Raw genomic sequence first — 56,747 nt, 5'->3', positions numbered from 1 at the left:
AGCGCCTCGTCCATCTGCTCGCGCCCGGCCGACAGCCGCACCATGGTCGTCGGCATCGTGATGCGCGCCACCGCGATGGTGCGCACGAACTCGAAGGGGTCGAGCGGCTCGGTGCCGGCCAGCGGCGTGCCGGCGACCTGCACCAGGTTGTTGATCGGCACCGACTCGGGATAGGGCTCAAGGTTGGCCAGTTGCGCGATCAGCCCGGCGCGCTGGGCGCGGCTCTCGCCCATGCCCACGATGCCGCCGCAGCAGACGTTGATGCCAGCGTCGCGCACATGACCCAGCGTATCGAGCCGGTCCTGGTAGGTGCGGGTGCCGATGATGTTGCCGTAGAACTCGGGGGCGCTGTCGAGGTTGTGGTTGTAGTAGTCCAGCCCCGCATTCTTCAAGTCCCGGGCCTGCTCGGCTTCGAGCATGCCGAGCGTCATGCAGGTCTCCAGGCCCAGCGCGCGGACCTCGCGCACCATGTCGGTCACGCGCTCCATGTCGCGCGCCTTGGGGCTGCGCCAGGCCGCGCCCATGCAGAAGCGCGTGGCGCCTTGGGCCTTGGCCGCCTGTGCTGCTTCGACGACTTCCTGCAGCGGCATCAGCTTGCTCGCCTCGACGCCGGTGTCGAAGTGCGCGGACTGCGGGCAGTAGCCGCAATCTTCCGCGCAGCCACCGGTCTTGATCGACAGCAGCGTGGACAGCTGCACCTCATTGGCGTCGAAGTGCTCGCGATGAACCTGCTGAGCCCGAAACAGCAAGTCCATGAACGGCAGCGCGAACAGGGCCTCGATCTCTGCGACGCGCCAGCGCGCCTCGGCTTGTGTCGCGGTGCGAGAAGCCGCAGGGCGCAGCGCGGCGAGAGAAATGGTGTTCGTCGTCATGTGGATTCCAATCGTGAGTTGTGTTTCGCGTTGAAGACTTGTCTCAAAGGCCAAAGAGCGTCCGCAGCGCTGCATCGTCGAGGTGGGCCGAAACTGCCGCAGGGTCAGGCCTGGCCAGCCGGGGAACGACGCCCAGGCAGGGCGCCTGCCAGTGCCGCCACAGTTCATGGCCAAGGGTGGCAAGGTTGTCGTCGCGGTGGAGCATGGCCGGATCGACGGTGTTCGCGACCCAGCCTGCCAGTCGCAGACCGCGCGCACAAATCGCCTCGGCGCTGAGCAGTGCATGGTTGATGCAGCCGAGCCGCAGCCCGACCACCAGCACGACCGGCAAGCCCAGGTCCATGGCGAAGTCGGCGCTGTCGAAGTCCGGCCCGAGCGGCACACGAAACCCGCCAACGCCCTCGGCTATCAGATACTCGGCGCGCGTCGCGAGCGCCAGGGCGCCTTGCAGCAGGGCGGCGCGCTCGATCGAACGGCCCTCGAGCGCCGCCGCGATGTGCGGTGCGCAGGCATCCTCGAACTGGAACGGCCCGACTTCGGCATCGGCCAACGCCACCGAACTCGCATTGCGCAGCGCGCGCACGTCCTCGTTGATGTCCTCGCCATCGATCACCTCGGTGCCGGCCGCCACCGGCTTGTAGCCGGCACAACGCTGGCCCTGCTCGCCGAGCCAGTGCAGCAACGCGGCGCTGATGCGCGTCTTGCCGACCTCGGTGTCGGTGCCGGTGACAAAGCAACCACGCATCGCAACGGAAGTCATCGCAGCGTCCCGGCGGCCCGCGCCAAGCCATCGAGGAGCGCCTGGACATCCCTCGGCGTGTGCGCGGCACTCAGCGTGATGCGCAGCCGTGCGGTGCCCGTGGGCACCGTCGGCGGGCGGACCGCCGGCACCCACAGGCCCTGGGCGTCGAGCGCTGCCGCGAGGTCCAGCGCCGCGGCGTTGTCGCCGACGATCAGCGGCTGGATCGCGGTCGAGGAATCGGCCAGGCGCCAGCCGAGACCGGGGTGCTCCTGCGTCAATGTCGAGAGGCCGTTGCGCAGCATGGCGATCGATTGCGCCAATCGGGCACGCCGCTCTTCGCCCTCGTCGCCAGCGATCAGGCGCAGGCTGGTGAGTACGGCATGCGCGATCGCCGGTGGTGCCGCCGTGGTGTAGATGTAGCTGCGCGCCGATTGCACCAGCCAGTCGATCACGCTCGGGTGGGCGGCCACGAAGGCCCCGCCCAGGCCCACGGCCTTGCCCAGCGTGCCCATGTAGATGAGGCGCTCGCTGCGCAGGCCGAAGTGCGACAGGCTGCCGCGGCCGTGCGGGCCCAGCACGCCGAAGCCATGGGCGTCGTCAATGACCAGCCAGGCATCGTGCGCCTCGGCCAAGGTCAGAAGGGCCGGCAGGTTGGCGAGGTCGCCGTCCATGCTGAAGACGGCATCGGTCACGATCAGCTTGATCGGTGTGCTGCATCGCCCGAGATGGCTCGCCAGCACATCGAGCCGGCCGTGGGGGTAACGTTGCAGCGGCGCCTTGGCCAGCAGCGCGCCGTCGACCAGCGATGCATGGTTGAGCTTGTCGGCGAAGATCGTCGCGCTGGCATCGCCCAACGCGGTCAGCAGCGCCAGGTTGGCCATGTAGCCGGTGCAGAAACTCAGCGCGCGCGCCTCCGGGATGCAGGGCGACAGCCAGCGCGCGAGCTCGTCCTCGAGCAGCACATGGGCACGCGAATGACCGCTGATCAGATGCGACGCGCCGCTGCCGGCGCCAAAACGGCGCGCGCCTTCGGACAGCGCCTCGATCAGGGCCGGATGGTTCGCCAGCCCCAGGTAGTCGTTGCTGCAGAAGGCCAGCATGTCACGCCCGGACACCCGCTGATGCGGCGCACACGGCGACTCGGTCGCGCGGCGCTGCCTTCGCAGCGCCTGGGCGTCGCGCTCACGCAGTCGGTGGTTCAGGTGTTCGATCAGCATGGGCGTTCTCGATGTCGGCCGTGGCGTCCAGCGTTGCCATCACGCGTTGCGCGAGCCAGGCTGCCAGTTCGTTGTCCAGCACATAGGGCGGCATCAGGTAGACGGTACGGCCGATCGGGCGGATCAGCAGTTCGCGCGCGCGGCCGGCGAGGTGGAAGCGTTCGGCAAAGCGCTCACCGACGAAGCTCTCCCGCACATCGAGCGCCCAGATCATCCCGCGCTGGCGGAAGTGTTCAACGCGCGGGTCGTTCTGCAAGGGAGAGAGCGCCGATGTCAATGCCGCAGCGCGCTGCCGGTTGCGCTGCAGGACGTCGTCCTCTTCGAATCGGTCGAGCACCGCGAGCGCCGCCCGGCAGGCCAGTGCATTGCCGGTGTAGGAGTGCGAGTGCAGGAAGCCGCGCGCAACGTCGTCGTCGAGGAAGGCCTCGTAGATGTCGTCGCGCGTCATCACCAGCGACAGCGGCAGGGTGCCGCCGCTGATGCCCTTGGACAGGCAGACGAAGTCCGGCCAGATCCCGGCCTGCTCGCAGGCGAAGAAGGTGCCGGTACGTCCGCAGCCCACTGCGATCTCGTCGGCGATCAGGCTCACCTCATAGCGGTCGCACAGCGCTCGCACCATGCGCAGGTAGGCCGCATCGTGCATCGCCATGCCGGCGGCGCCCTGTACCAGCGGCTCGATGATCAGCGCGGCGATGTGCGCATGGCGCGCTTCGAACAATGCCTCCAGCTCGGCGGCGGCACGCGCGGCCACGTCCACCGCCGTCTCGCCGGGTCCGGCCTGGCGTGCGTCGGGCGACATCACCTGGTGGGCCCGCATGAGCAGCGGATCGTAGGCGTCGCGGAACACCGCCACGTCGGTCACCGCCAAGGCGCCGAGCGTCTCGCCGTGGTAGCCCTGGCGCAGGCAGACGAACTCCCGCTTTGCCGGACGCCCGAGGTTGCGCCAGTGGTGGAAACTCATCTTCAGCGCGATCTCGACCGCCGAGGCGCCGTCGCTGGCGAAGAAGCAATGGCCGAGCACGCCACCGGTGAGCGCCGACAGGCGCTCGGCCAGCTCCACCGCCGGTGCGTGGGTGCAGCCGGCCAGCATCACGTGCGGCAGGCGGTCGAGCTGGTCCTTCAAGGCCGCATTGATGCGCGCATCGGCATGGCCGAACAGATTGACCCACCAAGAACTCGTGGCGTCGAAGTAGCGATGGCCTTCGTGGTCGATGAGCCAGGGGCCTTCGCCGCGCGCGATCGGCAGCGGCGGGACCGCTGCGGCGCGCTGCATCTGGGTGCAGGGGTGCCAGACGCTGCGCAGGCTGCGCTGCTGCCAAGCCGCATTTTGGCCGATGGGTGTGTGCATGCAATGAATATGAGGAGTGCTGCGTGTGCCGCCCCGGCTTGGGACTCGAGCGTGACGGTGCGGCTGGAACTGATGGGCGTGTCCGCCCAAGGCGAATCAGAGCGGAAAGCGCCAACGCTCAGGCCGCGGCGGCCTCAGCCGAAGCTCGCTGTACCGGGATGTGGGCGCGTTCTTCATCGATGAAGCAGGAGCCTTCGTCGTGCAGTTCGCAATCGGTGACGGTCGCGCAGTGGATCTTGGACTTGAGCAATGAACGAAACATCAGGATGAGACGAAACAGATGGGGAAGAGGCAGTGGATCTCGCTGGCAGCCTCTGCTCTGGACCCATGCGCGAAGGCGCCGAATGCTAGTAGAGAACCATCAAAAGAAAAATTCCGGACAAGGTACTTTGCACCTGTCGATCTCAAGCAAGGTGCGCGAAGCAGGCGGTGTCGTCTGCGCCGCCGGCCTCGACATCGCCCATTTTTCCTGTTGCTGCCGCGACGGGTGCCCCGGGCCAACGCATGGCGCGAATCGGGGTTTCAGAGATTGCCCTATGAACGTTTGAACTACACCGGATTCAGCAAAAAGTCACGACTTTCTCACTACCGTCGCTCGGATCCCGAATTCTGCCTGCGCGAGCTTACTCAATGCGGCACTCGAACGGGGTGTCAACCGCGCCCCGGGCGGTGTTCTGCAGATGGAAGGGCGCCGGCGCCCTGCGCAAGCGGATCAGGTTGCTGCGGCTGAAGCCCTTGCCGTGGCGCAGGCCGAGGTCGGCGGCCAGGGTGTCAATCAGCGCCTTGCCGTACTCGGCGCGCCCCGGCCCGGCCTGCTCGAACTTGACAATGTGGCGGCCCACCTGCCAGTAGGTCTCGACGAGCCGGGTGTTGACGGCCTGCACCCATCCCAAGTGGGTCGCCTGGTCGCCTTCTACTGGCTCCCGCTTCGGCGCGCGATCAGGCGCCGCAGCGCAGCACGCAGCCCCGCATTGGGCCTGTGGCCTGACCCGATCGGTCGCTCACGGAAAAGCGCACGCTGCTCCTCGAGCGCAACGCGAAGCGCTGCGACGCTGCGTTTGCTATAGGGCCAGACTCCCGAGACAACATGTTTTCCGGCGGTGCGGGGAGTCACCCGAACGTTGACAGCGCCGATTCGCTTCAGCGCGTCAGCGCGCGAGGTTGCCTGTTGGGCGGGCCCGCCTAGCGCGCGGATTGGACGCGAGAAGGAGAAACTGATTGCCTGAATCTGGTCGAAATGCTCCGAGATATAGGCGCAGAGTTCGAAGAAGATCAGGCGTCCGATGTGACGCGGTTCGGCAAGTACCACCTGCGTCGGCGCGAACGCCTCGATGTGTATCTCTGTGCCGTCCTGGCGCAGGATGACCGGGTCAAGCGTCCCCAGGAGGACGTTGCCGTGGTAAATGGACAAGGGCTGGCCGAGCTGATAAGTCGCTTCTCCCGGCCCCGTGAACCGCAGTTTCTCGTAAATCATAGGGACGTGTGGGACAGGCCGAGGCTATCGAAAAAATCGTCCGTGCACACCTTCCCTTTCGGGCAGTAGACAGCGGTCCCCCCGAAGCCCACAGTACCAAAAAGGGTGGGCGACCAGGTTCATGCCGTTTTCACCCGGGCGATGGCGCTCTCCGGGGAGCCAGCGGCACAAGCCAGGAAGTACGTCGAGCCTGATTTGACGACCGAAGACTCGACGCCGACCCCCAAGCCAGCGCCGCCATCGCAGACGCCTGCAGAGATGCGACAGCGAACGAGGAGACAGGATGGCGAGACTGATCATGATGGACGGGCCGGGCAAGACCCGGCAGATTGACTTGCAGCCTCAGGAGACCCGGATCGGACGAGCGCCAGGCTGCGACGTCGTCCTCGATTTCGAACAGGTGAGCCGCGTTCATGCATCAATCACCATCGGGCCTACCTTTGTGGGGCTGAAGGATCTCGGGAGCCGCAACGGAACCTTCGTGAACGGGGTCAAGATCGAGAGCCAGGTGCTGGCGAATGGCGATAGCATCAAAATTGGCGATTGCGAAATGCGCTTTCTAGTGAGCGACCAGCAATACAGCCAGATTGAAGCCTTGCGGTTGCTCACGGTGCCCGGCCTGCCCATCGATATCGATCGACCCGCGATGCCGGCGCGCAACACGCCGCGTTAGGCGACGCTGCAGGGATCAAACTGCTTTTTGCGTCGAGCGGGCCCATTTGCCGCACCCCGGTCGGCATGAACTTCATCGACAATTGCGAAACCCCTTTCGATGCCGGGTCTGCATCGGTCGTTTGGTCGTCGAGTGCAAATCGACACACCGATGCAGACACCACCCGTTTGTTCGAGCAAACCCTGATGTCGACGAATACATGCAGATACGGGCCCTGGCCTGGCCGCCGCAGGCAGCGGCACACCGCAGCGGGCGCAGCCTTGGTCGGCCCCTTCGCGCGGGAGCTGCGGGATCCCGCCCAGTGCATCTGCTTGCCGGACCACGAGTCGCCGTGAGTTGGATCACCGTCATCTGGTCCATGATCGCGGCGGCGTGTCTCACGCTCGCCGGGGTGCTTCTGCCGGTCTGGGTCAGAGATCGCACGGCCTGGCCCTATTTCTTCTTTCCGCTCATGGCCGTGGCGACCACGGTCTTTGTGTTCTTCGACTTGTGGATGATCCATGCGCAGACGCCCGAAGAATTCGGAACTGCGCTGAGGTGGGCGCATGTACCGATATGGCTTTTGCTCGCGTCGCTCGTCGCCTTCGTGCATGTGTACCTGAAGTCGGGTCGCCCGTGGCTCGCGTGGAGCGCCGTCGGGCTGCGCACGATCTCGTTGCTGCTCGATTTCACGACGGGACAGAATCTCAACTACCGCAAGATCACGGAACTTCGGCACATTTCATTCCTCGGGGAACCCGTCTCCGTGGCGGTGGGCGTACCGAACCCGTGGATGCTGGTCGGGCAGTTGAGCGTGATCCTGCTTTTGATCTATGTGGCCGATGCCAGCGTCACTGCATGGCGTCGCGGCAGCAGAGGCACGGTGCTCAGAGTCGGAGGCACCGTTGTCCTGATGCTGCTCGCTGGTGCAGGACAGGCCATGCTTTATTTCTGGGGAATCGTCGAGGCGCCTACCACGTTCAGGCTGTTCTACTCCGGCATCATCGTCTTGATTGGGTACGAGGTGAGTCGAGAAGTGCTCCGGGCGTCGCAACTCGTTCACGCGTTGCGCGAAAGCGAACAGCGGATGAATCTGGCCGCCGATGCGGCGAACCTGGGGATCTGGGTCCGGGAATTCACGCGGAACGACTTTTGGGCGAACGACAAGTGGCGGGGGTTGTTCGGCTTTGCGCCAACGGAACCGCTGGGTCTGGAGCGCATGCTGACGAGACTGCATCCCGACGATCGCGATACGTTCCGGCAGGTTTTGGCGAAGGCGGCTGCGGACGGAGGCGAATACGCGTCGGAATTTCGCCTGATGCTGCCGGACGGCAGCATCCGCTGGATTGCGGCTCAGGGCCGGGTCGACATCGACGCCCGTCACCGGCCGATCCGCACACGCGGCGCCTGCAGCGATTGCACCGCGCGCAAACAGGCCGAACAGGAAATGCTGCAGTTGCGGCACGAGATTGCCCACGCGGGGCGTGTCTCGGTGTTGGGGCAGCTCGCCTCGGCCCTCGCGCACGAAATCAACCAGCCGCTCGGTGCGATCCTGCGCAATGCGGAGGCGGCGTCGATCCTGCTGCAGCAGGCGCCGCCGGACCTCGACGAAATCCGCGCGATCATCGACGACATCCTCGCTGACGACCAACGTGCCGGCGCGGTCATCGACCGCATGCGAGCGCTGCTCAGGCGACACCACATCGAAACGCAGCCGCTCGACGTGGGCGAGCTCCTCGGCGACGTTGCGTCACTCTCGCGTTTCGACGCCGCGGCTCGACGCGTGAATCTGGTTCTCGACATCGCGGACGACGTGCCACCCGTACTTGGCGACCGCGTACATCTTCAGCAGGTATTGCTCAACCTGATCTCCAATGGCATGGATTCGATCGACGAGGCGGGCAGGAAGGTCCGGCGCATCGCTGTGACCGCCGTGCGCGATGGAGCGCAGGCCGTCGAGATCGCCGTGAGCGACAGCGGCTTGGGCATCCCGACCGACAAGCTCGAACAGGTCTTCGGTCCATTCTTCACCACCAAGTCGACGGGATTGGGCATGGGCTTGTCGATCTCGCGCACCCTCATAGAGTCACATGGTGGTCGCCTGTGGGCCGAGAATCTCGATGGCGGCGGGGCGAGGCTTCGCTTCACGCTGCCGGTTGCGAACGAGGTTGCCGCGGCATGAACGTGACCCAACCCACTCCCATTTTTGTCGCGATCATCGATGACGACGACAGCCTTTGTCGATCGCTCGGACGGCTGCTGCGTGCGTCGGGCATACAGCCGATCACCTATGCGTCGGCGGAGGCGTTCCTCGCGGATACGAAGCAGCCCCGGTTCGATTGCCTGGTGCTCGATGTGCAGCTCGGCGGCATGTCCGGCATCGCACTCGCCCAGCGCCTGGTCGCGCAAGGCGCGCACACGCCTTTCATTTTCATCACCGCGCACGACGATCCGGAAACGCGCGCCCGCGCGCAAGCCGCGGGCTGCGAGGCTTACTTTCGCAAGAACGATTCCGGTGCCGAAGTTCTAGCAGCCATTCGCCGGCTGACGACCTGATGGTCCCGTCATCACGCAGTACGGAACGGCTCGCTCGTTCGGGAAGGCGTGTCATGTGCTCGACCGAGCGACGCGTCCTGGCTCAGTCAATGGTCCGGTCAGCGCGCCGCTGCAGTTTGGAGGGAACGCGCACCCCCGCACAAGGCAAGAAGCTGCCAAGCCCTGATTCCCGAGCAGATCCCGAATCGAGAATCGAGATAGCCGCTTTCGGCGGGTTTTTTTTCAAGTCGGGATTGGCTGCCGGCCAGCCCGTGCCGCTCGTCGACGCGGCCACCGGCGAGGGCCGTCCTGGCGATCGAGCGGCTGCAGCCCGCAGGATGCGACGGAAGGTGGGGAAACCCTGCGCAGGACAGGGCTGCGCGATGAAGCGACTCGGGTCAACAACTTCCAAGTGCCTGCGTCGACAACCGGCCTGAACCCGAGGGTGCAGCAAGGCACCAACCGCCTCGAACACAGAAATCCGGAAGCCCCCGCGCTCCCTTCGCTACGATGGCGGCACTCCGTTCGTCATCCATCCCGCGACCCGATTGCCCGCCTCTCATCCTCAACCATGACCAAACCCGGGTCGCCATGGCGTCGACGCACAACCAAGTTGCTGCTGTGGGCGATCGGGCTGCTGCTTGCCGCGGCCTTGGGGGTGATGCTCTTCCTGAAGACACTCGACGCCGAGGTCTACCAACGAGCCGTGGAGCGAGAGCTCTCATCCGTCCTGGATCGGGAGGTGTCGATAGGCAGTCTGTCGTTCGACCTCGCCTTGCGGCCGACCTTGTCCGTGCGCGATCTGCGCATCGCCAACCCGCCCTGGGCATCGCGACCGGACTTCGTGACCGCTGCGAGCGGCGAGGCGCGCCTCGATCTCATCGCCCTGTGGAAGGGACGGGTCGAAATGCGCGCCGTGCGCCTGGAGGGTGTGGACCTGCTGCTCGAGCGCAATGCGCAGGGCGAAGGCAATTGGCCGTTCGGCACGCCCGATCGGGGCACCCAGCGCGCGGCATTGCCTGACTTCGGCACCGTGTCGCTGACCGACGTCCACATGGGCTGGCGGTCAGGCGGCCCCGTCGAGCGGGTTCGTGTCGATACCGCCGAGGCCACGATCAGCGACGGCGTGCCGTTCCGGGTTCAAGCGCTTGCCGACTATCGAGAAACGCCGATGCAGCTCACGGTGGAGGCCAACGCCTCGCTGCAGGCTGCACTCGACGGCGAGCCCTGGCGTCTGTCCGTCGGCCTGCGACCGAAGGGGGCGGCCCTCATGCTCGACGTGCGATGGCCATCGATCGCGTCGCTCGAGGGCGTCGAACTCGGAATCGAGATGACGGGCGAGCACCTCGACGCGTGGTCCGGCGTCCTGGGGCGGACATTGCCGGGATGGGGCCCCTACCGTCTGTCGGCGCAGACTCGCTACGCACGAGGCAGCCTGCAGGTCGAAGACCTGAGCCTGTCGCTCGATGGACTGCCAATGCAGCCGTCGCGCCTCGAGATCGGGTCGGGCAAGGCTCAGTTCGGCGCGAGCGTCGACACGCGGCTGGCGGTCGAGGGCAAGATCGGTGAAGCGGCGTTCTCGCTCGAGGCCAGCAGCGCGCCATGGCTCGCGCTGCAAAAGTTCGATGGCGTCGCGCCTCTCACGCTGCGCGCCAAGCTTGCGGACTTCACGCTGAGCGCCGATGGAAGCATCACGCCCGCGGCCGAAGCCACGGACTTCGACCTGGCGCTGACCGCCCGGGGCGACGCGCTGGCGCCGCTGCGCCTGCTTGCGGGCCCGCGCCTGAGCCAAGCCTTGCCGGTGGATCTCGCGGCGCACGTGACGCATTCCAAGGAAGGCTATTCGGCCAGGAACATCCGTGGCCGGGTACTCGCCTCGGCGGTGTCAGGCGATCTCGCGTACGCCAGCGCGCCGCGTGCGCTGCTGAGCGGGGCGCTGAACCTCGGCCGGTTGGACTTGAATCCGCCCGATGCCAAAGCGCTCGAATCGCCCGCCCCTGGGTCACGACCACGGGAGGCCTCCGGTGCGGGTGCGCCGGCGTGGCTCCAGCGCGTCGAAGCGGATCTTTCCCTGCGGATTGCAGCCATCACCGGCCTGCCGGTCCCGGCCAGCAATTTGTCCGGCCGGGTGCGCTGGCGCGACGACGCAGTTCGGCTGGAAGGGCTTGCCGCCACACTGGCCGGCACGGTGGTCACGGGAGACGGCACGCTTCGCTGGCGCGATGGCCGGCCGCAGATCGATGGCCATGCGAGCATTGCGGTGCTCGACGTCGCCAAGCTCGGCGGCAGCGTGGCGAAACCAGGACCGCGCAGTGCATTCGACGACCCACTGCCGCTGGCGCCGCTGCGTGCGTTCGATGCCAGGCTGGATGTCGACGTTGCCCGCATTGCGGGCGCACCGGTGCCGATCGGCCAGGTCGCTGCACTCGCGCATCTGCGGGGCGGCAAGCTCGCCATCGACCTGACATCTGCCACGGTCGCCAGCGCGCCGGTGCAGGGCCATGTCACGGTCGATGCGAGCGGGCGGGCATGGCGCGTCGATGCCAACGCGAGGGCCGACCGCATCGACGTGGCGGCGCTGCTGCGTTCGCCGAATCGGCCGGACACGACGAGCGGCGCGATCCAGGGACTGCAAGTCCTGTTCGGCTCGCGGGGTACGAGCGTGCGCGAACTCATGAAGCAGGCGAAGCTTTCCGTTCGCACCGCTCCCTTCTCCCTGGCGGTGGGTCGCGACCGCTCCCCGGTCCAGGTGCAGCAGGCGAACATCGAGGTCGAGCCGGGCGGCCCGGTGCGCGCGAGCGCGGTGGGCCATGCGCTCGGCGCGCCGATGGATCTGACGGTGGTCGCCGGGCCGCTGGCCGAACTGCTGAACCCCGAGACCGCGTGGCCGAAGATGGAAGCGAATCTGCGCACGGCTCTGGGCGGCGACACACTCCACGTCCTTGCGACCAGCGGGCCGCTGCAGCGTCTGATCGGCCTGCGTGACGTGCCGCTGGCGTTGCAGGCGACGCTGCCTGGCGCGCGCGCCACCCTGGACGGCAACGTGGGCAACCTTGCGGCGCCCATGGGCACGCGGCTCGCCGCCCGGATCGAGATCGACAACCTGGCGCAGACGGCGACGAGCTTCACCGCTTCGCGCCTGCCTGCCCTCCCGTTCAGCGCCTCGGGGCGGCTCACGCTGGGAGACGGGGAGGTGGCCGTTGACGATCTCAGCGCGCAGGCCGGCAAGTCGGATGCGGCGGGGCGGCTGCGAATTCGGTGGCGCGACCGGCCGGATCTGTCAGCGGATCTCACCTCCAGACTGATCGATGCCACACAGTGGGAAGAACCCACGGCCAATGAGACACCGCTGCTGGACCGGCCCATCCGCATGCCGTCCCTGCTCTCACGCGACGCGCAGCTGCGGCTGCGAGCAGAGCGCTTCCTTTTGCATCGATACGACTTGGAGAAGCTGCAACTCGATGGCACGCTCACGAACGGACTGATCGAGGTGTCGACCGCGGCGGCCGAAGGCGAGCTGCGCGGGGAACTGCGCCTTGACTTGCGCCAGGAAGTGCCTGGTGCGGCGTTGCGTCTGTCGCTCAAGAATGTCGATACAGAGGCGCTGTATACGGCACGCGTGGCGCCGCCGAGCGGGGCCGCCAGGCCGCCGCTGTCGATGAACGCGCAGTTCGCCGGCGCCGGCACCACGCTGCGCAACATGCTCGCGGCCGGGCGCGGCGAGTTCCTGCTGACCGCCGGCGCGGGCACCTTGCCCATCAATTCGGGCTATGGCTTCGAGAGGATTGCCGGCAGCCTCCTCCTGACGCTGGTGCCCGGCCGCAGGGCGGCGGACCACGCCCAACTCGAATGTGCGGCGGCGCGCTTCACCATCGCCGACGGCGTGGCCACCGCGAGCGACGGCGTCGCGCTGCGCCTGAAGCATCTGGACATCCTGGGCAGTGGCGCGGTGAACCTGAAAACGAGCGAGATCCTGTTCGGGTACCGGGCGGTGCGACGCGAGTTCTTCCGCTTCAGCTTGCTGGGCCTGACGAGCGGCGTCGCGAAAATCACCGGAACGGTCAGCCACCCGACGGTCGAACTGGACCCCAGCGGCATATTGCTCGTAGGGACCGCGGCCTGGGCCACCGCAGGGGCGTCGCTGCTGGCGGGCGACTTGTGGCGCAAGCTCGAGTCGACCGCCGACCCCTGCACCCGCATCGCTGCCGGCGCCCAACTTTCGAGCGAGCCGCTCGACGTGCTGCTGCGATCGTCGCGATCGGACCACTTGCCTTTGCCCCAGTCGCTCAAGCCCTGATCGAAGGCGACCATGAAGAGGTCGTGGCCCGCGGTGGCGAGCGTCTCGGCCTTGGGCGCGAAGGAATTCGACGCGGCCTCAAACACGCCGGCGACTGAAACGTTGCTCGCAAATATTCCGCCTTCCGCCTAAACTCATCTCCCATTTGTCGCCGCGCTTCGCGCGATCCAAGGCCCATCAACTGGCGCTCTGCATGTCCGATGACGTCATCAGCCCCGACTCTGCAGGCAGTGGCCTCGGGTGACGAGAGGTGGAACCAAGCCCCGATCAGGACGAGAATAGAGCGAGCACACTGGTCCTCGCGCTGCTGTCGCTGCTCGTGGGATGTGTCACCGGGTTGGTCTGCGCCCTGTTCCGGATCCTGCTTCGACAGGCCGATACCCTGCGAGGTGAGTTGATCGCGTTTGCGCATCAGCAGGGGCTCATGGGCCTTCTGCTCGTCGTCGCCAGCGCCGCAGCCGCGACCGCCGCCGCAGCAGCCCTGGTGAGCAGGATCTCCCCGAACGCTGCAGGCAGCGGCATCCCCGAGGTCGAGGCTGCGATCAGCGGTGGCGATCCGGGCCGGCCCGTGCGCACCGCCGCCGTCAAGTTCGTCGGCGGACTGCTCGCCATCGGATCCGGCCTGGCTCTCGGGCGCGAAGGCCCCAGTGTGCAGATGGGGCATTCGATTGCCGACATCATCGGCCGGCTGTTCCGGCGCAACCAACTCGACGCCCGCGTGCTGTTCGCCGCGGGCGCGGGCGCGGGACTCGCGACGGCCTTCAACGCACCGATCGCTGGCGCGGTGTTCGTCTTGGAGGAACTCCTGCGGCGCTTCGACACGCGCACCGCGGCCGCAGCGCTGGGCGCCTCTGCGGGGGCCATCGCAGTGGCCCGTGTATTCCTTGGCGTGGATCCGGATTTCACCGTGCCGGCACCGGCCTTTCCAGGCTTCGCGACGGTGCCGGTCCACATCGCCCTGGGCGTCATTGCAGCGCTAGCGGCTGCCGCCTATGCGCGAGCCGTCCTGGGCGCGCTGGCGATGGCCGATCGAGCTACCGGACTTCCGGTGACAGCTCGGGCGGCATTGATCGGCGGCGGGGTCGGTCTGCTGGCTTGGCTGGCGCCGCAATGGGTTGGCGGAGGCGACGCGATCACTCAGCAGACGCTGCTCAATGTGGGATCGCTGTCCACGATCGGCCTGATATTCGCAGTCCGCTTCGCGCTCGGTCCGCTGTCCTATGCGTCCGGCACGCCCGGCGGCCTGTTCGCGCCGATGCTGGTCCTCGGCGCGCAGATCGGGCTCGTATTCGGTCGACTGTACGACCAGTGGTTTGCGGGCGGCGCATCCCCGACCGCCTACGCCGTGGTCGGCATGACGGCATTTTTCACTGCGGTGGTCCGTGCGCCTCTCACTGGCATCTGCCTGGCGGTCGAGATGACGGGCAGCGCCAACCTACTGCTGTCGATGCTGGCCGCCTGTTTCGGGGCCATGGTCGTGATGAACCTGCTCGGGATCCCGCCGATCTACGACCTGTTGCGCGATCGGGCCGAACGCAGACTCCACCAGACTTCGACGAATGCCCGTACCGCAACCGAGCGTTGACCTTCGAGCTGGCTGGCGCGCGAGAAATACGAGAGCGACCGGACGCGGACGAAAACAATCATTGCCAATGTGGCCCCCGAAAGATCCTCAACAACGATCAGAACGGCTCAGCGCCAGCTTGATCGCGGGCCAAGTTGTCGATCATGATCAGGAGCGCCCGGCGGGCGATCTCTACGTCCTTCTCTGCAATACCATCTAGAGCAACGGCGTTGACGTCTTGTGCCAATGGCACAAGTACCTTCCTGAGTCGCCTTCCCTCAGGGGTCAGATGCACATAGATGTTCTTGCGATTTTCTGGACGTCGATCGAGTGTTACATACCCGAGCGACTCCATGGCGCGCAAAGCGATGACCGTCGTCGGCTCCATGACGCCGGCCTCGACGCTGAGTTCTCTCTTCGTGATGCCATCGCGCTCCCACAAGATGCGCAGAAACGTCCAGTGCCCCAGTTGAATGCTGTGCTCCGCAAGTCGGGACTGTAGCGCGCGAAGAAAGCCGCGCGTGGCATCTTTGACCAGGTGGGCCATCCGGTCGTCGGGTACCGCCTCATGCCAGCGCCGCAGCACGCGAGCAGCAACTTCAGCGTCATGCTTGAGAGTGGATTTCGACAAGGCAATAAGGTTTGGGTTGATCGACGTTGGATTGTGTCAGACGGCGATTTCGACATCGCAATCGAATCGCGCCGATTCGAGCAGAGCCAGACAGACGTCGAGCGTCGCGCGCGCCCACGCCCCGTCGTGCAGCGGCGCGGCGCTCATCACGGCGGCGCCGTACAATTCGTCGATCACCTCGAATCGAGGTACCGCGGGTGCGGGCAGCAGGCGATGGTCACGCTTGGCATCTCCATAGACCCACACGCCATCCGGCATCGGGCGCACGTCCCCTTTCTCGCACGAGACCACGACTGGGCCGAAGTGCTGGTGCCAGGATGCGCCAGCTTCCGGCGAAGAAGGAACATAGGAAGGCCCACCATATGTCCTCGCGGCCTTCAGCCGCGCCTCGTCTGCAGACGACTGCGCACTCGCAAGGTGGCGGCGCGCCGCACCATAAGACTCGGGGGACTTGCTCGCGCCCAACTCGCCGATCCAGCCGCACCATTCGTCCGAATCGAAATGACCGTATCCGTTGTAGCTGATGCTGGCAAATGCACCCCCGTCGAACCAGAGCAGCGCCGAGTACGCTCCCTGCGTGGGGCGCGAAGGATCCCAGTCGCCCATGATGGCGCGCGCCCGGACGACCGGCGTGCCGGCCAACAATCGGACCACGTCGACTTGGTGGGCGGCCTGGCTAAACACGACGCCGCCACCGACGGCGGTCTGAAGCTCTTCGGGTCGCCGCGGTCGATAGAGGAAATCGGTGTAGTTGAGCGCGTGGATCATGCGCACCCGGCCGAGTTCGCCGCTTAAGACGATCTCGCGCGCACGCAGGTACGGCGAATCGAAGCTGTGGCAATGCCCAACGATCAGTTGCACACCGGATTCGCGACAGTGCTCGATCATGGCGTCGCACTCTCCGCGCGTCAGCGCCATTGGTTTTTCGACCAGCACGTGTTTGCCGTGGATTGCAGCCACGCGTGTCTGCTCGGCGTGAAACTGGTGCGGGCTCGCGATGTAAATGGCTTCGATCGACGCGTCTCTTGCCAGCTCCTCAATACTGGCGTATGCCGGAGCTTCGAAGTCTCGCGCGAACTGAGACCGTGCCTCTTCGCGCGGGTCGCACGCGGCGGCGAGCTGCACTCGCCGATCTTGCAGCAGCGTCGGCAACATCAGCGTGAACGCGCGGCCCAAGCCGGCGACGCCGAGCCGGATCACGCGAGCTGAACCGTGCGCGTTCACAGGTCGAGGACCAGTTCGGCCGACTTGGCGCGCGACACGCAGATCATGATCTGGTTCGTCATCTCTTCGGGCATCAAAACCATGTCGCGATGATCCGCCACGCCGCTGACCAGCCCGGTGCGGCAGGTGCCGCAGGTCCCGCTTTCGCAGGAGGACGCCGTGTTGCATCCATGCTCGCGCAATGACGCCAATATCGACTTGCCAACCGGCACTTCGAATTCGCCGCCCGAACGTGCCAGCGTCACCTTGAAAGGTTGATCGTCCGGCCGCATGCCACCGCCTTCGTTGAAGCTCTCAAAGTGCACGTTCGACGATGACCAATGACCGGTCATGTCGCGCACTGCCTCCATCAGCGGCCGCGGACCGCAACAATACACGTGCGCGGTGTTCGGTTTTTCGAGCACGGGCCAGAGATCGAATGTGCGTTCGGGGTCGCCCTGGTTGTGGTGAATTCGCACCTGCTTGCGAAGCTCGGGCTGGCTTAACTCGTCAAGGAATGCCGTCGTCTCGGGAGATCGGGCCAGGTAAATAAGCTTCCAGGGTGCCGGCGGCAATTCGCCGAACGAACGAATCATCGATAGGATCGGGGTGATGCCGATGCCGCCGGCAATGAACAGATAGCCTTTGGCGTTGTCGACCAGCGGGAATGCGTTCTCAGGCAGCGAAGTAGGCAAGGTGTCTCCCTCGCGGGCATCGTTGTGCATGCTGAGCGATCCACCCTGGCCTTCGTCGCCGCGCTTGACCGTGATGACGTAGCGGTGCCGTTCGGCCGGATCGTTGCACAGCGAATACTTGCGCAATGCGCCATTGGGCGCCTGCACCTTGACATGCGAGCCCGGCGTGAAGGGTGGCAGCTCGCTGCCGTCGGGCAGTACCAGCTCGAAGCTGCGAATGCCTTCGGCCGCATCATAGGCACGCGCGATGCGCAGTGGCATCTGTGTGTCAGCGTGGGTATGGACAGACATGGCGTGGGGCCCTACTCGGCCTTCAGGTTGGCTCGTGCTGCAGCCGCAGTGACGCGCTGCGTCTCGCTACGAAGCGCTTGGGCCAGCTGTTCGGGCGAGCCGCCCACCGGATCGACGCCGGCCGTCCGAAACTGCTCGATCACATCCGGACGCTTGACGATCTTTGCGATCTCGCTGCTCAGCCGGGCTACCGTGTCTGCGGGCGTGCCGCTTCGGGCGAGTACGGCGATATTGAAGGCAAAGTCGAAGCCGGGAATCTTCTCGGCAAGCGCCGGCACGTCCGGTGCAAGCGGCGAACGCGTCAGGGAATTGATGGCCAGCAACCGGGTCCGCCCCGACTTCACGAACCCCATCAACGTGGGTGGGGAGGCGAACACCATGTCGACCTGACCGCCGATCATTGCCGGCACTGAATTGGCGCTGCCGCGAAACGGAATGTGGGTCAGATCCAGGCCCAGAGCGGCCTTCATGGCTTCTGCCGTGAGATGGTGGATGCCGCCCGGGCCAGACGAGCCGTAGGTCAAGGCCCCCGGGTTGGCCTTGGCCAGCGCGATCATTTCATCGAGCGTCTTTGCTTTGAAATTGGCGTTGACGGCCAGAAACAGAGGCGCCTTCCCGACCAGTGACACGGGCGCAAAGTCCTTGGCCGCGTCGTACGTCGTCTGCTTGTTAAGCAGCGGTGCGATGGCCAGCGTGGGGCCGTCCGTCACCAGCAAGGTGTAGCCATCGGCCGGGGACTGTGCCAAGGTCGCCGCGGCGACGGCGCCGGCCGCACCCGGCTTGTTCTCGACGACCACTGATTGGCCGAGCGCGTCCTGCAGGTGCCGCGCCAGCGTGCGCGCGACGGTGTCAGGCAAGCCTCCGGGCGAATAGGGCACCACGAGTTTCACGGGCTTCGAGGGAAAGGGCTCGGCCTGCGCCGTCAGGGGCAGCCCCAGGCCAACCACTGCCGTCGCTACGACCAGCTTCAGGAATTGGTTGCGTTTCATCGGGGATCTGTCCTCAAATGCTGAAGGTTTCGTAAGTTGACGGGTGGAACAGTTCTGCCACCCGGACATGGCGCGCCGACAGGCCCTGCTCATGGTGATGGCGCGCAAAGGTCTCCAGGGTCCGCAAGGCCGGAGTCACGCCATACGACCAATAGTCTTCGCCCATCGTCTGGCGCGCAGCTTGCAGTTGCTCTTCGACGAAGGGGAGCGTGACCTTGGTCGCCGAGGTGTCCGAGAGCAGTTCGATCGCCGCCGCCTTGGATTGCGTGAACGCCTTGAACACGGCGCCCGGCAGCCATGGATGCCGTTCCGCGAGTTCTTTGCGGATGGCAGCCACGTGCATGATCGGAAACACCCCGGTGCGCTGGTAGTAGTCCTTGGCGATCGCGGTGGGATCGTCGAAGAGCCAGCCGACGTTCGGGTTCGCGAGCGCAGCGCGACTCGGCGGCCGTGGCGCCATGAAGCCGTCGATCTCGCCGCGGTCGAGCAATTCGGATATCGTCGTGCCATCCGGCGCCTGCTCCACCCGCACGTCGGATGGCAATTGCAGCTTGATCTTTTCGGGTCGCCCGGCTGTTTCGATGCCGCCGCGGACCCAGGTGACGTCGGACGGGCGCACGCCATAGTCGTCTTGCAGAATCGAGCGCGCCCACACGTTTGCGGTGAGTTGGTACTCGGGCAAGCCGATGCGCTTGCCCTTGAGGTCTTCCGGCGCCCTTATGCGGTCTTTGCGCACATAGATCGAGGTGTGGCGAAAGGCGCGCGACAGGAAAACCGGCACGGCGATGTACGGGCATTCGCCGCGCGAATGCTTGACCAGGTAGCTCGAGAATGAAAGCTCGGTGATGTCAAAGTCGGCGCTGCGCATGGCCCGGAAGAACATCTCTTCCGGATTCAGCAGCATGTACACCGGATCCACTCCGTCGATCTGGACGCGCCCGTCCACCAGGGCGCGCGTGCGGTCGTAGTCGCCCATGGCGACCGACAGTTGCAACTTGCTCATCGCATCAGGCCTTCACGGAGTAGGACGGTTCGAGTTCCGGATGCTCCCGGCCATCGGGCCAGACGTACCGGGCTTCGTACGTGCGCCAGTCCGTCGTCTTTGGCACGATCGCCTGGAACGAGCACACAGCCGGTGTTGCTGCCTCGTCCCCAGTACCAATCGCTGGCGCCCCTTCTTCGAAAGCCTTCACTGCGTCGAGCATCTGCTTGCGAAATTCGACAATCGCGAGGTCACTGGCACCAAGTCGGTCGTGCGTGCGATCGGCAATGGGACCCATGGTGACCCACATCGCCACGTCCTGATTCGGAAATCCGCTGATGCCGGTGAAGTTGCCGGCCTTCATGGCGTTTCGGTCCTGCCAGAACTTGTTGGCCAGCGAGCGCAAAGGACGGTAGCTCGCGTCGAGGTCAACGCCGAGCGTCTGACGCAGGAACTTGCGCCAAGTCTCGGTTTCGGGGGTCTGCGCCGCATGACCCCAAGCGATGAAATAGAACGCGGTGTTGGTGTCGTCCATCGGGACATTGATGTTCGCCACGTTGTAGAGGTTGTTCGGCGGAATCAACGCCGTCGCGGGTGCGACGAATACCGTCGACCGCACGTAGTCGTTCGCCGCTGCGTTGGTGAGCGGCCGGCGCAAGGCGGCGTAGCGAAAGCCGTAGCCGGTGCGCTGCACTTGCATGCGGGGCGCCTTGTCAGTAGAGGGACGTAGCCAGGCCGTGGGAGTCGCCTTGGCGCTGTTCACGCGCGCGGGCACCATGTCGGACGAATGGAGGCTTGAACTGTGTGCTGAGTCGATGGCGCCTTCGAGAATCTGCGCCCAGTTGCACGGCAACAGCACCTTTGCGATGCTGACCCGCGTGTCGACGGTGGGTGCCCAGGCTGGCGCCTTGAACTCGGGCATGGTGTCTTTGGGGCCCATGTAGGCCCACACCATTCCTCCCCATTCGGATGTCGGATAGGCGGTGTGCTTGACCTTCTCGGCCATGCCGCTTGAAGCCGGCTCAGAAGACATTTCGAGCACGTTGCCTTCAGCATCCATTTTCCATCCGTGGTACAGGCACCGCAGACCGCCCTCTTCGTTCCGGCCAAAGACCAAGGAGGCGCGGCGATGCGGACAGTATTCATCCATCACCCCGACTCGCCCGTCGGTGTCACGAAACACGACCAGGTCTTCGCCGAAGACGCGCGCTTTGACCGGATCTCCGTCGGGATCGCTGACTTCTTCGATGAGGCACACCGGCACCCAATGGCGTCGCATCAGTTGCCCCATGGGGGCGTCGCCCACCACGCGGCAGAGCAAATCGTTTTCCTGGGGGGTCATCTTGTCAAGGTCCTTTCGTAGTTGTTTCAGGCCGCCGTGTTCTCGGCAGCGCGGCGGCGTCGCAGCACGATCGGCTTGCCCCCGTACTGGCGTTTGCACAGCCAATGCGAGAGAGCCGAGTCGAGGTGCTGCACGTGTGCAGGAAACCAGGCCGCCAGTTCGGTCGCCAGGGTGCGTGCCACTTCACGGTCGCCTCGGACGAGACGCTTCTGCACGCCACGCATCGTCGAAAGCACGGCTTCATGCTCCTTTACGTGGCACTCGCGGGCAGAAAAGGCAGTTGCTGCCATCAACGTGTCTTCTGCCGAGAAGTGCGCTACTGCGTGCTCGAGGAGCGCGTTCAGCGCGGCGGGCAGACTCTCGTCTTCTGCGCGGTGCATGTCGCCAATGAGCTTTGCGAAATCTTCATGCTCTGCGTCGATTGGCCCATGCCCGAGCAAGAGCGAATCAGTCCAGGCAAAAGGTTCGATGGCTAAGGCGTTCATGCTCAAAAGGAGTAGGTCAAGACGGAGAAGAAGCGGAGAAGTAGTTATTAGGCGACTAAGTATTTTAGAAGCGAGGCCAGCCCTTTTCAATGCCGACGCACTAGTGGTTACCCCAAGATAGTTAGCGACCTAAGTATGCTGGCGTTTGGCTGGGAGAGTCCAACACGCCGACCCTCGTGGAATCGGGCCTGACGACGAGAATGGACAGGCCAGAAATCATGTTTCGCCGGCGCATCGCGTCTGACCAGTTCCTCTTGGTCGTGCACGTGCCTTTTTGCATCGCGAGCAGCGAAAGCGCGTACGAGTACGATTCACGCATGGAATCCGTTGATGCCGCCACCTTCGATGAGTCCTACTATGCGCGCTACTATTTCGACAAGAAGACCAAGGTGGCCGACCCGCAGCATGTCGAACGGCTGGGTGCCTTCGTGAGCTCCTACCTGAAGTACCTGCGCGTCCCTGTATGTCGAGTGTTGGACGTCGGCTGTGGAGTTGGACTATGGCGCGACATCGTAGCCCGGCACTTCCCGCAAGCGAGGTATCAAGGCGTAGAGGTCAGCGAGTACCTGTGCGGTCGCTACGGCTGGGAGCGTGGCTCGGTGGTGGACTACCAGGCGCAGGAGCCATTTGACTTCGTCATCTGCCAGGGCGTGCTGGCCTACCTGAGTCCTGTCGACCTGAAGCGTGCCCTGCGCAACCTCGGGACCCTGAGCCATGGCGCGCTCTACTTGGAGGCCGTGACGCTTGAGGACTACGAGAATGGCATCCTGGACGAAGACCTCACCGACCCTCTCCTCTTTCGGCACCGCGCAGCGATGTACCGGCGGGGGCTGTCGAGGAAGTTCCGGGAGCTGGGCGGCGGCGTGTGGCTCAGCCGGCGAGCCGATGTGCCACTCTTCTCGCTGGAATGCGCAGTGGAGTGACCAGTCACTGGAGGGTAGCGGCCGGCCGCTGTCGGCGGCCAAGAGCGGGAATTGGTCGAGGAGCTCAATGCGGCAGAGCGAAGGCAGCTGGTTCCTACTTCAATCGCAAGCGGTGGCCCTCGATGAAGGCACTTTTCAACCGATGAGGTCCATTGCAAGCATGCCCGAGAATCTCGGCATGCCCCACGCCGTCTCCCACTTGCGCGCCGCGCGTCTGGCGCGCAGCGCCAAACCCTTTCTCGCCCGTGGCGGGTTCAAGCGCGAGCGCTGCGCGGACTGCCGGCTGGTACCCAGCCACTGCATGTGTGCCTGGCGCCCGTCGCTGACCACTCGCGCAGGGGTGTGCCTGCTCATGGCCGACATCGAGCCGCTCAAGCCAAGCAACACGGGCTGGTTGGTCGCCGACGTGGTGCCCGATACCTTCGCCTTCGGTTGGACGCGCACCGAAACCGACCCCGCTCTTCTGGCCCTGCTGGGCGACCCGCAGTGGCAACCCTATGTGGTGTTTCCGGGCCAATATGCGGCGCCCGAGCGGGTGGTGCGTACCGTTCAGCCGCCAGACAGCCTGGCTGGTGACGCCGAAAAGCGCCCGCTGTTCATCCTCCTGGACGCGACCTGGTCCGAGGCCCGCAAGATGTTTCGAAGAAGCCCTTATCTGGACCAACTGCCGGTGCTAAGCCTGGAGCCTGACCAGATATCGCAATACAAGCTGCGCCGCTCCGGCCGCGACGACCACTTCTGCACCAGCGAGGTTGCCGCCCTGTGCATGAACCTGGCGGGCGAACGCGTTGCCGAGCAAACTCTGGAGGCCTACCTGGCGGTTTTCACCCATCACTATCTGCAGGCGAAAAACCAACGGCCCATTGCGTGGGAAGGCACTGCGCACCAGCGCTTGCGGGAGGTGTCTCTGCTGCTGCCATCGCGCGCTGCCACAGAGGAAAGACGAGACGAACCTGCAGTGCGACCTGGTAGTCGCGCCGCCGGGAGCGGCCATTTTCAAACTTCCGGCGCCGCCTGAGTAACATGGTCATTGCCTTGTGACCTTCACCACGCAGCCAACAACGGACATTCGAGGAGGCCGCTCATTTTCCCCGGAAGGGAACGGCATGGCATTGGAAGCTGCTGCATCAGCGCTAAGGTGTGCGGTGCGCGCGGCGGTGTCTCAAGTACCTCGCGGCATCCAAAGGAGTTCAGGAGACGTCCATGGCGACCATCGCCCGATGCTATTGCGGCGCCGTGGAGGTTGGTTTCGACCTTCCTCCCCGCGGGACCATTCATTGCCACTGCGGACAATGTCGACGCCTGTCGGGAGCGGCATTTACGACGTGGGTCAGCATGCCCGCACCGGCTGTGTTACGGGTAGGAGCGGATGCCATAGGCACATTCAGTCCGACGATAGACACAGTGCGCCACTTCTGCAGGGTCTGCGGCTCGCACTTGTACACCACGGATGGGCGCTACGCTGGCATTGTCGGCGTGCCCGCAGGCGCCGTCATCGGACCAATGGAACTGGTTCCGACGGGTCACTATTTTGTCGACGACAAGGCATCGTGGTGCGTGATTTCGGATGCGTTGACGCAGTTTGGGGGGCGGTCAGGGTTCGAGCCAGTCGACTTACCGCCGAACCGTTGAAAAGACCGCGTGCGGCTGTTGAGGTGAAGTGGCCGTACGATGACGGGCAATGGCCATATCCGCCTTTATCGTGGACCCCGGCAACATCACTACTGCCGTGCTGGAGAAGGCGCAGCGCGCCTTGGAGCAAACCGCAGCCTTTTCCTTCGAGCTGCGCTCGGTCGGCAGATTTCCGGCGACCGCCTACCTGGGACCTGAACCTTCGGCGCCGTTCGTCGCGCTGACGCGAGCGATGGCCGAAGCCTTCCCCGGCTTTCAGCCGTATGCAGGCGAACAACAGGGCGTTATCCCACACCTCACCGTCGCGCATGGAAGTCCCGCCGAAGCCGACGAGGCAGCCGAGACACTGCGGCTGCGCCTTGACCAAGGTGCCGCGGTGACAGCGCAATGCAATTCCGTCGCCCTGATTGAGAACTCGTCCGGCAGGTGGAGAGACCTGCACGTGTTCCATCTTCCGCTGAGCGCTTTCGCGGCGAATCGTGTGCCGGTATGCTGAGGCGGCACGCGGCTGCGGATTCAACCGGTCGATGCAACACACTGAAGACTGCCGTATGTCATTGAGCCGAGGATGCGCATGAACGTCGCCCCAAGCGTCGCTACGTTCTGGGACGCCTTCTGCGCCGAGTTTGGAGGCGATTGCTCCGCCCGGTTCTTCGAGGCGTTTCACTTCGATGACAACGAACCCAGTGCCAACGCACTTGCGAACCTTGTACTCGCAGGCCTCAAGCGTGCAACTGCCAGCCTTCTGTGGTCGTATGAGAACGCAGGCGGTGCGCCACCAAAGCCCGGCGCCCTCAGTGTTGCCACCTACTGGGATGGTAGGACGGCGTGTGTCATCGAGACCCTGGAGGTCGAGGTCGTGCCATTCGAGCTGGTCAGCGCCGAATTCGCTGCCGGCGAAGGTGAAGGCGATGGGTCGCTGGAGTACTGGCGTCGCGCTCATTGGGCATATTTTGGCCGCGAGTGCGTTCGTATCGGTCGAGAGCCAAGCCAGGTCATGCCGGTCGTCTGTGAGCGCTTCAGCGTCGTTTACAACGCCAGTTCGTGAAAGTGCGGCTGCGGGTCCGCCCTGGGCCTCGACCGGCTACGGAAAGCGTCTTACCCGCGCGACGGAACCGCCGGGGTCGCTGGGGTTGCAGGGATGGCGGGCGTCGCAGGCGCTCCGCGCGCCCCATGAACTGCAGGAGTGGCCGGAGTCGCCGGAATAGCGGGCGTTGCGGCTACTCCGTGGTGCCCATGGTGTCCGTGGTGCCCGTGGGTTCCATGGGTCGCAGGTGTAGCCGGGGTCTCCGCCATCGCCACTCCATGGGTCAGACCATGCGTCGCTGGGGTGGCCGGAGTTGCGGGAGTTGCCGCTCCTCCGTGCCCGACACCGGCCGAAGCACTGCTCGAACCTGCCGCCGCAGCTGCGGCGCTCGCATTGCCTCCGCCGTTTCCGTTGCCAGGACCACCGCCGCCAGCGCCAACACCGCCACCTCCACCGCCTCCACCGCCTCCTCCACCACCGCCACCACCGCCACCGCCACCGCCACCACCGGCGTATGCCATCGGCGCCAAGCTGACGCTCATGAGGATCGCGAGAAAGGTCGCGGCAAAGTGCAGTCGTTTTTGCTTCATTAGTCGTTCCTGTACGTCGTAACTGAATGGGCAAGTCGCCCCTCTGGGATCACGGATCGTCCCATTGTGGGTTCCTGACGAAGCGTCAGAAACGCACAGGGCTTACCAACGCACGAGCCGAAGCGGGCGTGGACTCGCCTCAGGGAAGATCGTTGCAAAACGTCACGACCATCCATCACCGCGCTTCCCGCCGCCAGCGGCTACAGTCGGCCAAGCTTCAAGACAAATCCGCCAACTTTGGGCCGAAGCCGCTTGGCAATTTTCACGCAGGTGTTGGGCGCGCCTTAGGAAGGCAGAATGCGGCCCAAGAGAGGACCCTCGACTCAGGCCCCAGCGTTCTGATCACCGTGCCGACCAGCGCCGGCAAATCGTGGCTAGCCGTTCACGCAAGCCACGCCGGAACCGGAAGATTCTTCTCGCGCAGGAAGGCCGGGTTGTACAGCTTCGACTGGTAGCGTGTGCCGGCGTCGGCCAGGATCGTCACGATCGTGTGGCCCGGCCCGAGCTCACGTGCCAGGCGGATGGCGCCGGCCACGTTGATGCCGCTGGAACCACCCAGGCACAGGCCTTCCTCTCGCAGCAGGTCGAACAGCACCAGCAACGCCTCCTGGTCTTCGATCTGATAGGCGTCGTCCATCGAGGCGCCTTCCAGGTTGCCTGTGATGCGGCTCTGGCCGATGCCTTCGGTGATCGAGCTGCCGGTGCTGCGCAATTCGCCGTGCTTGATGTAGTTGTACATCGCGGCGCCCATCGGATCGGCGGCGGCGATCACGACACCCGGCTTGCGTTCCTTCAGGTACTGGCCGACGCCGGCCAGCGTGCCGCCTGTGCCGATCGAGCAGATGAAGCCGTCGATCCGGCCGTCCGTCTGCTGCCAGATCTCGGGGCCGGTCGAGCGGACGTGGCCATCCCGGTTGGACAGGTTGTCCCACTGGTTCGCATATAGCACGCCATGGGGCTCGCTGTGCGCGAGCTCTGCCGCGAGGCGTTCGGCGACGTGCACGTAGTTGTTCGGATCGCTGTAGGGCACCGCGGGGACCTCGCGCAGCTCGGCGCCGTACAGGCGAAGCGCGTCCTTCTTCTCCTGACTCTGCGTCTGTGGGATCACGATCACCGTGCGGTACCCGCGGGCGTTGCCCACTAGCGCAAGGCCGATGCCGGTATTGCCGGCCGTCCCCTCGACGATTACGCCTCCCGGCTGCAGGTCGCCGCGCGCTTCGGCATCGAGCACGATATAGAGCGCTGCGCGATCCTTGACCGATCCGCCGGGATTCATGAACTCGGCCTTGCCGAGAATCGCGCAGCCGGTCAGCTCGGAGGCCTTGCGCAACCTGATGAGCGGTGTATGGCCCACCGCCTGGATGAAGCTTTCACGCACGTCCATGATGAAGGAGGATAGTCTGCGCGTCAGGGCGTTCCAGGTTCGCGCGGTCCGCATGAGACTACCTGCAGAAAGGTTTTCGGCCGGGCGTCCTGACCAGCCCCGCCACCAGAATGTCCTTGCTCGCATGCACATCGGCATGCTCCGGTGGCCGCAGGCCATGCAGGCGAATACGCTTTGCGTCTTCCCGCTGTCCGCGGCCTGGTGGCCGCAGACGCGGCGGGCAACAATCGGCCAGAACCCGACATTCGACCCATCGACCCAGTGAACGACAAATCCGTCAACTTTGAACCTGCCTCGTCGGAAGACGCCGAGGACCTTGTCGCCCTCCGAATCGTCGCCATGCGCCCAAGCCTTGAGCGGCTCGGCCGCTTTGACCTGCAACGCGCGAGGGACCGATTTTTGGCCAGCTTCACGCCAGCGTATACCCGGCACCTGGTAGTCGGGGCGCGGAGGGTGGGCTTCGTTGTTGTCCGCCCCGAGGCTGGGCATTTGCGTCTTGACCATCTCTACGTGGCCCCCGCGCATCAAGGCCAGGGCATCGGTGCCGCAGCCCTTGCAGTCGTGTTCGCCGAGGCAGATGCGCAAGGGATGTCCGTTCGGGTCGGCGCGTTGCGGGAGAGCGACTCGAATCGCTTCTATGCGCGACATGGTTTTGAGCTGGTCGAAGAGACCGAGTGGGACAACTACTATGTTCGGGCGCCGGCCATTGGGGCGAGGGATGGCGCCTCAAACGGCTGACGAGCGCGCCCGGCCCAAGGCAGAATGCGGCCAAAGCCCGAGAACGGCCAGAACCGGACCTTCCCGACGAGCCTCCAGACGTGCCACACAAACACTCGGATGGATGCCTCGCGTGCGTGAAACAGAATCGCCCGGGACATACTCCGGCGCATGAATCGAAACCTCCTACTTGGCTTGCTCGCTGCAGCTGCTGCGGTCCTGATTGGCAGCGGCTGGCAGTTGGTTTCGCGTTATGGCGTGACCACGACACTGGGGCCGCTGGACTTGGCCCTCATGCGCTACGGCATTCCTGCCTTGTTGCTCGGCCCTCTGCATTTCAGGAAGGGGTTGCTGCCCGCTACATCGCCGCGCTGGGCACCGGTTGTGATGGTTCTCGGCGGAGGCTTGCCGTTTGGCCTTTTGGTACTCGCCGGCGCTCGATGGGCGCCTGCGGCTCACATAGGCGTCGTGCTCGCTGGTAGCGTGCCGCTTTTCACAGTTGTTGCAGCCTGGGCCTTTCGCGGCGAAAAGATTGGCGGCTGGCGCGCGCTCGGCTTGGCATCCATCGCCTGTGGCATGCTTGTTTTTGCCCACGCAAGTTTGGACGATGCGTCGTCGAGTTGGCGTGGTGACGTTCTCTTCGTCATCGCGGCGGTGCTGTGGACCGCCTACTCGCTTTCCTTCAAAGCATGCGGGCTGACGCCGTGGCAGGGCGCCGCCTTCGTCAACGGCTGGTCCACCGTTCTGCTGCTTCCCCCGCTTGTCGCCTATGGTCTGCCTCGGCTCGTGAGCGCGCCTTGGAACGACGTCGCGCTGCAGGCCTTCGGCCAAGGACTGGTCGCAGGCGTGCTGGGCGTCGTGGTCTACACCGCCACCATCGCCAGATTGGGTGCATCCAATGCAGCGTTGACCCTGGCACTAGTACCTGTTGTGACTACTCTCGGCGGGGCCTGGATACTTCACGAACCCATCACGAGGGCAACACTGGTAGCCCTTTCATTTGTCGTTCCGGGAGTTGCCTTGGCAAGTGGGATGGTGGGACGGATGGCCAAGTCGCGGTAAACACGTGCGTGGTGCCAAGACGGGACATGCACTCCATGCAACGAAGCGCGTGTGCACTCACCTGGAATGGGTCAACAATCGGCCATCGCGGACACAGGAGACCCAGGTGCCAGTACCACAAGAGCGAGTCGAATACTTCAAGGATGGTACGGTCCGCGCTCGTGGTCAGATGCTCGACGGCCTGTTGAACGGCTACTGGGAATGGTTCCGCAAGGATGGCGTTCGAATGCGCTCGGGCTACTTCGAGCTTGGAGTGCAAGTAGGAACGTGGACGACCTACGACAAGCATGGTGCGGTGTACAAGGTCACCACGATGAAGCCAACGGGTAAGTGACGGCCAAGAGCCGACATCTGAGGAGCCGATGAAAATCCAAGTCCGACGCGCGACGGAAGACGATGCAACTGACGCTTGCAACGTCATTCGGAGTTCAATCCTGGAGAGCTGTACCGACGACCACCATGGCGATGCCAAGGTGCTCGAAGGATGGCTGCGCAACAAAACGCCTGAGTTCGTGCGTAGGTTCATCCTCGCGTCGAACGCGTTTTCGGTTGTCGCCAGCGTTGACGAGGAAACGGTCGGGTTCGGGTCTGCCTTGGGAACGGGCGAGGTGACGCTTTGCTATGTTGCGCCTTCCGTGCGCTTTACTGGCGTAGGCAAGGCGCTACTTGCCGCTATCGAAGACCACGCGGCTCGAGCGGGAGTCGGGACGCTGCGCCTGGAGAGCACGCGCACAGCACTGACGTTCTACCTCCGCAATGGATTTGTGCCCGAAGGCCCCCCGGTCTTGGCGTTCGGCATCGAGGGCCAACCCATGCGAAAAGAGCTCAGCCTCGCTGAGCAGCGCGAGGAAATTCAGGCCGTCCTAGACGCGGCGATAAAGGACACTGGCGACTACCTCTGGATGCAGGACGGAGGTGTGCGGTGGGGCGGCGGCTTCGAGGACTCGCTGTTTTCGCACCTCGAGCTCCTTCACCCATGGCTAACCCGAGCGTCGTTCAAGAGCCTTGTCGCCTACGGCGGATGGTTATGCTGGCACGAAGGACTGAATGCCTAGACCAGTTCGCTCGAGCGCCGCAGTCGGCCAACACCGGACATCGGCGCAGAGTTCCCAAACAACCGCCATAGCTTCCCAGGACGAGCATGAGCATTCCTTCAAACATCGCAGTGTTCTGGGACGCTTTCTCAGCCGACGTTGGACAGGATTGCTCCGACCGATTCTTCGAGGCATTCCACTTCGATGACAACGAAGCCACCGCCAACGAGCTTGCCGACCTCGTGCTTGCAGGCGTCAAGCGGGCTACCGCCGGTCTCCTCTGGTCATTTGAGGGCGCGGGCGGTTCACCACCAAAGCCCGGCGCCCTCAGTGTCGTTACTTACTGGGATGGAAAGCCTGCCTGTGTCATCGAAACCCTGGAGGTTAAGGTGTTGCCGTTCGCGCAAGTCACCGCTGAATTCGCGGCAGTCGAGGGCGAAGGTGATGGGTCGTTGGAGTACTGGCGCCGGGTGCACTGGGCATACTTTGGCCGCGAGTGCGCGCGTCTGGGCCGAGAACCAAGCCTGACCATGCCTGTGGCGTGCGAGCGCTTCAATGTCATCTACCGAGCCAATGCTTGAACCGAGTTCCTTGCAGCCAAGGGCACAGGCCGACGGGCTTGAACCGGCCATGAGCTGCCGGTCGCGAGTCTGCCAGCTACGACCGCTCCGACTGAGAGCGGACGGTGGCCCTGCTAGGCCTCATTTCCGGCAATAGGCCAAAACATGCGATTCGGCCAGAAACAGGCCCCGTTCGGCATCTTGTGGATGCCCCAAATGGTGGCCTGTGCCTTCGACACAATCACCTTCTCGGGAATCGAGCACGAGAACCACAAATTCGTCCACCAGACGTGGTACTGCCAGAGGTGCGCCGCGCTCGATCGGGATCACTCGCTGCAGCGAAAGCGCCACACCGACTCCCCTCATGGCCACCTGCAGAGCCAAGCCGCGACCGCCGGAATACAAAGTAACGACCGGCACGGGAACTTCCGTTCTAAGGACATTCCACGCTTGAAGCGTTCACATCTTCGACCTAGGCTGCTTCCATGGAACCAACTGAAGATCCTGCGGAAGTCTTTGCAAACTTGGCTGTACTCGCTGGTCTCCTCAAGGCTGGCGAGCCGGTCACGCCGGCTGTGCGGACCTTCGCCGAATGTGTGGTGACTGAGTGCGCCGCGCTCGCCGATGGCTTCGGCACCGAAGACGAGACCGCAGGGGACCGCATCCGGCTCAGCTTACTCACAAAGTAGCGGCCCGGTCTGAGCGTTGCCTACAGCGGTAGGTCTGAAGTTGACCCTGTTGCGCGGACGGTTTGGGACTTGATCTCAAGTCCGATAAAGGCCGTATGTCCGCAGCTCGAGCGGTCGAACCGGAACTGCTGACGGTCTGAGACCGTCGAACGTCGTGTCTTGCCCGCCCGCAGCTGGCCGTGCACCGGCCTCCCGACGATCATCAACGGTCGGCAATGGATCGGCGCCAGGGACATGGCTGCACGCCTGTTGATCTTGATCAATGGGCTGTGGCGGCGGGTCGCGTACACACAAATACATGAAGCGCGTTGTCGTCGATCACTTCGGCGGGCCTGACGTCTTGAAGGTCGTGGAAGACGAAGATCCTCGACCGGGTCCAGGTGAGGTCCGCGCCAGGGTATTGGCCGCCGGGGTGTCGTTCACCGATGCCCAGTTGCGCGCCGGCACCTATCTCGGCGTGCCGAAGCCGCCGTTCACGCCCGGCTACGAGTTCGTCGGCGTCGTCGAAGAGCTCGGCCCAGGCTGCTCCAGGCTCCAGGTGGGAGACCGCATCGCCGCGCTGACGGTATGGGGCGCCTACTCGGAGTGTGTGTGCGTGGCAGAGACGAATGCGGTCGAAGTGCCCGACGATCTCGACCCCGCGCAGGTGGTGAGTCTCGTGTTGACTTACATGACCGCCTACCAACTGCTCCACCACGTGGCGATGGTAAAGCGCGGGGAGTCGGTGCTCGTGCACGGCGCGGCCGGCAGGGTGGGCATGGCCGTCCTGGAACTCGGAGCGCTGGCCGGGCTGCGCCTGTACGGGACCGCTTCAGCGCGCGACGGCGCAGCGGTCGAGCGCTTGGGCGCGGTGGCGATCGACTACCAGAACGAGGACTTCCTGGCCCGCGTGCGCGAGCTTCCAGATCGAGGCGTCGATGTCGCGCTCGACGGTCTCGGTGGTGCGCTGTCGCTTCGCTCTTTTCGAGCGCTGAGGCCGGGTGGAAGGCTTGTCGTGTTCGGCCACTACGCCACGCTGGCTGAGGGGCGCAAGAGTTGGCGAGGCTGGATTGAGTGGTACGCAGCCACCGCGGCCGTCTGGCTCTGGAGCCTCGTCTCGCCCCGCAGGCGGGTCCTCGCCTACCGGATCCAGAAGCTGCGCGACCGCATCCAGGTACTGCCGCTGGGAGTGGGTTCCCGAGCGCTGCCCGTGGGCGGAGGTCCGCGCGATCCGGATGGGTTCCGCGAGGACTTCCTCGCGCTGCTCGAACTGCTTCGACGTGGTGCGATCCGCCCGATCGTCGCCGAGCGTTTGCCGCTCACCGAGGCGCGCCGCGCGCATGAACTGCTGGATCGCACGGCGGCGAAGGGCAAGATCGTGCTTGTGCCATGAGCCACGTCGCGCTGGATGCGCGAGAACCGAGAACCAGTTCTCCACCTGGTTCAGCCAGGACGAGTAGGTGGGCATAAAGTGGATGTGCACGTCGCGATGCTCGGCAAGGAACTCGTCCACGAGCTTTGAGTCTTGAGGCTGCTGACGCTGTCACAAATGACGTGGATCTCGCGACGCTTGGATTGCCGACCTAGACGGCAGAATGCGGCCAGGAGCAGTCCTTCGACCTTGCCCGCGACTTGGTTTGCCTCAGAATAGGGCCGGATTCGTGAAATAGTGCCAACAGTGCGAACCTTCAGCCGACTTGTGATTGACGTCAATCGGAATACCGTGAGGGCTCGGTTTCTCCCTGGGTAGGCATCAAGGACCAACCCCTTAAGGCCCGTTTCGTACGGGCCTTCTTTTGTTCAATCGACAATCGCTCTGGCGCAGGCGCGCCGCCATGACGGCTGGCGGCCAGATCCGGTCGTTCGCAACGGTTGTGCAATTTGCCCAAAAGCCGACGTTTCAGGTAGAAAGCCACGACCCTACGCCGGCTTCCCCGAACCCACGCTGTCGCTCGATTCAGTTACCTTGATGATGCAGAACGAACTGTCGCGCCGCGCAGTACTGCTGAGTTTGGTTGCGTCCAGCTCGCTATGGCCGCCAAAAGTCCTTGCCAGTGCGCACTGTGAACAACCTCCTAGCCTCAACGGCCCGACATTTTCCCCGTCCGGTCCGCGTGCTGAAAAGTTTGGCATCACGCAGGGCTTTCCTGTCTCGGATCCGTCGCTGCGCGGTCAGCCTGGCGAGCCTTTGGACGCGAAGTATCGCGTCGGCGCCTTCAGTCACTTCGACGACCTCAACCGCATCCACACGATCCCACGGGCTGCGGCCCCGTGGTGCTTCGCCTATGCGGTCGCCGATATTCGCTATCGGTACAAGGGTTCGGATTCAACCATCGACGACTATCTCGGGCGGCAGCCCGTGACCGGCTTGCTGATCGCTAAAGATCAAACCATCCTGCAGGAACGCTACCAGTACGGCCGAACCGATCACGATCGCTTGTTCTCAGGTTCGATGGCAAAGAGCATCACTGGGTTGCTGGTCGGCGTCGCCATTTCGGAGAGGGCGATCAGATCGGTTGACGATGTGGTGCAGACCTATGTCCCGGAACTGCAAGGAACTGAGTACGGCAAGACATCACTACGTGACCTGCTGCACATGGCCTCGGGCGTCAAATTCGACGAAGAAGCCGACGACGAGCGCGATCTCAAAAGGCTGTGGGGCGGAATGGTTCTCGGCAACCGCCCTTGGATCGACAATGCGCTCGGCCGCGGAACACCGCAGCGCACCACCATCGACACGATCACCAATTTCAACCAGCGCATTGCGCCAGCAGGGACTGAATTTCACTACTCCAGCATTGAACCGTCAGTGCTTGGCCTTGTCGTGCAACGTGCAACTGGCCGAACCCTGTCCGCCTATTTGCACGAGAAGGTCTGGAGCCGGATAGGCACTGAAGCCGACGGGGCGTGGCTGGTGAACGCGCAGGACGGCGAAGTCGCTTGGACATTTTTCGGTGCGGTTCTGCGGGACTATGCTCGCCTGGGAAGACTGCTCGCGCATGATGGAAAGTGGGAGGGAACTCAGATCATTCCGGCCCAATGGATGATCGAGGCGACGACGACGCGCTCGCCAGATCGCTTTCTCACTCCCGGATTGGCTCGCCCCCAGGCGTATGGCTATGGCTACCTGATGTGGCTGCTCCCCGGTCCGAGGCGCCAATTTGTTCTTCTGGGCGCGTACGGCCAACGCATCTTCGTCGATCCTTCAGCCAAGCTGGTCATGGTGCAGACCGGAGTTGATCGATCGATCGATCAGAGCGATGAACCGGGGCGCCTTTGGGCGTCGGTAGTTGCCAAGTTCAGTGGCTGATGCGTTTTCGCTCAACGGTTGGCGACGCCGCAGGGGATTTGTGGGTCTGCTTCGGAGAGAACTCGAGCGCCGTCCTGGCGGCACCAGCAAAAGCAGGGCAGGGCGCTTCGGTCAGTGACGAGGCATTGAAGCGCGTGCACACCGACCAATTGCCAGACCACAATGGGCAGACAGCCGCCTCCAGCCATTACCAGCCATTCAATGTGAATGCCAGAAAGCAGCCGCACGACGCCGCTCTCGACCCTGAGCAGACGGTGATGAAAAGCAAAGGCAGTCGTTTACGCCGATCTCACCAGCCACACCGACAGTGACCGCAGCGCCCCTCGGGCGCCGAGCGCACGCGGGATCGACCTGCGCGCGCCGACGGTTGAAGACAGTGTCGAAGGCCTACTGGAAGCTCTCGCCGACGCCTGAGATGGGAGTTGTGAAAGACAATGGCCACGGTGTTGTGGCGTAGCGCTGGCTACTGTCGACGAATACTTCCGCCCGAGAGCCGGGAGCGAGACAATCGCGGCTTCGCTATCCTAAGGAGCTCTCATGATGAGATCCGACGACGCCGGCAAACTCGTGCTTCGCCTTGGCCTTGGCCTCATCGTCCTTGTGCATGGAATCAGCAAGCTGAGCGGAGGCGTCGGCTTCATCTCGGGCCTGCTCGCATTGCACGGACTGCCGCCCGCGATTGCCTATCTGGTCTACGTCGGCGAGATCGTGGCGCCGCTACTGCTTATCGTTGGCCTCTATTCGCGACCGGCGGCCTGGATCGTCGTGATCAACATGATCGCGGCGATTGGCCTAGTTCGTTATAAGGACATGTTCGTTATCAGCAAGACCGGGGGCTGGGCGATGGAACTGGAAGGCCTGCTCCTGATCTCGGCGGTAGCAGTGGCCTTGCTCGGCGCCGGCCGCTTCAGCCTGGGCGGGAGCGGCAATAAACTCAACTGAGCGGATGCTGCCGACGGTATCCGCAATATCGAGGGCTACGGACGTACTCAGGCGAGGTGCTTGTTGCCCCAGTCGCGCATTGCCTTGACGATCGGGCCGAGACTACGGCCCTTGTCAGTCAACACATATTCGAGCCGCGGCGGCCGCTCGTTGTAGAGCTGCCGTTGTATCAGGCCGTTGTCTTCCATCGCTTTCAGGCGAGCTGACAGCGTGTTCGGCGCGACGCCCGGCAGCGACGCCTGGAAATCCTGAAAGCGCCGCGGCCCTTGCTGCAGCAGGTCGCGCAGCAGCAATACGGTCCAGCGCTCGCCGATCAGGTCGAGCGTGCGGGCAACCGGGCAGTCGTCTATACCGTAGGTCTTCGCCATGCGGGGAGCATAGCGGATTTGACTTCCATTCAGCAAGTGACTACAGTTTCAATACTGACTATCTATTGAAAAGTAACACTCAACGAAGAGGAGCTTGCCGTGCAACGCATCCGCCCCTTGCTGGCCGCCATCGTGGTCGGCTTGGCCGCACTGCTGGCGCTGGCCTTCGTCGGCCAGGCCGCTGGCCGCGCCGAGGTCTCCAACATCGCTTACCTGCCCGAACTCGCCTACCTCAAGCAGGTCAACGCGTGGCGCACGCCGTCTGACCCGCAGCTTGTCTTCTTGTTGATGGGCCAGTTCGCCAACGCAAACCAACACGCCGAAGGCGCGGCTTACCTCGAAACACTGCGACAGCGCTTCGACGCCCAGCTGAACGATACCCAGCGCGCGCTCTACTTGACGGCGATCGCCTCGCTTCGCGCCGGGCACGCACACGACGTGTTCCTGCTTCGTCGCTACGGCTGGGTGCGCGACACGGTGGCGATGCTGGACGAGGCAAAGCGCCTCACCGGCGGCAACGTGTATGTCGTGCGGTGGATGTCGGGCATCGTGCGATCAAAGCTACCTGCCTTCTTCGGCGAACGCGACACCGCCCTCACCGATCTGCAGTGGTGCCTCGCCCATGCCGACAAGGCGCCGCACGCCGGCTGGTTGCGCGAGGTGCGCTTCCAACTCGCGGCGATCCAAGGTGCGCGCGGCGAGGCAGCCGACGTGCAGCGAGCCCCGGTGAAAGGCAACGGCGCCGTCGGTGCCATGCCGGTATTGTTCACGACCCCGTTCTCAGGCGATTCTGATAGCGGCCATCAGTTCTCGCCGCGCGTCATACGCGAGGTGGTGCCAGGCACCGTTTACCTGCTTTCGGGGTTCGAGTTCACCGAGTATTACTTCATCGTCTCGGCCGACCGCAAGGAGCTGATCTCCATCGACGCCGGCACTCGGCCAGACACGGCGCGCGAGGCGCTCGAAGCGCTGCGCGCGAAGGTGCCGGCGCTGCCGCCGCTCACCACGGTGTTCGTCACGCACGCGCACTGGGATCACGTGGGTGGTCAGCGCTACTTTCGGCAACTGAACCCCGTAGTGCGCTTCGTCGGCCGCGCCAACTATGCCGACGAGCTGGCCCACGACTCGATCGGGGACCCCGCGACATTGCAGCGCTTCTTCGGGCGGGGCTTTCGCTTGGAGGATGTGCTCGCCTACAAGCCCGACGTGGCGATCGACAAGCCCACTGACATGACGGTCGGCGGCACGCGCTTTTCGCTATTGCCGGCGCGCGGCGGCGAGACCGACGATGCCATGCTGATCCACATGCCGGTGCACGGTGTCCTGTTCGTAGGCGACATCTTGATGCCTTACCTTGGCGCGCCCTTTGTCAACGAAGGCGGCGTCGACGGCTTGCTCGCCGGCATCGACCAGGTGACGGCGCTGAAACCGCGCCTCCTGCTGCATGGGCATGAGCCGCTGACGCGTCTCTTCGATTCGACGCGCATGCTCGCCGAGCTGCGCCCGCAGCTTGGCTGGCTACGCGACCAAGTCGTGCGCGAAATGGCTCGCGGCACGCCTCGCGCCACGCTGCAGCAGAGGAACCTCATCGCGCCGACGCTCGAGCATGCGTCATCATCGGTGCATTTGGCCTACTTGGTGCTGCGCGAGAACCTCATCAACCGGGTATTCGATCAAAGCAGCGGCTACTGGCAGAACGGCCTGCAGGGGCTCGACGTGCTCGCAGACGCCGACCACGGCGCGGCGCTGATCGACTATCTCGGGCTCGGTGAATCGCAGATCGTCGCCGCGAGCGAGAAGATGATGGCCGATGGCCGCCACGAACTCGCCGCGCAGACGCTGCGCTGGGCGCTGGCGCGACAGCCCTCGAGCGAGTCGCTGCGTGCGCAATACCGGCTGGCGAACCTAAAGCTGATGGAGAAGTACCAGGAGTTCAACCCGTTCAAGTTCATCCTCTACGGCGGCCAGATCGACCAGTCGACCCCGCAGATGGCGCTCGATGCGCCGGCGCCAACCCGCTGAATCGCGGGCCGCGCGAAGCCACAGCGGTGGCCTGCGTTTGCGACAGGCTCAGTTGTCCTTTCGGATGCACTGGCCAATGCCGCCTTTTGGGCGCCGAATTTCGACGACTGAGCGACTCATAAGGGCCCGAAGCTCGACGACCGCGACCGGCTACAGTCGGGCCATGAGCAGACATCCGGGGCTGCAGCTCAATCTTGCAAGCTGGTGACGAAAAACGCCTCGGGCGATGGCGCAGCTGCAGGACCTAGCCGGCCCCAAGCGTGAAGGCAGCAAGCTCCCAGTCTCCAGTCTTCTCGTCGCACCGGAGGACGTATAGATGCCCGTCATCTGCGTCGACTCTGAACCAGCGCTGTGCTTGCCCAAACCAACGGTCAACGATGCCGCGCACGGCAAGTCGGCGCTCGCCGAGCCAGAAAGCGAATGGTTCCGGCTCACCACGATAGCCGACGCAGCACTCCACACGAATGGTCATGGCTGGACTTGGCAGTTGCCCTTGCGCCTGTTGCGGGCCGAAGCCAAGCACTCAGCGCAAGTGCGAGGTTGGCACGGCCAAAGTTTCCGGCTTCTTAGTCATCCTGGACTGCGTTGCGAAACTCGCCCCTTGCGACCTCTGCAGGGTCGCGCTCGTTCCTTGCAGGCCAGAGCCCAAAACCCCAGTCCAGCATGTCGTTGTACACCGCGCGCCCTTCCGTAAGACGCAGCATCTCAGCGGCGAATTTCTCAGCCCACTCAACCATCGCTCCCTCTCCCACAATTCAGCGAGGATGATGCACAAGTGCGCCCTGCGCTGCGCGCGCGAGGTTATTCAGGTTATTGGGGTTATTCACGCCCTGGCATTTCTGTGCCTGACTCGCTACGTAAAGCACGGGGGGCAGGACTACCGCAAGGGGCCACTTTCAGGAAGGTCAACGTGCGCCACTACTGGTGGTTCAGTCTTGGGCGTAGAACCGAATTCGTGAAGGCGTGCGGCACGCTGCGGTGGTGAAGCGGCTTGTACGCATAGGAGACGTCGAAATCCCGTTCGATGAGCGCGGTGACGAGTTGCTTCGCAATGTCGGGCCGCCCGCGCAAGCGGTAGCCGAACAACTCGTCCTCGTTCCACACATTGGCCTTGCCCTTCATCGTTGACGAAGTCTTTGTCTCCGCCCAGGGCCGCAGGTCCAAAATTCTCATAGGCGAGGATCGCGAACGGCGGAATCAGGTCTTCGTGGAAGTTCTCGTATTGGTCGTCACCCCAAATGACGACCACATCCGGCTTGAGCTGTCGGCTGCGGATTCAACCGGTCGTACAGCGGACGCCGAAACTGCCCGGAAGCGGCCGTTGGATGCGATGCCCCGACCCGGCCAACTTTGAAAAAGCGAGCGGCCAAGTGTCGAACCTTGCCGCACCCGTCAGAGCAGTCGTCGACGGGCGTAGCGGACCACCGTCACGCCCGGCTTGGCCTGGCGCGTCGAAGGCATGACGAGCACGCAGTCGTCATACGGCGTGACCACGGGCTCGCCGTCATTCCAGCCGATCACGGTGCCCGCGCGTTCGATCACTTCCAGCCCGGTGAAGGGATGCGCAAAGCGAAATGCCGCGCTGCGCGCCACCACCGGCCCGGTCACGTCGAGGGCCCATTGGCGTGGCGCGTCAGGCTGCAACCAGCCGGGCAGCCATTGCGCGATGGCGGCATCGTCCAGCGTGCCGGCCGCGCGCAGGAAGCGCGCGCACTGGTCCTGCGCCACGGTGCGACTGGCCGGATCGCCATGGAAGCCGCACTCGACAAGCAGCGCACAGGCGTCGCTCTCGGCATCGGGCGCGCCGAAGCGGCCGAAGTCGCGCATGCGCACGCCGTCCTTGTGGCCCGCATCGATGACCACATGCTCGGGGCTGCGCATCTGCTGCGCCAACCGCAGGTTGCGCGGCTGGATGCCGGTGAGCGACAGCGGCGCGGAGGGCTCATGCATCGAATGCAGGTCCAGCAGCCAATCTGCCTGTGCCACGTGCACCTGCAGTTGCGCGGCGCGCCGCCGCTCCCGTGTATCGCCGGCCTCGATGCGTTCGGGCGACCATTGGCGGTTGAGGTCCTCGTCGACAAAGCGCGAGGCATCGTGGTTGGCCGGATCGAAGCGGTCGAAGGCCTCCAGGTTGCAGAACGCCAGCGTGACGCGGCCGCGCTGCGGGCGCACCCCGGCGTCCAGCAGCCCCTTGAGCGCCCATGCGCCGCACAGTTCGTTGCCGTGCACGAGCGCGCTGATCATCACGTGCCGACCGGGCTGGTCGGCCTCGAAGCGCCAGACGCCTTCGACGCCGGTGTTGCCGGCACGCCAGGCGCTGATGTCGGGGGCGGGGAGTTGAAACGACAACACGGGCACGCTCATTCCTTGATGTTGGCGAACTTGACGATGTTCTTGTACTTGGCGGTTTCGGCGACGAGAAACTGGTTCACGTCCACCGCCGAAGCCGGCACGGTCGAACTGGTGGCTTCCATCTTCTTGCGAAAGTCGGGGGACTGCAGGGTCTCGTTCAGCGCGGTCTTCAGCCGGGCCTGCACCGGCTCCGGCAACTTGGCCGGCCCCATCAGCACGAACCAGACACCGATGTCCAGGTCCTTCAGGCTCGGGCTTTCGCTGAGTGCGGGCAGATCGGGCGTGATGGCCGAACGCCTGGCCTCGGTGGTGCCCAGCGCCACCAGCTTGCCGCTGCGGATATGGGGCAAGGCGCTGGAGAGCACGAACACGCCGAAATCGATGTTGCCGCCCAGCAGGTCGCTGGTCAGCGGCGCCACGCCACGATAGGGCACGTGGGTCATGAAGACGCCGCCCTGTTGCTTGACCATCTCGCCGGCCAGGTTCAGCGAGGTTCCCACGCCGGAACTGCCGTAGCTGTACTTTCCGGGGTTCTTCTTCAGCAGGGCGAGGAACTCGCCGGTGTTCTTCACGCCTGCCGCCGGGGCCGCCACCAGCACCAGCGGCTGGGAGGCGATCAGGCCGATGGGGGTGAAGTCCTTGGCTTCGTACCGGACGTTGGCGTTGATCAGCTTGTTGATGGCCACTTCGTTGTTGGCCCCCACCAGGAGCGTGTAGCCATCAGGCGCTGCATTGGCGACCTTTTGCGCGCCGATCGCGCCGCCGGCGCCCCCGACGTTGTCGATGATCACCGGCACGCCGAGCCGATGGGACAGCTCGACGCCCAGCGCGCGTCCGGTCAGGTCGGTCGAGCCGCCCGGCGGATATGCCACCACGAGGGTGATGGCCTTGCTGGGGTAGGCCGCGACCTGCGCAGAGGCCGGACCGGCTGCCGTCCAGGCAAGGCCGCACGTGGCCACGGCAAGATAAAAGGAGAAAGTGCGGGGCAGACGCATGGTGGCCTCAAGGTTGGGTGAACCCGAGGATTTTGCGCGGACCCTCGTTCCTTCCTGGTGCCATCACGGCACGATCCAGTGCTATTCGTGCAACGGATCAGCGCAACGCAATGGCGCGCCACATGTCCTCGGCCAGCGGGCCCAGACGGCGCTTGGGGCGGTACAGGCGAACCTCGAAGCGCACTTCCATGCGACGTCCTCCCGGCAGGACCAGGCGGCCGGACTTGCAGTCGCCTTGCACCATGGACCAGGGCAGCCACGCCACGCCCAGACCCCGGAGCACATATTCGTACAGCGCATCCGCCGAATCGCATTCGATGCAACGCCGAAGGCGCGGCGCCTGCGGGTTGTTCGCGAGATGGTCTTCCACCAGGCGGCCCATCGCCAGCGTCCGGGCATAGGCCAGGAAAGGCACCTCGTCGGCGCCGTCAAAGGCGTGCATCGCGCCGCCCTGTGCATCGGCGCGCGACACCGGCACCAGCTTGTCGGATGCCACCGTCACATGGGTGAACTGCCGGGCATCGAGTCGGAAGGTGAGGGCCGAATGATGAAAGATCAGCGAGAAGTCCACCTCGTTGTTCTCCAGCATCCGGACCGTCCCTGCCAGCGCAGTGGTCAGGATGCGGACTTCACCGTGGCGCAGCACGGGCTGCGCCCGCACCAGCCAGTCGGCCATGACCGTGCGCGCCAAGGTACGGCCGGTGGCCACCGTCACCGTGCGGGCCTGTCGGCCGGCCACGTTCTGCATCTCTTCGCGCGAACCTTCGACACTGCGCACCGTCTGGCTGGCGTTTTCGAGGAAGCTCTCGCCCGCTGCCGTCAGTGCGACCGGGCTGCTGCCGCGCTCCACCAGTGCCGTGCCGGCCCACGACTCCAGCGCGCGGATGCGGCGACCGAAGGCGGGGTGCGTGACGTGTCGAAGCTCGGCGGCGCGGGTGAAGCTGCGCGTCTGCGCCAGCGCGATGAAGTCTTCCATCCATTTGAATTGCATGGGGGCGCTGTGGTCCTGGTACGGCGTGCAAAGCCTGAACGAATTGGTGGGGAGTGCAATGAGGATCGCAATTCTGCGGGGATTCTGATTGGCGGTCGCGCCATGCACGGTGAGCATGTGGCGCGCAAGCCGTCTGTCATCGCTTCTGATGACGACGCGCCGAGGGCGATCACCTAGTCTCGCGCTGTAGCCCTGGGAGAAACGTCATGAAGTCCATCAGCGCAACTTACGCCGCGATGTTCTCTGTCTCCATGGCGTTCGTCGCATCCGGGTGTCACGAGCTCGGCAGCCCACCGGTGGTGCTGCCGGCCAAGGCGGCGGGCGACCAGGTGGCGCAAGGGCAGCCTGTCGCCTACATCGGTGACGTTTTCTCGGAGGCCGAGAAGGCGCTCGCGGCCCTCCCCAGGGGCGAGCCGGAGCCCAACCCGAATGGAAACTGACACGAGGCGTGCCGTGGCGCGGATGCTCGATCAGATCGGCGCCAGGCCCGGCCCATAGCGATCCAGCTTGAGGGTTTTCATGAGGGCCGCAAAGCGAGGCTCCGATCGAAGGGGGGCCCAGTGCGGATCGTCCTTCAGAAAGATCATTCGGGTGTCTCGCGTCCTGAATCCTTGCTCCAGTTCCGCAAGCGCCGGCGCCGTCTCACCCAGCGCGGCGTGCAACGATGCGATTGAAGTCGGCGTGACGTACCGCGTCTTCGATTCCGCCAGCAGCTGGTTCAGGATCCGTCGGGTCTCTTCGGCTTCACCGAGACGTGCCAGTTGCACGCCCAGCACGGACCGGGGCCGGGTGGTGCCGTCGGACAGCGCCACGGCCCGCCGGATGGCCGCGATGCCCTGGTCCGGATGCTGCTCGGCCATGTGCAGCAAGCCGAACGCCAGATGGGTCAGCCACAGGTTCGGCGCAATCTCAAGCGACCGGTTCAGCCTCGCCCGAGCCTCTGCCAGCTGCCCGTTGGCCAGCAAGCAACTCCCTTCCACCGTGTGGAACATCGGGGACATGGGGTCGAGCGACCGCGCCGTGCGCTGATGAGCGAAGCCCTCGGCGAGGCGATCCTGGCTCAGGAGCAGGGTTGCCAGGCCCCAATGCCCGGCCGCCGTGTTGGAGTTGATCGCGAGCGCGCGGCGATACGCCTGCTCGGCGCCAGGCCAGTCGAAATCGAACCAATGGCGGCTGAAGGCGAGGCCGGCATGGGCATCCGCCAGATCGGGGGCCAGTGCCAGCGCACGCCGTAGCGCTGCGTTTCCCGGCTCGAAGACCTCCGAGGCCAACGCATCGGCGATCCATATCTTGCGGCGGTAGAGATAGGCCAGTTCCACCCAGGCCAGCGCATAGGCAGGGTCGATGCTGAGCGCCTGGTTGAGCAGCGCGATGCCTTTCTCGATTTCGGCGGCTCGGCCACCCCGAGCCTGCCACCGGGCAGCCACGTAGAGCTGATAGGCCTCCATGTCGCGCGTGCCGCCGATCTCGGACAGTGGGGGTGCGGCGCCGACTCCCGGGCGCAGCACCGGCAGCAACGCCTGCATCACCCGGTTCGAGATCTGATCCTGCACCTCGAAAACGCTCGTGAACGTCTCGTCGAATCCGCCGCTCCAGGCGGCGACGCCATCGGACGCGTGCAGCAGGCGGGCGGTGGCGCGCACCAGATCGCCACGTCGCTGCAGCGAGCCGTCGACGATCCAGGCCACCTCGAGTTCCCGCGCGGCACGCACCGGGTCTTGGCCTGCGCCGGCATAGCGCAGCACGGAGCCGGTCGAGCGCACGACCAGCCCGGGCACGGTGGAGAGCCTGGCGATCAGGCTGTCGGCCATCCCGACTTCCAGCAGTTCGTCCCGGTTGGTCGCTTCGAGCGGTTTGAAAGGCAGGACGGCGAGGGTGGCGATGGAGGCTGGCTCGAGCGGCGGGCGGTGCCAGGCCCACCAACCGGCGCCGCCCAAGGCGATCGCCGCGCCGGCCCCCAGTGCCAGGCGCATTCGGCGGCGCCGTGCGGGATCTGCAGGAGGCGAACCGGGCGCCGGCGCAAGCGCCTCGTTGTTCGCAGCGGCCTTCGCCGTGTCGGCGTCGGCCGGCCTGACGACGGGCGCAACGAAGCGGAACCCGCGCCGAGGCACGGTCTGGATGAAGCGGCTGCCCTGGGTGTCGTCGCCCAGGGCCCGCCGCAAGCCCGCAACGACCTGGCTCAGGTTGTTTTCCTCGACCACCAGGCCAGGCCAGAGCGCCTGCAACAGGAGCTCCTTGTCGAGCAACTCGCCCGGATGCTCGACGAAGAACAGGAGGGCGCTGAACAGGCGCGGCGTGAGCTCGACCACCGTGCCGTCGCCGCGCAGCACCCGCTGCTGCGTGCGTTGCAGCACGAACCCGCCGAACTCGTAGGCGTCTGGGTCGAACATGGCTGAATTTCAATCTTTTTCAGGAATCTTTCAAGAGCTGCTTCGTGACGCGGGCGCTGAAAGCGGCGAAGGTGCAAGGCGCTGGTCGGCGTTGCCGGCCAGGCAGCCCTCAACGCCTGGAGGCAGTCATGATCAAGCTCCTCGAACGCCTCAAGCGCCTCAGGCCCCAAGCCCTCTACACGTTCACCCTCGTGAGCACATCGGTCGCCGTGACCATGATGCTGATCCAGACGTGCAGCGGCGGCGGGGCCGGCTTCGGGAACGCCTTCGCAGCCCCAGGCGCCGGGGGGCATCCGGCCAGCGCGACGGACCCCATCGTCGGCGTCTGGGAGTCGACGGCCGCCGCCAAGGACTGCCACACGGGTGCCGTGCTGACCCGCTTCAAGGGGTTGTCCGTGTTCAACAGCGGAGGCACGGCGTCGTTCGAGAGCTCTCGCCCCGCTGCCACCGGAACCTCCGGACTGGGAATCTGGCAGCGCGAGACCGGCGACAGTTACAGCTTCACTCTGGTGCTCATGCGTTTCAACCCCGACGGCACGTTCGCCGGAACGCAGAAGGCCAAGGGAACCCGCACCTTGTCTGCCGATGGGAACAGCTTCACCAGCACGGTAATCGGTCAGATCATCGACCCGGCGGGCAACGTGGTCTCGTCGACTTGCGCGACGGATACGGGTTCGCGCGTGGGGTGGTAGTCGCACGCCGGAGAGAAGAGGCCCGCATGCACATCAGGTTGCTGTGCCCTATCCGAACTGGACACAGCGCATGCTGAGCGTCCCGGACTGGAAGCCTTCGTAGATGGTTTGCGCGCGCTCCCCGGTGCCGGCGGCGCCCAGGGGGTACAAGAAGGGGTAGTAGTGGTCGGGCGTCGCAACGGCCACCGAAGCGCCTGCTAGCTTGCTGAAGTCGAACAGGGCCTGCGGGAAGCCCCCGAAGTCGTGGATGAAGCTTCTCGGGCGGTTGCAGGTTGCCCGGCTCGGTCGGCGTACCCACTTCCTTCAAGGGCGTGCGGTGCCGTATGTGAAGTCGTCAAAAGCGGTCACGCTGTCGGCCTTGGTCCACACGCCCACGGCGCCAGGTCCGGTGATGTGGCTGTCGTCGAGATCGATGTAGCGCTTGCCGTCCAGGAACACCGCGATCCGCGTTCCCCCGAACTCGACCCTGAGCGTGTGCCACGTGCCGGCCGATACAGGCGCATCGACGTACCTCAACGTTTTCCGGCTGCCTCGCTCGGTGTAATACAGCGAGACGTTGTTTTCCATCGCATTGGCGCGCGCGACGTAGTAGTTGTCGCCGTCCTTCCATCTCCAAACCAACCCACCTGCCTGGTCTTCACGGCCCGAGATCGGCTCGAACTTCACTTCGACGAAGCCGTCGGCGAGCGCGCTCCCGCTCTTCACGCACCATGGAAAAGTGCCGCTACCCGACTGCTTCAGCACGTTCGGCTTGCTGGGGGCGCTGCGGTCAGCCGTCACCGCCCAGTGCGGGTTCCCGCCGCCGGTTGAGCCGCACGCCCACCCGGCTGGAATTGAACCCACTGGATCGTTGTCAAAGTTGGAGGCTTGCGCGCCGGCGAAGGTCGACGCGAGCGAGGCCACGAGGGCAATCGACGTCTGCTTCATCTTGACTCCTCTTTCACTCACGGATGGGTTAGCAACGGCTGCACCAAAAGGCCGATCAGCGCCGCGGCAAGCACAATCACCGGCTCGGGCAGCTTCTTGAAGCGCCAGAGGATGCCCACCGTGGCGATCGCCAGGGCAGCAGTGATCCAGTCGGTGATCGAGCGTTCCCCGATGACGATCACAGAGCCCGAGATCGCGCCGATCGCCGCAGCCGTCACCCCGTCGACGAAAGCAATGATCGCCGGCCGCTTGCCATACTTCTTGAAGTACGGCGCCGGCAAGATGGTGAAAAGATAGCAGGGCACGAAGGTCCCGACCGCAGCCACGACCGCGCCCCAGAAGCCTGCGACAAGGTAGCCGATGAAACCCGTGGTGATGACCACCGGACCGGGTGTGATCATCGCCACCGCCACCGCGTCGACGAACTGCCGGTCAGTGAGCCAGCTGTACTCCTTGACCACGCCGCCATAGAGAAACGGCACGATGGCCAGGCCGCTGCCGAACACGAAGCTGCCGGCATACGCGAAGTACGCGCCGATCTGGCCCAGCTTGGGCCAATCGATCGCGTCGAGCGCGAACAAGCCGACGATCGGCGCGGCGAAGCTGTTCACATTGCCGCCGAACCAGGTCTTCGGTGGCGCTCGCAGCAGCCACACCAGCACACCGGAGCCGAGGACCATCCAGACCATCTCGGTCTGCGTGATCGCTGTGAACGCCGCGTTGACGACAAAGATCGCCCATTTGAGCTTGTCCTTGCCGATGTTCTTGGTGGTGAGCTTGTAGGCGCTGATCGTGATGATGCCGATCACCGCCGCGCCGACACCATAGAACACCGCCTGCATCCAGCCGATGCCGCCGTAGGCGACGTAGACCGCGCCCAGTGCCACCACCATGAAGAACGAGGGCAGAACGAAAGCCAACCCCACCAATGTCGCACCGAGGACGCGGTAACGCACAAACCCGAGGTAGATTGCCAGTTGCGCGGCCATCGGCCCGGGCATCAGTTGGGCGAGGGTCAAGCCTTCCTTGTAGTCGGCCTCGGAAATCCACCCGCGTTTCTCGACCAGGTCGCGGTACATGTAGCCGACGAGCGCCACCGGCCCGCCAAACCCCCAGGTACCCAGGCCCAGCATGTACCGCACCAGCTGCCACACGGTGTAGCGTGCCGACCCCGGAATATCGGTGCGGGCTTCGGGAGCGATGTCGTTCATTTGGCGTTCTTCTTCAAGGTTTGACTCGCGCAGCCTCGCGTCCAAAGTGCGCATACAACGAATCCAGGACGCCGCCTATCTCGGTGAGAAGGGCGTCGTCGTCGGGCAGGCGCTCGCGCGCACCGGCAAGCACCGCTTCGAATCCGGCGCCTTCGGCCACCGGGCCCGCGCCCATGTCCAGCGAACGCACCATTGCGCCCATGCGCATCAGGGCGGGGTCCTCCTCGAGCCTGAAGCTCGCCAGCAGGGTCTCGAAAGTGACCCGTTCTCCGACGTGGGTGAAGGCGGCGCCGTCGAAGTCGAAACCGAGCGCCTTGCGCGGGCAGTCGCTCGTCTTGGCCAGCCACTGGAAGCGCGCACCGGGATCGATGAAGCGGCGAATCAGCCAGGCGCTGGCGACTCGGTCGACCCACAGGCGCCGTCGCGTGGCCCACAGGCGGCCCTGGTAGTCGGCGATGTTCAGGCGCGGAATCTGGCCCTGGATTTCGTGTGGTTCGTCCGGAGACAGCACGCCATCGATGCGCTGGTTGAAATCCACCCACGTGGCTTCGGCTTCGAGGCTCGCCTCGCCGGGGAAGAAATCCGTGGCAACGAGCGCTTCGTAATCACGGCGCAGCTTCTTTTGCAGGCGCGTCAGCTCTGCGACGCCCAGCGAAGGCAAGGTCGCCGCAGCCTCCTTCCAGGCCTTGATGAGCGCGATGTAGTCCGCGCTTCGGTCGAAAAGTTGAGGGTAGGCGCCGGCATCGGCGGGGTTCGCCGGCGCAGTCACCAGGAGCCAGGCGCTGCCGCCTTCGCGTACGCATTCATCGGCAAGCTCCTGCAGGGCGTCTCGATGCGTCGCATCGTCGGGCAGCAGGTAGGCCCCATCGCGCAGCGCGGCGCACCCCAATGCCTTCAGTGCCCGCCAGATCCGCATGCGCGCTGTCGCGCCCTGCGTCGGCAGCGAGACGATCAGCAATAACCATTTGGCGGAATCGACGGGAGCTTCAGACGATGTCATGTAGCGAATAATACATTTACGTCTCTAACTCTACAAAAGTAGCCATATTGCCAAAAATGAGAAAAAACCCTTTGCCTCGTCCGCGCCTCGGTTTCGCGCGTCTGTTGCCGTCCGGGGTCGATGCCGGCGCCGTCCCCATGCTGGCGGCCAGAGCCCTGCGCGCCTTCGGCGACGGCTACATGGCCGTGCTGCTGCCGGCCTACCTGCTCTCGATCGGGCTTGGCACGCTGGAGGTCGGCATTGTCAGCACCGCGACGATGCTGGGATCCGCCCTGGCCACGCTCGCGGTGGGCGCATGGGGGTACCGCTTCGCCAGCGGGAAACTGCTGCGCGGCGCGGCCCTGTTGATGGCGGCCACGGGCCTGGGCTTCGCGAGCCTGTCGTCGTTCTGGCCTTTGCTGATCGTCGCGCTCGTGGGCACGCTCAATCCCAGTTCAGGCGACGTGAGCGTTTTCCTGCCGCTGGAGCACGCCCGCCTGGCCGGGGCGGCGCAGGGCCATGCGCGGACCGCGCTGTTCGCGCGTTACAGCCTGGTCGGCGCGTTGTGCGCTGCATTGGGGGCACTTGCGGCCGGCGTGCCGGACTGGCTGGTTCGGCACACCGGGCTTGCGCGCCTGGACGCCCTGCGCGGCATGTTCCTGATCTATGCCGCGATCGGCCTGGCCGTCCTCTGGCTCTACCGAGTTCTGCCGGCGCACGATGGGTCGAGAAGCGCCGCCAGCGTGCCCGTCGCGCCGGCACCTCTGGGTCCCTCGCGGGGTGTCGTCGTGCGACTGGCGGCCCTCTTCAGTGTCGACGCTTTCGCAGGAGGACTGACCGTCAACGCCCTGATGTCCTTGTGGCTGCTGGAGCGCTTCGGCTTCTCACTGACGCAGGCCGGGGTGTTTTTCTTCTGGACCGGCTTGCTGAGCGCCGCTTCCCAGTTGGCTGCGCCGCTGGTCGCCAAGCGCATCGGCCTCCTGAACACCATGGTCTTCACGCACTTGCCGGCGAATGTCTGCCTGGTGCTGGCGGCCCTGGCGCCCAGCCTGCCGATCGCGCTGGGCTTGCTCATGGTCCGCAGCGCCTTGTCGTCGATGGACGTTCCCACGCGCACGGCCTACGTCATGGCCGTGGTCACGCCCGCGGAGCGCAGCGCCGCCGCGAGCTTCACGGCCGTGCCACGCAGCCTGGCGGCGGCGATCAGCCCGACGCTGAGCGGAGCGATGTTTGCCGCCGGGTGGATCTCGTTGCCACTCGTCGCATGCGGCCTCCTCAAGATCACCTACGACCTGACGTTGTGGCGCGCCATGCGGCGCAGCCGGCTCGAGGGGCAGTGAATCGCCCGTCGGCGGTCAATCGGTCAAACGCTCGAAACTTCGCGCATTGCGACTGCCGGCCGGATCATCACGCCCGCGGCGCTTCTTCCGGCAGCCCCGCCATGCGCAGGCCTTCGGTCAACAAGTCCAGATCGGCTGCGCGCCTGTAGGCTGCGATGGCCCGCACCGAGGCCATCGAGAATCCGGGACTGATGCGCCAAACCTCCGCCAACGCCTCTTGCGCCAGGGTGTCCTCCCCCAGCTGGCCGTGGCACGCGGCGAGAAAGAAATGCGAGGACAGCGATTCAGGATTGTGGGCGATGCTTCGCTTGATGAACTGCACGGCATCCTTGAAACGACGCATCAAGAAGCAGGCGTGGCCGATGTAGAGGGTGTAGTAGAAGGGATGGAACGGGTTGAGGCGCTTTGCCTTTTCGATCAACTCGGCCACTCGCTCGGGCTGGCCGGCGAAATTCAGGATGCCGGCGAGGCTGCCGTAGGCCTCGGCGTTGCCCGGCTCGATCTCGGTCCATCGCCTGGCGGCGTCGACAGCTTCGTCGTGTTGCCTCCTGAAGAGAAGGACGCTGGCCAGTGCCTCGTAGACCAGGGGCAGGCCTGGATCGAGCCTCTTGGCCAACTTCGCCAGTTCGAAGGCCCGCTCCAGCGCGCCCGATGAACCGGAGAACCAATCGTGCAGGTAGGTCAGGGCGAGACCCGCATGCGCTTGCGCATAGCCCGGGTCGAGTTCGATCGCCTTGTCGTAGTGCAGCCGCGCTGCGGCGTTGCCTTCCTTCGTGAACAGGCGATATTGCTCGCGCCCGCGCAAGACGCAATCGTAGGCTTGCGGGTTCCCGGTTTCCAGGCGCGAGGTCGCCGTGCTCGTGGTCTCGGTGAGCCTGATCTCGAGGGCACGGACGATCTGTTCGGTGATGTCGTCCTGCACCGCGAAAATGTCGGCAAGCTCCCGGTCGTAGCGTTCAGCCCAGACATGACCGCCCGTGTCGCCGTCGATCAGCTGCGCGGTCACCCGCATCCGCTGCCCCGACTTGCGGACGCTGCCTTCCAGCACGTAGCGCACTCCGAGGTCGCGGCAGATGTCCTGGATCTTGGCGGCCTTCCCCTTGTAGGTAAAAGTCGAATTGCGTGCAATGACGAACAGCGCGGGGATGCGGGAGATCTCGGTGATGATGTCCTCGCTGATGCCATCGGCGAAGTAGCCCTGCTCCAGGTCGCCACTCATGTTGGTGAAGGGCAGCACGGCGATCGACGGCTTGTCGGGCAGGGGCAAGACGATGTCGCCAACGGTCAGCGAAATCCCGGCCGCCAAAGGCCCGCCGGGCCGGCTCGGCGCGTCGCCTGGAGGGCGGGCCCGGTAGGCACGGACGGGATCGGCGATGTTCTTGACCGCCTGCTCGCCCTGGTCCTCGAAGCTGGCCGCCACCTTGCCCTTGACCGCGTGAAGGATCGAATCCGACAGCGTGATGCCGCCCGGCTCGGCCAGACCCTGCAGTCGCGCCGCGATGTTCACGCCATCGCCGTACACCGTCCCGTCGGCCTTCTCGATCACGTCGCCCAGGTGCACGCCGATGCGAAAGTGCATGCAACGGTCTTCGGGCAAGCCGGTCGCGAGCCCCGCCAGGTCGCGCTGCGCCGCGAGTGCCGCCGTGACGGCACCCGCGGCGCTGTCGAACACCGCCAGCACCGAATCGCCGGCCGTATCGATCACGCGTCCGCCATGCAAGGCGATGTGCTCGCGGAATACCGCGCGCGCGGCGTCAAGCGCCGCAACGGTGCCGCGCTCGTCAAGCGACATCAGGCGCGAATAGCCTGCTGCGTCCGCGGCCAGGATGGCCAGAAGGCGACTCCGCAGGTCCGGGGTTTGCATGCGTACATTGTGGCGGATCGCCTCGCTCGCGCGGCCCCAACCGGGCGAAAATCGGTCATGCGCAAGCCCGCCTTCCTTTGCCACCCGATTCCTTAAGCTCTCGTGCTCCCCACCGAACTCAAGGGCTTCATCCTCACTCGCCGCTGGCGTGATGTCACGGCCGGCACCGAAATCGAGTACTGGCTGGCAACAGATGCGGGGCCGATGAAAGTGGTCCTGACCGCCCAGACCTCTGTCGCGTTCGTCGAATCGAAGCACAGGGCGGCCGTCGAAGCGCACCTTGCCGCCATGCCAGCGGTGCAAGTGCGTGAGCTTGAGTTGAAGACATTCCATCAGGAACCTGTCGTTGGTGTCTATGCGAGGCACTTCCGCCAACTGGGTCAGCTGGCACGCGCTCTCCGGCCACAGGGCATTCCCCTGCTCGAAGCAGACGTGCGCCCGCACGACCGCTACCTGATGGAGCGATTCATCACGGCTGGCGTGCTGGTGGAGGGAGGGAGGGTCGACCGCTCCACCATCGTCGACTGCAAGCTGAAGCCCGCGCCGGATTTCCGGCCGGTGCTGAAAGTGGTGTCGCTGGACATCGAGACGAGTCAAGACGAGGAGCTCTATTCCATTGCGCTGGACGGGACAGTTGACCGTGTGGTCTTCATGCTGGGCGAGCCGCCACGTGAGCCGGGCGAGCCCTTGGACTTCTCGCTCATCTATTGCCCGACGCGCATGGCCATGCTGGAGAAGCTCGACGACTGGTTCGAGAGGAACGACCCGGACGTCATCATCGGATGGAGCGTCATTCAGTTCGACCTGCGAGTGCTTCAGAAGGCAGCCGACGCGTGTGGGGCGAAGTTCCTTCTCGGGCGAGAGCGTCGGCCCATCGATTGGCGGACCCATCCGGGAAAGCAGGGCTACCTGTTCGCGGCCGTGCCCGGCCGGGTGGTCATCGACGGCATCGATGCACTCAAAGCCGCGTCGAGGAGTTTTCCTTCCTTCAGCCTGGAGGCCGTTTCACAGGAACTGCTGGGCGAGGGCAAGGCCATCGGCGATGAGTACGACAAGATGGCCGAGATTGAGCGGCGGTACCAGGAAGACAAGCCCGCGCTCGCGCTCTACAACATCCGGGACTGCGAGCTGGTTCTGCGCATCTTCGACAAGGCGAGGCTGCTGGAGTTCATGATGGAACGCGCCCACACCACGGGCCTGCAGGCCGATCACTTCGGTGGCTCCATTGCCGCGTTCAGCCACCACTATCTGCCGCGGATGCATCGCCTGGGCTACGTGGCGCCGAACGTGGGCGAGATTCCGAGCAAGGCCTTTCCTGGTGGGTACGTGATGGACTCGAAGCCGGGGTTCTACGATTCCGTCGTGGTCCTGGACTACAAGAGCCTCTACCCCTCGATCATTCGAACGTTCCTGGTCGACCCTGTGGGCTTTGTGGAAGGCTCGAACGCCAGCGACCCGGCAATGGTCATCAAGGGTCCGCGAGGGACCTCGTTCTCGCGCGAGAAGCATTGCCTGCCGGAAATCGTGACCACCCTCTGGCGGGCTCGGGACGAGGCCAAGCTGGCCAGGAACGAGTCGCTGTCGCAGGCCTTGAAGCTGCTCATGAACTCCTTCGCCGGAGTGCTGGGTGCGGCCGACTGCCGCTTCTTCAATCCCCAGGTCGTCTCTGCCGTCACGTTGCGTGGGCACGAGATGATGAAGCTCACGCGCGAATTCGTGGAGAACCGGGGTTACGAGGCTATCTATGGTGACACCGACTCCATCTTCATTTGGCTCAGGCGCACCCACACCATCGAGCAAGCGCACGCCATCGCGGCGAACCTGGTGAGAGACATCAACGACTGGTGGACGCGCACCCTCCGCGAGGAGCACGGGCTGGAGAACTTCCTCGAAATCGAATTCGACACCCACTACAAGAAGTTCTTCATGCCCACCATTCGTGGCTCGGACGTGGGCAGCAAGAAGCGCTACGCAGGCCTGAGCGTGGACGCTACGGGCAAGGAGGAGATGGTCTACCGCGGCTTGGAGATGGCCCGCAGCGATTGGACCCCGTTGGCGCGCCAGTTCCAGGAGGGTCTGCTTTCGCGCATCTTCCACGGCGACCCTTACAAGGAGTTCGTGACCGACTATGCGCAGTCGATGCTGGCTGGCCGGATGGACGACCTTCTCATTTACAGGAAGCGCCTGCGTCATCAACTCGATGCCTACCTGGTCAACGTGCCGCCGCAGGTCCGCGCCGCACGCATCGCCGACGAGTACAACGGTCGGGTCAACCGACCCAAGCAGTATCAGAAGGGTGGCTGGATTCGATACGTCATGACTCAAAACGGGCCGGAGCCAATGGAAACGCGCCATTCCCGCATCGACTACGAACACTACCTGACCAAGCAGCTGCAGCCGATTGCCGACGCCATCCTCCAGCCGATGGGGGAGAATTTCATGGCCCTGACAACCTCACAGCAAAGTCTTTTCTGAACGTCTCCCCAGGTCTTGAATCTTCCGTCGGGAGGACAAGTCTAGTAGCCAGACTCAGCCTCCTGCGCTTTTCGTTGAGCGAGTGCTTGGCGTCACAGTTGTGATTTCCGGCCTGTTCGCAACCGGGGCGTACGCCCAGAATCCTCCTGGCGCATCGTCGCAGGAACAGGTGATCACCAACACCAAGCCGCAGGAGCGCGCGCAGGGCAAGGTCGATGCGCGGCCGCAGGGAGAGGTGAAGAAGCAGGGCGGCGACGAGGCGGGATCGGCCCAGAGCGATGCCATCGGCACTGGCAAGGCGGCCGCAGCCGGCGAGGCGCGCGCCACCGCGCGCGAGAAGAGCCAGCCCAACAAGAAAGCCGCCAAGCAGGGCGGTACGCCGGACATGCCGGGGGCCAAGTAGAGCGAAGGTGAGGGCGACTTCGCCGCTTGCCTGGCTGTAGCCCACTGTCAGGCCATGGGGGAGGGTCTGGACGGCTCTGGGCCCTGAACGAACCTTCTCTCACCCCCCAAAGCTGACGGTGAATCGCCGGTTGCTCGCCGGCGCCACAGGCTTTGGCATCACGGGGAACGTCGCCCTTGTCGGGGTGCCTTGCGACAAGCGGCTGTCAGCCGGGTAATTTCTGCATGTGCGGCACCTCCGGTTTGGCGCAGAGGCACGTGGGAATCAGTACCCGCGCGCCGGTCCAATCTGTGGTGCACGCACGGGCTTGGCCATTCCGTGGAACACCGTGACGCCGTCGCCGCCACACAGCGTCGATAGCGCTTCCTCGGCATTTTCGAAACAACTCGCGATGATCTGCCAATTGTCCATCACCCAGACGTCCCCCGCCGGGCCGATCCCGATGTCCGTCTCCATCTGCAGTCCGCCGCCCACGTATCCGCCTGGCGGCGAGATCGGATCGCCTGTCTTCATGCCAGGAGGGCAGTTCTCCGTCTTGGCACCGCAGAGATGAGTGATCCGGCCCGACGCACCGGCAAAGTTCGAAATCCAGACCGTGTCGTCGCCGGCGACCGCGGCGGCCCAGGGTCCGGGCAGGTTTTCACCCTTGAAAGGAGAGCCGGGATACTCCGAGCCGTCGGGCCGCAACAGCGTGACGCTGCCACCATTCATGCCACCCTTCTGACCGAACATGATGTAGGTAAGCTCCTTGTCGAAGTTGCCGCCGGTCTTCAAGACAATGCCCACCTTCGCCAGCTTTTCGAGGCCCGTCGCCCCGCTCCCGAGGCGGTTGGTCACCCAGACATTGCCCTGACTGTCGATGCCCAGACCGGAAACGCTGTAGCCCACCTTGAATTTCTCGGCCTTGCTCGGATCGCTAGCCGGGAAACGAACCACATCGTCACTGGCGCCGTTGCCGACCCAGATCCGGTCTTGTTGGTCGATGGCCAGATGGAACGGACTTCTGAACGACTTGCAGGGTTCTGCGCTGGCTCCCTCGCAAACGAGGCGGCCCTTGGTCAAGTCGCCTTTCGGGAAATGGACTAGCTGGTTCTTCTCCACCCCAAGCGCCCAAACATCGCCGCTCGGCGTGACGATCACGCCCTGCATCAGGCCGAGCTTGCCTCCGAAGGTGATGCCTCCCGGCGGGGTCAGCGGGTTGCCGTTCTTGTCCAGCACCTTGATCGCCCTGCTGGCGTAGGTCGTGAACCATGCGTTGTCCTTGGCGTCGATGGCCGTGCCGAAGCCCGGGCCACCGATGCCGTCGCCGCCCGTGAACCCGGTGGGGCTCGGCGACAGCGGCTTGCCGTTCGGATCGAACTTGGTGGCGTTGCCCTGCCAACTCACGTCCTGTGCCTGCCAGCCGACCGTGAAGTTATTGCCGACCCACAGATTGCCTTGGCTGTCGAACATTCCCTTGCCGCCCGCGCGGAAGCCCCCGCCCGTGTATTTGAGCGGAAGTACCCAGGCGCTCGGCGAGAAGTTGAGATAGGGCATGTACGGAACCACACGCATGGCCATGCCCTTCGGCACGGGATAGAAGGCGTCGAGCAATGCGAACAGCCGCTTCGGCTGATACCAGGAATAGCGCGCAATCGCCTCGGCCGCCGCCAGCGTGTCTGCCGGCGCCGCACCCTCGGGCGGGGTCGACGCATCGAAAAGCCTAGGGCAGGCATCGGCCGTGACGCGCGTCACGCAACCCGCGAGCAGATTCGCCAGCGTTGCGAAATTGGCCATCGTGGGCGTCTGGCCGCCGTTGAGCGGATCCTGGATCGTGCCGCCCCATCCGCCTGTGGAGAGGTCGACGAAGCTGGGCACATTGCCTGCCGCGATCTTCAGGCCGAGCGCATGGCCCCTCAGGTTGGTACCGTTGAGAAATTGCGCGTTGGTCCATACCGAGGCGACCGTGGTCATCTCGTTGATCGTGACTCTCGGGGGCGCCTTGGCACCGAGGATGGTCACCAACGCGATCGCGGGGTTCGCGCTCGCCTCCTTACTTGTTTTCGGCTGTCCGCCCTGCGCGACCATGTAGAGACTGGAGCCCGACGCGACATTGGGGGGAACCGCTATCTTGAAGCGGCCGTCTGCCCCGGTTCTAGCCTGCGCGAGTTCGACCGGCTGGCTGGCGCTCGCTGCCCACAGTGTGACGGTCGAGCCGTTGATCGGGGCGCCGCCGCCAAGGACCTGGCCATCGACAGTCTGGGCGGCTGAAGCCGGTAGAGCCGAAACCAAGCCGATCGCGACGGTAAGGAGTGCGCCGCACCGAAGGCGCGATGCAGTGCGCGGTTTGCGAATCTTGAAAAGCTTCATATGCACGGCTCCAGGTTTTCAGCAGCGCAACGTCACTGATGAACGAACACAGTATGAAATCGAGATTTGAGATGGAAAGCAATCGAAAGCCAATCCCGGCCGCCACCTATGTCCACGTACGTGCTGCGAAGTCGATGGCAAGCCGTGGTGCTACGTCACAGCCTCTCGCCGGCGTTCTCTCCTGGTTCGAATTGGCTTCGACTGTCAGCTTTGGGAAGTTG

54 protein-coding genes and 1 pseudogene (1 of these 55 only partly in view) are annotated in these 56,747 nt (G+C 64.7%); 26 read left to right on the top strand and 29 right to left on the bottom strand.

The genetic code is table 11. The annotated features are described in order from the left end of the window. The 7 genes and pseudogenes from bioB to AC1DYD_RS11060 form a co-directional block, all read right to left on the bottom strand. Positions 1–872, bottom strand: the 5' portion of a protein-coding gene (gene bioB, locus AC1DYD_RS11090) for a biotin synthase BioB (protein ID WP_478172778.1). It extends 136 nt beyond the left edge of the window; the window shows 872 of its 1,008 coding nt (coding positions 1–872); it begins with the start codon at positions 870–872; the stop codon falls past the left edge of the window. A gap of 43 nt (positions 873–915) precedes the next feature. Next, positions 916–1,632, bottom strand: a complete 717-nt coding sequence (gene bioD, locus AC1DYD_RS11085) for a dethiobiotin synthase (RefSeq protein WP_478172777.1) — start codon at positions 1,630–1,632, stop codon at positions 916–918. Further along, on the bottom strand, positions 1,629–2,831 hold the full coding sequence (bioF, locus tag AC1DYD_RS11080; RefSeq protein WP_478172776.1) for an 8-amino-7-oxononanoate synthase: 1,203 nt from the start codon (positions 2,829–2,831) through the stop codon (positions 1,629–1,631). Before bioF ends, bioD begins: the two co-directional genes overlap by 4 nt. Continuing rightward, complete coding sequence (bioA, locus tag AC1DYD_RS11075) at positions 2,797–4,179, bottom strand: adenosylmethionine--8-amino-7-oxononanoate transaminase (RefSeq protein WP_478172775.1); 1,383 nt, start codon at positions 4,177–4,179, stop codon at positions 2,797–2,799. The genes bioF and bioA overlap by 35 nt, the downstream gene beginning before the upstream one ends. A gap of 169 nt (positions 4,180–4,348) precedes the next feature. After that, positions 4,349–4,441 (bottom strand): annotated as a pseudogene (locus tag AC1DYD_RS11070) (aspartate 1-decarboxylase); the annotation flags it as partial. A 361-nt stretch (positions 4,442–4,802) separates the two neighbouring features. Beyond that, entirely contained in the window at positions 4,803–5,063 is a 261-nt protein-coding gene (locus AC1DYD_RS11065) for a DUF1016 N-terminal domain-containing protein (RefSeq protein WP_478172774.1), read from the bottom strand. 29 nt (positions 5,064–5,092) lie between these two features. After that, entirely contained in the window at positions 5,093–5,653 is a 561-nt protein-coding gene (locus tag AC1DYD_RS11060) for a hypothetical protein (RefSeq protein WP_478172773.1), read from the bottom strand. A gap of 283 nt (positions 5,654–5,936) precedes the next feature. Between AC1DYD_RS11060 and AC1DYD_RS11055 the strand changes: the two genes are divergently transcribed. The 5 genes from AC1DYD_RS11055 to AC1DYD_RS11035 all read left to right on the top strand — a co-directional run bounded on the left by AC1DYD_RS11055 (position 5,937) and on the right by AC1DYD_RS11035 (position 14,722). Then, positions 5,937–6,326 (top strand): FHA domain-containing protein, encoded by a 390-nt coding sequence (locus tag AC1DYD_RS11055; protein ID WP_478172772.1) that lies wholly within the window; start codon positions 5,937–5,939, stop codon positions 6,324–6,326. 331 nt (positions 6,327–6,657) lie between these two features. Further along, the gene (locus tag AC1DYD_RS11050; protein WP_478172771.1) at positions 6,658–8,487 is read left to right on the top strand and encodes a sensor histidine kinase; all 1,830 of its coding nucleotides are present in this window, start codon (positions 6,658–6,660) and stop codon (positions 8,485–8,487) included. Then, entirely contained in the window at positions 8,484–8,861 is a 378-nt protein-coding gene (locus tag AC1DYD_RS11045) for a response regulator transcription factor (RefSeq protein WP_478172770.1), read from the top strand. The genes AC1DYD_RS11050 and AC1DYD_RS11045 overlap by 4 nt, the downstream gene beginning before the upstream one ends. Before the next feature lie 592 nt (positions 8,862–9,453). Beyond that, positions 9,454–13,137, top strand: coding sequence for an AsmA family protein (locus AC1DYD_RS11040; protein WP_478172769.1), 3,684 nt, complete (start codon positions 9,454–9,456; stop codon positions 13,135–13,137). A 250-nt stretch (positions 13,138–13,387) separates the two neighbouring features. Next, a complete protein-coding gene (locus AC1DYD_RS11035; RefSeq protein ID WP_478172768.1) occupies positions 13,388–14,722 on the top strand; it encodes a ClC family H(+)/Cl(-) exchange transporter in 1,335 nt (444 codons plus the stop codon). A 97-nt stretch (positions 14,723–14,819) separates the two neighbouring features. Here the strand turns inward: AC1DYD_RS11035 and AC1DYD_RS11030 are convergent, their stop codons facing one another. From AC1DYD_RS11030 to AC1DYD_RS11000, 7 genes are read right to left on the bottom strand one after another with little or no spacing between them, the layout of a single operon-like run. Then, positions 14,820–15,332 (bottom strand): MarR family winged helix-turn-helix transcriptional regulator, encoded by a 513-nt coding sequence (locus AC1DYD_RS11030; RefSeq protein ID WP_478172767.1) that lies wholly within the window; start codon positions 15,330–15,332, stop codon positions 14,820–14,822. Positions 15,333–15,368: 36 nt separating this feature from the next. Next, a complete protein-coding gene (locus tag AC1DYD_RS11025; protein ID WP_478172766.1) occupies positions 15,369–16,532 on the bottom strand; it encodes a Gfo/Idh/MocA family protein in 1,164 nt (387 codons plus the stop codon). Between the two features lie 20 nt (positions 16,533–16,552). Further along, positions 16,553–17,491, bottom strand: coding sequence for a PDR/VanB family oxidoreductase (locus AC1DYD_RS11020; RefSeq protein ID WP_478172765.1), 939 nt, complete (start codon positions 17,489–17,491; stop codon positions 16,553–16,555). A 41-nt stretch (positions 17,492–17,532) separates the two neighbouring features. Beyond that, positions 17,533–18,510, bottom strand: coding sequence for a Bug family tripartite tricarboxylate transporter substrate binding protein (locus AC1DYD_RS11015; protein WP_478172764.1), 978 nt, complete (start codon positions 18,508–18,510; stop codon positions 17,533–17,535). A gap of 13 nt (positions 18,511–18,523) precedes the next feature. Continuing rightward, positions 18,524–19,513: a substrate-binding domain-containing protein gene (locus AC1DYD_RS11010; protein WP_478172763.1), complete on the bottom strand. Its 990-nt coding sequence runs from the start codon at positions 19,511–19,513 to the stop codon at positions 18,524–18,526. Between the two features lie 4 nt (positions 19,514–19,517). Next, entirely contained in the window at positions 19,518–20,834 is a 1,317-nt protein-coding gene (locus AC1DYD_RS11005) for a Rieske 2Fe-2S domain-containing protein (protein WP_478172762.1), read from the bottom strand. A 26-nt stretch (positions 20,835–20,860) separates the two neighbouring features. Further along, positions 20,861–21,319 carry a bacteriohemerythrin gene (locus tag AC1DYD_RS11000; protein ID WP_478172814.1) on the bottom strand — a complete coding sequence of 153 codons (459 nt, stop codon included), beginning with the start codon at positions 21,317–21,319 and terminating at the stop codon, positions 20,861–20,863. Between the two features lie 317 nt (positions 21,320–21,636). Between AC1DYD_RS11000 and AC1DYD_RS10995 the strand changes: the two genes are divergently transcribed. The 5 genes from AC1DYD_RS10995 to AC1DYD_RS10975 all read left to right on the top strand — a co-directional run bounded on the left by AC1DYD_RS10995 (position 21,637) and on the right by AC1DYD_RS10975 (position 24,922). After that, positions 21,637–22,242, top strand: coding sequence for a methyltransferase (locus AC1DYD_RS10995; protein WP_478172813.1), 606 nt, complete (start codon positions 21,637–21,639; stop codon positions 22,240–22,242). Positions 22,243–22,420: 178 nt separating this feature from the next. Beyond that, positions 22,421–23,260, top strand: a complete 840-nt coding sequence (locus tag AC1DYD_RS10990; protein ID WP_478172812.1) for a tRNA-uridine aminocarboxypropyltransferase — start codon at positions 22,421–22,423, stop codon at positions 23,258–23,260. A gap of 185 nt (positions 23,261–23,445) precedes the next feature. Further along, the gene (locus tag AC1DYD_RS10985; protein WP_478172761.1) at positions 23,446–23,874 is read left to right on the top strand and encodes a GFA family protein; all 429 of its coding nucleotides are present in this window, start codon (positions 23,446–23,448) and stop codon (positions 23,872–23,874) included. Positions 23,875–23,923: 49 nt separating this feature from the next. Continuing rightward, the gene (locus AC1DYD_RS10980; RefSeq protein WP_478172760.1) at positions 23,924–24,370 is read left to right on the top strand and encodes a 2'-5' RNA ligase family protein; all 447 of its coding nucleotides are present in this window, start codon (positions 23,924–23,926) and stop codon (positions 24,368–24,370) included. Positions 24,371–24,442: 72 nt separating this feature from the next. After that, entirely contained in the window at positions 24,443–24,922 is a 480-nt protein-coding gene (locus AC1DYD_RS10975) for an ASCH domain-containing protein (RefSeq protein WP_478172759.1), read from the top strand. Between the two features lie 262 nt (positions 24,923–25,184). Here AC1DYD_RS10975 and AC1DYD_RS10970 read toward each other — a convergent pair whose 3' ends face one another. Both AC1DYD_RS10970 and AC1DYD_RS10965 read right to left on the bottom strand, forming a co-directional pair. Then, the gene (locus AC1DYD_RS10970) at positions 25,185–25,409 is read right to left on the bottom strand and encodes a hypothetical protein (protein ID WP_478172758.1); all 225 of its coding nucleotides are present in this window, start codon (positions 25,407–25,409) and stop codon (positions 25,185–25,187) included. A gap of 464 nt (positions 25,410–25,873) precedes the next feature. Further along, positions 25,874–26,875, bottom strand: a complete 1,002-nt coding sequence (locus tag AC1DYD_RS10965) for a cysteine synthase A (protein WP_478172811.1) — start codon at positions 26,873–26,875, stop codon at positions 25,874–25,876. A gap of 261 nt (positions 26,876–27,136) precedes the next feature. On the opposite strand from AC1DYD_RS10965, the gene AC1DYD_RS10960 reads away from it, so the two are divergent. The 5 genes from AC1DYD_RS10960 to AC1DYD_RS10940 all read left to right on the top strand — a co-directional run bounded on the left by AC1DYD_RS10960 (position 27,137) and on the right by AC1DYD_RS10940 (position 30,269). Further along, complete coding sequence (locus AC1DYD_RS10960) at positions 27,137–27,613, top strand: GNAT family N-acetyltransferase (protein ID WP_478172757.1); 477 nt, start codon at positions 27,137–27,139, stop codon at positions 27,611–27,613. Between the two features lie 150 nt (positions 27,614–27,763). Beyond that, positions 27,764–28,654 carry a DMT family transporter gene (locus AC1DYD_RS10955; protein WP_478172756.1) on the top strand — a complete coding sequence of 297 codons (891 nt, stop codon included), beginning with the start codon at positions 27,764–27,766 and terminating at the stop codon, positions 28,652–28,654. A 106-nt stretch (positions 28,655–28,760) separates the two neighbouring features. Beyond that, the gene (locus AC1DYD_RS10950; RefSeq protein ID WP_478172755.1) at positions 28,761–28,988 is read left to right on the top strand and encodes a toxin-antitoxin system YwqK family antitoxin; all 228 of its coding nucleotides are present in this window, start codon (positions 28,761–28,763) and stop codon (positions 28,986–28,988) included. Between the two features lie 28 nt (positions 28,989–29,016). After that, positions 29,017–29,709 carry a GNAT family N-acetyltransferase gene (locus AC1DYD_RS10945; RefSeq protein WP_478172754.1) on the top strand — a complete coding sequence of 231 codons (693 nt, stop codon included), beginning with the start codon at positions 29,017–29,019 and terminating at the stop codon, positions 29,707–29,709. An 86-nt stretch (positions 29,710–29,795) separates the two neighbouring features. Beyond that, on the top strand, positions 29,796–30,269 hold the full coding sequence (locus AC1DYD_RS10940) for an ASCH domain-containing protein (RefSeq protein ID WP_478172753.1): 474 nt from the start codon (positions 29,796–29,798) through the stop codon (positions 30,267–30,269). A gap of 120 nt (positions 30,270–30,389) precedes the next feature. Here the strand turns inward: AC1DYD_RS10940 and AC1DYD_RS10935 are convergent, their stop codons facing one another. Next, complete coding sequence (locus AC1DYD_RS10935; protein WP_478172752.1) at positions 30,390–30,668, bottom strand: hypothetical protein; 279 nt, start codon at positions 30,666–30,668, stop codon at positions 30,390–30,392. Positions 30,669–30,733: 65 nt separating this feature from the next. On the opposite strand from AC1DYD_RS10935, the gene AC1DYD_RS10930 reads away from it, so the two are divergent. The 5 genes from AC1DYD_RS10930 to AC1DYD_RS10910 all read left to right on the top strand — a co-directional run bounded on the left by AC1DYD_RS10930 (position 30,734) and on the right by AC1DYD_RS10910 (position 35,168). After that, positions 30,734–30,937, top strand: coding sequence for a hypothetical protein (locus tag AC1DYD_RS10930; RefSeq protein WP_478172751.1), 204 nt, complete (start codon positions 30,734–30,736; stop codon positions 30,935–30,937). Between the two features lie 298 nt (positions 30,938–31,235). Then, entirely contained in the window at positions 31,236–32,309 is a 1,074-nt protein-coding gene (locus AC1DYD_RS10925) for a medium chain dehydrogenase/reductase family protein (protein ID WP_478172750.1), read from the top strand. A 576-nt stretch (positions 32,310–32,885) separates the two neighbouring features. Beyond that, complete coding sequence (locus AC1DYD_RS10920) at positions 32,886–34,226, top strand: serine hydrolase domain-containing protein (protein WP_478172810.1); 1,341 nt, start codon at positions 32,886–32,888, stop codon at positions 34,224–34,226. Then, positions 34,226–34,537 (top strand): hypothetical protein, encoded by a 312-nt coding sequence (locus tag AC1DYD_RS10915; protein WP_478172749.1) that lies wholly within the window; start codon positions 34,226–34,228, stop codon positions 34,535–34,537. The genes AC1DYD_RS10920 and AC1DYD_RS10915 overlap by 1 nt, the downstream gene beginning before the upstream one ends. A 226-nt stretch (positions 34,538–34,763) precedes the next feature. Continuing rightward, on the top strand, positions 34,764–35,168 hold the full coding sequence (locus AC1DYD_RS10910; RefSeq protein WP_478172748.1) for a DoxX family protein: 405 nt from the start codon (positions 34,764–34,766) through the stop codon (positions 35,166–35,168). 47 nt (positions 35,169–35,215) lie between these two features. On the opposite strand, the gene AC1DYD_RS10905 is transcribed toward AC1DYD_RS10910, so the two are convergent. Beyond that, on the bottom strand, positions 35,216–35,536 hold the full coding sequence (locus tag AC1DYD_RS10905; protein ID WP_478172747.1) for a winged helix-turn-helix transcriptional regulator: 321 nt from the start codon (positions 35,534–35,536) through the stop codon (positions 35,216–35,218). Positions 35,537–35,635: 99 nt separating this feature from the next. Between AC1DYD_RS10905 and AC1DYD_RS10900 the strand changes: the two genes are divergently transcribed. Beyond that, a complete protein-coding gene (locus AC1DYD_RS10900; RefSeq protein ID WP_478172746.1) occupies positions 35,636–37,558 on the top strand; it encodes an MBL fold metallo-hydrolase in 1,923 nt (640 codons plus the stop codon). A 918-nt stretch (positions 37,559–38,476) separates the two neighbouring features. On the opposite strand, the gene AC1DYD_RS10895 is transcribed toward AC1DYD_RS10900, so the two are convergent. From AC1DYD_RS10895 to AC1DYD_RS10880, 4 genes are all read right to left on the bottom strand, one after another. Beyond that, positions 38,477–38,680 carry a hypothetical protein gene (locus AC1DYD_RS10895; protein WP_478172745.1) on the bottom strand — a complete coding sequence of 68 codons (204 nt, stop codon included), beginning with the start codon at positions 38,678–38,680 and terminating at the stop codon, positions 38,477–38,479. Between the two features lie 270 nt (positions 38,681–38,950). Next, positions 38,951–39,922 (bottom strand): M14 family metallopeptidase, encoded by a 972-nt coding sequence (locus AC1DYD_RS10890; RefSeq protein ID WP_478172744.1) that lies wholly within the window; start codon positions 39,920–39,922, stop codon positions 38,951–38,953. Then, positions 39,919–40,905 carry a Bug family tripartite tricarboxylate transporter substrate binding protein gene (locus tag AC1DYD_RS10885; RefSeq protein ID WP_478172743.1) on the bottom strand — a complete coding sequence of 329 codons (987 nt, stop codon included), beginning with the start codon at positions 40,903–40,905 and terminating at the stop codon, positions 39,919–39,921. The genes AC1DYD_RS10890 and AC1DYD_RS10885 overlap by 4 nt, the downstream gene beginning before the upstream one ends. A gap of 97 nt (positions 40,906–41,002) precedes the next feature. Beyond that, positions 41,003–41,896, bottom strand: coding sequence for a LysR family transcriptional regulator (locus AC1DYD_RS10880; RefSeq protein WP_478172742.1), 894 nt, complete (start codon positions 41,894–41,896; stop codon positions 41,003–41,005). Between the two features lie 206 nt (positions 41,897–42,102). Here AC1DYD_RS10880 and AC1DYD_RS10875 point away from each other — a divergent pair, with 206 nt between their 5' ends. Then, positions 42,103–42,336: a hypothetical protein gene (locus tag AC1DYD_RS10875; RefSeq protein ID WP_478172741.1), complete on the top strand. Its 234-nt coding sequence runs from the start codon at positions 42,103–42,105 to the stop codon at positions 42,334–42,336. Between the two features lie 30 nt (positions 42,337–42,366). Here the strand turns inward: AC1DYD_RS10875 and AC1DYD_RS10870 are convergent, their stop codons facing one another. Further along, the gene (locus AC1DYD_RS10870) at positions 42,367–44,286 is read right to left on the bottom strand and encodes a winged helix-turn-helix domain-containing protein (protein WP_478172740.1); all 1,920 of its coding nucleotides are present in this window, start codon (positions 44,284–44,286) and stop codon (positions 42,367–42,369) included. Positions 44,287–44,414: 128 nt separating this feature from the next. Between AC1DYD_RS10870 and AC1DYD_RS10865 the strand changes: the two genes are divergently transcribed. Further along, positions 44,415–44,978: a hypothetical protein gene (locus tag AC1DYD_RS10865; RefSeq protein ID WP_478172739.1), complete on the top strand. Its 564-nt coding sequence runs from the start codon at positions 44,415–44,417 to the stop codon at positions 44,976–44,978. Between the two features lie 48 nt (positions 44,979–45,026). Here AC1DYD_RS10865 and AC1DYD_RS10860 read toward each other — a convergent pair whose 3' ends face one another. The 4 genes from AC1DYD_RS10860 to AC1DYD_RS10845 all read right to left on the bottom strand — a co-directional run bounded on the left by AC1DYD_RS10860 (position 45,027) and on the right by AC1DYD_RS10845 (position 48,116). Further along, complete coding sequence (locus AC1DYD_RS10860) at positions 45,027–45,164, bottom strand: hypothetical protein (protein WP_478172738.1); 138 nt, start codon at positions 45,162–45,164, stop codon at positions 45,027–45,029. A gap of 117 nt (positions 45,165–45,281) precedes the next feature. Next, complete coding sequence (locus AC1DYD_RS10855) at positions 45,282–45,905, bottom strand: hypothetical protein (RefSeq protein ID WP_478172737.1); 624 nt, start codon at positions 45,903–45,905, stop codon at positions 45,282–45,284. Between the two features lie 17 nt (positions 45,906–45,922). Next, entirely contained in the window at positions 45,923–47,116 is a 1,194-nt protein-coding gene (locus AC1DYD_RS10850) for a chromate transporter (RefSeq protein ID WP_478172736.1), read from the bottom strand. 13 nt (positions 47,117–47,129) lie between these two features. After that, complete coding sequence (locus AC1DYD_RS10845) at positions 47,130–48,116, bottom strand: chromate resistance protein ChrB domain-containing protein (protein ID WP_478172735.1); 987 nt, start codon at positions 48,114–48,116, stop codon at positions 47,130–47,132. Between the two features lie 56 nt (positions 48,117–48,172). Between AC1DYD_RS10845 and AC1DYD_RS10840 the strand changes: the two genes are divergently transcribed. Continuing rightward, positions 48,173–49,435 carry an MFS transporter gene (locus tag AC1DYD_RS10840; protein ID WP_478172734.1) on the top strand — a complete coding sequence of 421 codons (1,263 nt, stop codon included), beginning with the start codon at positions 48,173–48,175 and terminating at the stop codon, positions 49,433–49,435. 67 nt (positions 49,436–49,502) lie between these two features. On the opposite strand, the gene AC1DYD_RS10835 is transcribed toward AC1DYD_RS10840, so the two are convergent. Next, positions 49,503–51,578 carry an adenylate/guanylate cyclase domain-containing protein gene (locus tag AC1DYD_RS10835; RefSeq protein WP_478172733.1) on the bottom strand — a complete coding sequence of 692 codons (2,076 nt, stop codon included), beginning with the start codon at positions 51,576–51,578 and terminating at the stop codon, positions 49,503–49,505. On the opposite strand from AC1DYD_RS10835, the gene AC1DYD_RS10830 reads away from it, so the two are divergent. Continuing rightward, a complete protein-coding gene (locus AC1DYD_RS10830; protein ID WP_478172809.1) occupies positions 51,471–53,774 on the top strand; it encodes a DNA polymerase II in 2,304 nt (767 codons plus the stop codon). The genes AC1DYD_RS10835 and AC1DYD_RS10830 overlap by 108 nt on opposite strands. A 169-nt stretch (positions 53,775–53,943) precedes the next feature. Then, positions 53,944–54,177 (top strand): hypothetical protein, encoded by a 234-nt coding sequence (locus AC1DYD_RS10825; protein ID WP_478172732.1) that lies wholly within the window; start codon positions 53,944–53,946, stop codon positions 54,175–54,177. Between the two features lie 264 nt (positions 54,178–54,441). On the opposite strand, the gene AC1DYD_RS10820 is transcribed toward AC1DYD_RS10825, so the two are convergent. After that, entirely contained in the window at positions 54,442–56,526 is a 2,085-nt protein-coding gene (locus tag AC1DYD_RS10820) for a hypothetical protein (protein ID WP_478172731.1), read from the bottom strand. Positions 56,527–56,747: the final 221 nt, after the last annotated feature.

It is taken from the genome of Variovorax sp. P4_B11 (assembly GCF_056402355.1).
Note: the sequence above shows the minus strand (reverse complement) of the source record. Positions and strands in the feature narration are given on the sequence as shown.

Coding starts and splice junctions, on each gene's coding strand:
- bioD (WP_478172777.1), bottom strand. CDS start 1,632: ATGACTTCCGTTGCGATGCGTGGTTGCTTTGTCACCGGCACCGACACC.
- bioF (WP_478172776.1), bottom strand. CDS start 2,831: ATGCTGATCGAACACCTGAACCACCGACTGCGTGAGCGCGACGCCCAG.
- bioA (WP_478172775.1), bottom strand. CDS start 4,179: ATGCACACACCCATCGGCCAAAATGCGGCTTGGCAGCAGCGCAGCCTG.
- AC1DYD_RS11060 (WP_478172773.1), bottom strand. CDS start 5,653: ATGATTTACGAGAAACTGCGGTTCACGGGGCCGGGAGAAGCGACTTAT.
- AC1DYD_RS11055 (WP_478172772.1), top strand. CDS start 5,937: ATGGCGAGACTGATCATGATGGACGGGCCGGGCAAGACCCGGCAGATT.
- AC1DYD_RS11045 (WP_478172770.1), top strand. CDS start 8,484: ATGAACGTGACCCAACCCACTCCCATTTTTGTCGCGATCATCGATGAC.
- AC1DYD_RS11020 (WP_478172765.1), bottom strand. CDS start 17,491: ATGCCACTGCGCATCGCGCGTGCCTATGATGCGGCCGAAGGCATTCGC.
- AC1DYD_RS11015 (WP_478172764.1), bottom strand. CDS start 18,510: ATGAAACGCAACCAATTCCTGAAGCTGGTCGTAGCGACGGCAGTGGTT.
- AC1DYD_RS11010 (WP_478172763.1), bottom strand. CDS start 19,513: ATGAGCAAGTTGCAACTGTCGGTCGCCATGGGCGACTACGACCGCACG.
- AC1DYD_RS11005 (WP_478172762.1), bottom strand. CDS start 20,834: ATGACCCCCCAGGAAAACGATTTGCTCTGCCGCGTGGTGGGCGACGCC.
- AC1DYD_RS11000 (WP_478172814.1), bottom strand. CDS start 21,319: ATGAACGCCTTAGCCATCGAACCTTTTGCCTGGACTGATTCGCTCTTG.
- AC1DYD_RS10995 (WP_478172813.1), top strand. CDS start 21,637: ATGGAATCCGTTGATGCCGCCACCTTCGATGAGTCCTACTATGCGCGC.
- AC1DYD_RS10990 (WP_478172812.1), top strand. CDS start 22,421: ATGCCCCACGCCGTCTCCCACTTGCGCGCCGCGCGTCTGGCGCGCAGC.
- AC1DYD_RS10985 (WP_478172761.1), top strand. CDS start 23,446: ATGGCGACCATCGCCCGATGCTATTGCGGCGCCGTGGAGGTTGGTTTC.
- AC1DYD_RS10980 (WP_478172760.1), top strand. CDS start 23,924: ATGGCCATATCCGCCTTTATCGTGGACCCCGGCAACATCACTACTGCC.
- AC1DYD_RS10975 (WP_478172759.1), top strand. CDS start 24,443: ATGCGCATGAACGTCGCCCCAAGCGTCGCTACGTTCTGGGACGCCTTC.
- AC1DYD_RS10965 (WP_478172811.1), bottom strand. CDS start 26,875: ATGGACGTGCGTGAAAGCTTCATCCAGGCGGTGGGCCATACACCGCTC.
- AC1DYD_RS10955 (WP_478172756.1), top strand. CDS start 27,764: ATGAATCGAAACCTCCTACTTGGCTTGCTCGCTGCAGCTGCTGCGGTC.
- AC1DYD_RS10945 (WP_478172754.1), top strand. CDS start 29,017: ATGAAAATCCAAGTCCGACGCGCGACGGAAGACGATGCAACTGACGCT.
- AC1DYD_RS10940 (WP_478172753.1), top strand. CDS start 29,796: ATGAGCATTCCTTCAAACATCGCAGTGTTCTGGGACGCTTTCTCAGCC.
- AC1DYD_RS10930 (WP_478172751.1), top strand. CDS start 30,734: ATGGAACCAACTGAAGATCCTGCGGAAGTCTTTGCAAACTTGGCTGTA.
- AC1DYD_RS10925 (WP_478172750.1), top strand. CDS start 31,236: ATGAAGCGCGTTGTCGTCGATCACTTCGGCGGGCCTGACGTCTTGAAG.
- AC1DYD_RS10920 (WP_478172810.1), top strand. CDS start 32,886: ATGATGCAGAACGAACTGTCGCGCCGCGCAGTACTGCTGAGTTTGGTT.
- AC1DYD_RS10915 (WP_478172749.1), top strand. CDS start 34,226: ATGCGTTTTCGCTCAACGGTTGGCGACGCCGCAGGGGATTTGTGGGTC.
- AC1DYD_RS10910 (WP_478172748.1), top strand. CDS start 34,764: ATGATGAGATCCGACGACGCCGGCAAACTCGTGCTTCGCCTTGGCCTT.
- AC1DYD_RS10905 (WP_478172747.1), bottom strand. CDS start 35,536: ATGGCGAAGACCTACGGTATAGACGACTGCCCGGTTGCCCGCACGCTC.
- AC1DYD_RS10895 (WP_478172745.1), bottom strand. CDS start 38,680: ATGAAGGGCAAGGCCAATGTGTGGAACGAGGACGAGTTGTTCGGCTAC.
- AC1DYD_RS10890 (WP_478172744.1), bottom strand. CDS start 39,922: ATGAGCGTGCCCGTGTTGTCGTTTCAACTCCCCGCCCCCGACATCAGC.
- AC1DYD_RS10885 (WP_478172743.1), bottom strand. CDS start 40,905: ATGCGTCTGCCCCGCACTTTCTCCTTTTATCTTGCCGTGGCCACGTGC.
- AC1DYD_RS10880 (WP_478172742.1), bottom strand. CDS start 41,896: ATGCAATTCAAATGGATGGAAGACTTCATCGCGCTGGCGCAGACGCGC.
- AC1DYD_RS10875 (WP_478172741.1), top strand. CDS start 42,103: ATGAAGTCCATCAGCGCAACTTACGCCGCGATGTTCTCTGTCTCCATG.
- AC1DYD_RS10870 (WP_478172740.1), bottom strand. CDS start 44,286: ATGTTCGACCCAGACGCCTACGAGTTCGGCGGGTTCGTGCTGCAACGC.
- AC1DYD_RS10865 (WP_478172739.1), top strand. CDS start 44,415: ATGATCAAGCTCCTCGAACGCCTCAAGCGCCTCAGGCCCCAAGCCCTC.
- AC1DYD_RS10855 (WP_478172737.1), bottom strand. CDS start 45,905: ATGAAGCAGACGTCGATTGCCCTCGTGGCCTCGCTCGCGTCGACCTTC.
- AC1DYD_RS10850 (WP_478172736.1), bottom strand. CDS start 47,116: ATGAACGACATCGCTCCCGAAGCCCGCACCGATATTCCGGGGTCGGCA.
- AC1DYD_RS10845 (WP_478172735.1), bottom strand. CDS start 48,116: ATGACATCGTCTGAAGCTCCCGTCGATTCCGCCAAATGGTTATTGCTG.
- AC1DYD_RS10840 (WP_478172734.1), top strand. CDS start 48,173: ATGAGAAAAAACCCTTTGCCTCGTCCGCGCCTCGGTTTCGCGCGTCTG.
- AC1DYD_RS10820 (WP_478172731.1), bottom strand. CDS start 56,526: ATGAAGCTTTTCAAGATTCGCAAACCGCGCACTGCATCGCGCCTTCGG.